Genomic DNA, 57,671 nt, shown 5'->3' with positions numbered 1-57,671 from the left:
AAAGACGCAAACGGTAATACTACTTTATATCAAGCTGTCACTCATAATAGATTTGAAATAGTTAAGATACTAATTGAACATCCGAAGATCAATGTTAATGAAACAAATTTATATGGTAATACTCCTTTACATCAAGCCAATAATTATAATTATTTTCCAATAGTTGAATTATTACTTAGCCATAAGGATATCAACATTCATAAAAAAAATTCACACAATGATACTCCTTTAGACTTAGCTACTAATAAACCGGAAATAGTTAAATTATTAAATTACTATAAAGAATCTCATAAAGTTTCTACGATTTCTCAAGATCAAGAAGTACAAATTCTAGGTGAAGAATATAATTGTAATGCATTTGACGGAGCGTAATTAGTTCAGTTATATGTCATCCCGTGGCTTGACCACGGGATCCAAAAAACAATTAATCACTAAAATTATAACTAATATTTTTTCTAGCAGAACTTATATCTTTTAAACGTTCACAAACCTTTTCAAAAACTTGTTTAGGCAAGATATTTGAAGCATTAATTTGTAAAAATTTATCGTCTTTTAATTTAATCGAAAAAGAAGGTTCTTGGAATTCCGGTCCATCAATTTCTCTAGCAATTTTTATATAATAACCGATTATATGACTGTTATAATAATCACTTTTACTAATCATTTTCTTAGCTATTTTATTAATCTGCATGTCAGTTTTAGCAGTATAAGTAACCGTAAGAGCAATGCCGAGCATAAGACGCTGTCTATGACTAAAAGGAATGTCTGAAGATAGTATAAATTCCGAAACAAAATTTGCTCTGAGCGTTTTATCAATATTTTTATTATATTGTGCTAGCATTATAGCGAGTTCAATAATAATAAGAGTCGTGGCATCAAAATTAATTAAAAGATATTGTACTGCTTCAATATATTTTTCAATTTTACATATATTTCTATCAAATTTTACTAATCTCTTCACCCTCTCATAAATAATGTCTTTTTCTGTTTCATGAGACGGTAACGAATCAAATCTTACTCCTTCTTTTAAACCGTAATTTGAGATAATAATCTTTTCCGGTGAAAATACCTTAATCATCGCTTTTATTACTAGAACTGCATTATAATTTATGGCTTTCTGCTCGTAATAACTCAGCTTTAATTTATCGATTTGCGATAATTTCTCTAAATATAACTCAAACTCTACACGATTTATTTCAAAATTATGTAAATTTTTAAGGGGATAATTTATAGACTCCATATATATACGGCTCATTAGACGTAATGCACCGCCAATTAAATATAAATTAGGATGATGTGCAGCTCCAAATTCTTCCTCTAGCATTTTAGTAATCAGTCCAACATCACCAAAATTGCTACTAGCAATAATTTTTGTACCGAGCGGCAATGATTTTAATTTACCGACTTTTTTATTTCCAATCTGTGCAAGCTCAAGACTTCCACCGCCAAGATCGGCTACAATACCGAAAGCATCACTAATACCGGAAATTAATCCGGCAGCTGTTAAATAAGCTTCACGTTCACCTGAGATAATTTCAATATCAATATTGAATCTCTTTTTAATTATAGCTTTGAATTCATCTGCTTTAGGATGCCCCCTAAGTATAGCTGTTGCAACACATCTAATATTAGTAACGGACAGTTTGGTAAAAATATGTATAAGATATTGTAGAGATAAATATGTTTGATGTTTTACGTCTAAATTATCTAAATTAAGTAAATTTGTAAGATAATTTCTAAATTTATAATTAAAAATTTCCGGAGCTCCAAGCTCATCACTTTCATAAACTACAGCTCTTAAAGCATTTGAACCGATATCAATAATAGCTGAATGCATTTTTGGATCTTACTCATTATTTTCCGGAGCAGTTGTTGTTTCAGTCTCTTCTTGAGCCTCATTATTATTTGCCCTAGGATCAAAAGGTACTTGAGTAGGTACAAAAGTCGGCGGTAATAATCTACTAGTAAAAAATTTATCTTCGTAATACTTAATTTTACGAGATTTTATAGGCGGAAAGGATTCTATTAAAACAATTTGCTCATCTCTCGGTAACTGTATTACTTCTTGAGGTAAAAGTAAAGCTCTTTGAACTTGAGAAACGTTTTGGGTTCTAGTAGAAATATTAAGGTCAAAAAATAAAGGTTTACTAAATGATCTTTGTTCTACCGTCTTATTACCGACAAGCTGCGATATTAAATTTGCCGTTTCATAGTTATTAGCAGCAAAAGTAATACGGTATGTTGCATTAGATAAGAAAGAATTCATCCCTGCATCTTCATATGTTCCTTTTAACTGCTGCGTATCTTGAATAATCAAAAATAACCGAACTCTATAACCTCTAAAATAAGCTATACCGGCTTTAAAAGTATCCATCTTTCCAAGCGTCGGGAACTCATCAAGTAAGAACATTACCCCATGCGGTTCTTCCTTTAAATCCGGCATTTTACGGCTTAAAAATTCTGTCGCCTGCTGATAAAACACCTGCATTAATTTTTGTAAACGCTGTATATTATCAGGTGTTAACCCTACATATACGGTTGTTTTTACTTTTTTAAATTCTTGTACGTTGAAATTAGAAGATGCAGTAGCCGAATCAATAAGCGGGTTTGCCCATAATTCAAGCGATGAGTTCATTGTAGATATTACGCCCGAACGCTCTTTATCGGCTTTTTGTAAAAACGCTGCAATATTCATATATGCAACAGGATGTATTACACCGCCAATCGTATCGAGTACGACCGCTAGATTATAAACTACGTCGTCACTTCTCATGGTACGCACTACTTCACCGAAAGATTTAGTTTTAGTAGGATCGGCTATTAAATATAAAGTTACACCTAAGAATAAACTTCGTGCTTCATTATTCCAAAAATCCTTTTCCGGCATTATAAGATTTGAAATTTTCTGCACGTCATCAACCATCTGCCCGGGCTTAGTACTAACCCAATCAATCGGATTGTAACAATGCGTAATACCATCGGGATTAGAAGGCTCCCATACAAAAACTTTCTGACCTTGTTTCTCACGCCAACCGCTAGTCAAACCGTGATTTTCGAGTTTTATGTCATGTACTACTACCGAATCACTCCAAAATAACAGATTAGGTATCACAAAACCCACACCTTTACCTGAACCTGTAGGAGCAAATAATAAAGCATGCTGGAACCCGTCTGCAACAAAATATCCACCGGCATCAACACCTATTAACATACCTTTTTTGGATCTAAGACCAGCAGCCTCTATATCTGACGGATTAGCCCAGCTAGCATCTCCATATACTTTTTCCGGTTGCTCAAAAAATTGTAATGATTTTATTCTTTCAAAATTTTTAATGTAAAATATTATGACAACAATAGCGGGACCAAGAAGAGATGCAAGTAGCTTCAATTTTAAATAATTATAGTCAGCAATTTTTAACTGCCCCCAAACGTTAATAAGCCAGTAAGCCCACTTATAAGCAATATTTATAGCATTTATATCTACACCTAAAGCTCCAACCTCATTAGTAAAAATTGCAACAAATGCACCGCTTATCCAAATGGTACAAAAAATAACAACCGGATGAATTATAGCATGACCGAATATATTCCTAGTAACTTTAAGTATCTTATGCCATTCCATGAATTGATATTCCTAGTTTTTACTTATTACTTAATATTGTTAATATTCCTACTAAACTGCCTATGTCATTCCTGCGAAAGCAGGAATCTAGTACTTTAAAGCTTTTTAAAAGCTCGATTTATCTCGCTTTATCCTGGATTCCTGCTTTCGCAGGAATGACATAAACGAACTATATACTTTAATGAAGAATAGGTATACGAAGATCAACTTCAAAAAGAGCAAGGAGTTCACAAGGCGAGGAGCGGAGCGTATACTTAATACGCGAGCACCGCAGAACTTGTAGAACGACGTAGCCAATTTTTGAAGTTCATCGAGTATACGCTACACCATACCCTCAGCATTCTTATTCTTCTTATAATACACTTCCGAAACATATCTTTTCCCACCGCTACCGCGTTTTAACTGCACAACGATATCTACAACGGTTAAAATATACTTCTTTACTTCTTCAGGCGGCATACCAAGATCTGCTTGCATAACCATAAGCTTTAACTGCTCAATAGCCATAGCAGGACTATCCGCATGTAGTGTTGATATTGAACCGGGGTGACCTGTATTAATAGCACGCAAAAAACTAAAAGCTTCCTTACCTCGAAGCTCACCTACTATAATTCTATCCGGTCTTAAACGCAAACATGCCTCTATTAAATCTTGAGTAGTAACATTTGCACGTCCCTGTCCTCCTTTGGAAGCAAGTAAATGCACTCTGTTAGGATGGCTTGATAGCACAACCTCACGAGCATCTTCTACAGTAATTAATCTTTCTATTGCAGGTATTTCAGTAAGTGCAGCATTAGTAAAAGTAGTTTTACCGGTTGAAGTACCGCCGCTAATTATGATATTTTTCTTTGAAACAACTGCATGTCTAATAAATTCTTTAATCTTTTTTTCAGCTAAGAAATTATTTAAAATTACTGCATCTTCATCTACTAAACTCTCTGTTGCAGTATTATCAAATGCTCCCATTTTAGCATATTCATCTAAAGTTAGATTCATACCGCTAGGCTTTCTTATAGAATAAATGATTTGTCCTATCTCACAAGCAGGAGGAAATACTATTTGAATACGATAACCGTTCGGCAAAGTTGCAGAAAGTAAAGGCTTTTCTTCCGAAATCATCTGTTCGGTAGATTGAGCAACTAAACGCCCTAATGAAAGTAGATGTTCACTATCCAATTCCGGTATTTGCTTAGAATATATATCGCCTTTTTTTTCAACCCATGCTTCCCCAGGCTTATTAACCATAATCTCGTTAATACCATCTTCAGCAAACAAATTTTTAAAAGGAAGTAAAAACGTCTCTAAGGCTGCAAATTCTTCATTCATTTCATTACCTTTGATTTTAATAAAACGGCTTTTGGGAATTTATAATCCTTATTAACATATATTCTAACCGGCGTACCTTGATTAACCGTTGTCGTCGGCTTAAACTGCTGCTGCGTTATCATATTTTGTACAACATTCGTCACATCCGTAAAAGCTTGAGTAGAAGCTTGTTGTGCTTGTGTCGGAGTCGATGCTATAGAGGTAGTAGTAAGCAAACTTGAAGCTGCCGTATTAACTGCCTGTACTAAGGTTTGAAGTCTCTGCTCAGCAGTATTCGCTGAAGAAGCAGTTTGTGCTGTTGTACATGCTTGAGTCATAGTAGTATAAGCAGTCGAAGTTTTATCGGTAATAGCAGCAAGTATATTAGTACAAATTGTAACTATCCTAGTATCTGCATCCATAGCGGTATTAGCCGCAATAGTTTGAGCAGTATTTAACAATTGTGTTGCCGTAGCACTATTGGTAGCTGCTGCCTGTGAATCTATAGGAGGCGGCACTAACTTATCAAGAACTTTAGCAAGACCTATATTAAAGCCGGATTGTAATACGGCATTTGCAAATTGTTCTTTATATTTATTATCAACTCTACCTTGTAGTCCTGGTCTACCTAAATTATCAACTGCAGGGGAGTCAAATTCTATAGTATAACCGTTGGTCAAATCTATTCTATCCCATATTATAGATACTCTACCATAACTGCTCGAATCAGTTGAGGTTGCATATTTACCGAATATTTTTGATCCTTTCGGTATCAATATAACTTTATCTTTCTCAGAAAATACGTCTCTACTAATAATGGCTCTTATTTCACCGCCAAGATCACTATTTATTGCCGTTTCAAGTACTGCATCAATTAATTTACCGCGTCCAAGAACCAAAGACATATCGCCACGATCTTTAAAGGTCGCTTCTGCCGTAATCTGTTCCTGTGTTTTTTTAGGCTCTACACCACCAACTAACACTATAGCTGATTTTCTTTTTGCTTCACGACGTTGCTTCTCTGCATCACTCTCAACTAACGTTCCTGAAGTCGAAGGCAACGAAACCGGCGGCAATGGAAGCGTTTTGTCTTTATTCTCTTCTACAGGAGTAGTAGGAGGTAAGACCGGCGGAACTTCTACTACCGGAGGAGGAGGTGGTGGAGCAGTAGGCGTCTCAAGCTTAGGCGGCTCAGGTAACTTTGGAATCTCCGGAATATTATCATCAACATCAGTAACAGGTTTTACAATATTAGTCGGCACTTGAGTCTCCGGTATTTCTTCTTTTTTATTAGCGAAAAAAAGAGTATAAAAAATATATATAAAAATACCGCAAATTACGACTACTATCGCAATACTCTTATTAAAGCTAACTGAAACTTTTGATAATTCTCTCTGTACTTCAGGAGCATCTGCTCCTGATAAAGAACCGGTATTATTATTATCATTATTATTTTGCTCTTCAGCCATATCTAAATTATATTAGTTAAAGTGTTTTATATCTCGTCATTGCGAGGAGCCGTTTTTCCGTCATTGAGAGGAAAATTACAAAGTAATTGACGAAGCAATCTCAGGAGTTTGTGTTATTTCATGAGATTGCCACACAGCCTACGGCTGCTCACAATGACGTATCTACCTACTAAAACCTTGCCATGTAATTACTATTTTTCTTAGGATAGTAAAATTTAATTACATATACTAAATCCCTTTCATTACCCATCATAAGTTCCGTAGAAGCGATATCAAATTCATAAGTTCTTTTATTAGTTATAATAGTCATATTTGTACGGATATCTTTTTCAAGAGGCTTAATAAATAATCTATTTGCCAAAGGAGTTATTTTCCAAGCATAAGCATCCCCGAGAATTATATTTTGGATTTCTTCATTTTTGGCAAATTCTATATGCGATTGAAAGCCAAAATGCAAAACTAATAAATAAACTTCATTTGGATTATATATATAAGTTTTTATCCTATTATCTTTAGTTATAGATAAATCATCTACATAATTATTACTACTATTATTACATAGATCATCTACAAGTGGACATTCTCTTTGTACTGTAAAACCACTTAATAATATAAAAACTAAAAAATAAAATCTAACTATTGTCATCGTCTACCCTATATCCGTTAACTTGAAACCCTACCGGATTTATGTCAAGTTCTGAATCTGTTAATTGCATAGGCACATAAGCATAACTTACTACCGCTATTTTATTATAAACTAATTGGCTTCCTGATGTTTCATTTACGGAAAATCTAACTATATATTTATCTGCTGCGATTTTTGACCATGATTTTATTACTAAAAATGTAGTATTATCTTCTTTATATTTTATCGTAGGATCAAAATCTTTATTTCTTATATAGCCAAGATAATTATAATAAACACCGCTTGTTGAAAATAATCTTATTGTTGTACAAGCTATAGTTGCAAAATCAACTGGATTATATGTTTCCCGTGCCGTTATGTATTTCTTTATAAAATACCTTGTAAGAGACTCATCCGCCGTTAACACCGGGGATGAAATAGGTTCTACCACTGAGGCACGTCCGGTATTACTATTAAGCTGAATAACAAAAGGATCAAACTGTTTGGATTTTACTACAAATGCTATTACTAAAGTTGATATAACCATAAAAATGGTTAGTAGTATTATTAATATGATAAGTAAGTTACGTTGAACAATTAACTTATCAGATCGCTCTTCATACCAATTCTGAGTAATTTTTAAAGGATTAGCCGATTTAATACTTTCTTGATTTTGTGTATCTCCTGAACCGCTTTTCGAGTTGTTACTTGATTTAAAGAAGCCAAATATATTATTCATATCAAAGGTATTTTTATTATTACATTGTTATTGTGTAAAACTATTACTTTTATGCTATATTTACTGAATTAACCGGTCTTCTTATACAAGGATTTACGCTTAAACTCGATTCATCATCTATATCAGCAGAAACGCACGGGCTTTTAATTTCATAAGGAACTGAAGGGGTACATGACAACAATTGAGCAAGCATAATTAATACTAATAGAAACTTTAATGATTTTAACATTCTAATTATACATTATTAAATTATCTTGTTACTATTTTAAAATTACCTTACTATACAATAGTTCACAAGCATTTTTTGAAAAAATCTATTTATAAATATTAAAAAGATTGTAAACTATTATACTCTGAAGTAAATAAAGAGTAGTTATACGAAGTTCAACTTGAGAGCAGAGCGTACACTTAATACGTGGCTACCTGCGGATTTATAAATATATTGTTGCCAATTTTTCAAGTGGGACGAATACAACATAATAACTACCATCAATAATTGTTATTGTATAATTTTAATTTTAAAGTTATACAATATTTGGTATTGTAGCAACAATATAAACTTATTTTATAGCTTAAATAACATTAAATTAACAAATCATAATCATATTATAATAATTATGATAGAGTTAAAACAGAATAAAATTAGATATTAATCTAGTAATTATGGACCCATTAACCAACGCAATACAAGAATATATAAAATCCGGCGAATATTTTATTGATGCAAGAAAATGGTATAATTTTAAGTATATCTTACCGTTAAGTCATAGAAGTCTTCTGCTTTTAATATGCACGATTTTTACCTTATTATTAACCTTAAATTGTATAAATATCAACATATTGCTACCAATAAACAAAAAAGTAAGTTATTTAATAAAAGATGATGCCGAAAAACAAGCTACCGTTACTAATACTAAACATTCGTCACTCGCTAATCCTTATATCTCTGTTGCAAATATTATTCTTCAGAATTATGTAAAACAACGGGAAAAATATAATTACGATATATTAAAAGAACAATTTACCTTTATCAAAAATGCTTCTACGAGTATTGTTTATATGCAATTTGCTAATTTTATGAATATTGATAACTCATTATCACCGGTCATAAGATATCAAAAACTATATAGACGCTCAATTAATATATTATCAATTAACAATATAAACGATAACGAGGCAGTTGTTACTTTTGAATCATTGGCACAAAATAGTACGGGTGAAATTTTAGAAAATATGGTATGGGAAGCAAGAATCGGATTTATAATGGATTCTATCAGCACAAGTACATCACCTGATATGCCCTTCAATTTTACCGTTACTAGTTACAAGCTAAAGTTATTAAGGAATAAAAATCAGAAATAATATGAAGCAACTAATAATATTTTGTACTTTTATAATACTTACATTAGATGTATTTGCTCTTACTATATCACGACCTCTAGGTCGAGACCCGCGTCTAAGAGTTATGACTTATAACCCTGACGATGTTTTCAAATTCACAGGATATTACGGCTATCAAGCAAGTATAGAACTAGCAAGAGACGAGGAAATAGTCAGTATTTCTATGGGAGATACTACTTCATGGCAAATAGTACCTGCCGGTCATAGGATTTTTATTAAACCAATGGAACCGGATGCTACTACTAATATGACTTTAATTACTAATAAACGGACTTATTTCTTTGAACTATATGCCGCCGAAACTCTTGATATGCGTGATCCTGAAATGGTCTTTAACGTAAAGTTTCTTTACCCGGATGACGAAAATGACAATATGAGCAGTCATATGCAAACTTTTTCTGCTTCCCTAGCCAGTCCCGATCTTACTCATCCTGAAAAATATAACTTTAATTATTATATTAGCGGCAGCGAAGAAATAGCTCCTATTAAAATTTTTGACGATGGCGAATTTACTTATCTACAATTTAGAGATAAAAACGCTGAAATTTCCGGTATTTTTGCTGTAGATGATTCACTTCGAGAATCTTTAGTAAATTATCGCCTTGCTCAAGATAATCCTAATATGGTGATCCTTGAACAGGTTTTTCCTAAGCTCGCTATACGTAAGGGTAAAAAAGTCACATGCGTATTTAATCAGTCTTTCAAAGCGTATTAATGTCTACCAACGTCATTGCGAGGAGGTATTGTTGCGTGGTTCAGTTTACCTCTGTCATCCCGTGGCTTGACCACGGGATCCAGTCTTTTTTAAAATTTTTTTAGATACCGTGGCAGGGCCACGGTATGACAATGTAATGTCACATTTAATATACTTTCTTACTTTGATTTTACTAACTAGCGGCTTATTTATAATGCTTACAAGCCGTAATTATATTCATAAAATTATCGGGCTTGGAATATTTCAAAGTTCGGTATTAATATTTAATTTAAGTATTGGAAAAATTAAAACAGGCGGTGTACCTATTTTACAAGATGGGCTAACTACTTACACAAGCCCTTTGCCTCATATATTAATGCTCACTGCTATAGTAGTTGGGTTTGCTACTCTTAGCGTAGCTTTAAGTTTAATATATCAAATTTATAAACATTTTGGTACAATATCAGAAAATGAAATTAATTTTGATAAATATACTCCTGTGAAATGAAGAGTTGTTATACGAAGTTCAACTTGGAAAAGAGCAAGGAGGCTGTAAGCCGAGGAGCGGAGCGTATACTAAATACGTGAGCATCCGAGGTCTTACAAAGACGACGTAGCCAATTTTTCAAGTTCAACGAGTATAAATGATCCTAGCTAACCATTTCCCTATCATACAAATATTATTGCCTTTATTCGGGGCTTTACTCTCAATAATATCTTTTCGCTTTATTACCTTTGCACGAGTAATTACTACGATTTGCATTTTATCTAGCCTTTTGGTCAGTGTTTATGGATATAGCATTATACAAAATACGGAGCTATCTTACACCATGGGAGGATGGACTTCAGAAATAGGAATAGAATATCGGCTAAATTCACTAAACCAAGCTATTATTATTTATCTTAACTTGGTTTTATTATTCTTTTTAGTTTTTTGTCATAAGATTACTAATCGAACAATCTTAAAATATATCAACAATAATAGAAAATCTTTATTTTACGGTATATTATTATTCGCTCATACGGGCTATTTAGGAATGATTGCCACTAATGATTTCTTTAATCTATATGTATTTATAGAAATTTCGGCACTTAGTAGCTATGTCTTGATAGCCTCAGGTAATAACCCAAAATCTTTAATCGGAGCTTTTGACTATTTGATAATGGGTAGTATTGGTGCAACTCTTATTCTTATAGCCATAGGATTTTTGCTAAGCATTACGGGTAGCTTAAATATGTATGATGTTGCATCTTATTTACAGGAACATACTAATTCCCGTATAATCACTATAGCTATCGGTTTTTTCTTAACAGGAGCTATTTTAAAAACTGCTTTTTTCCCTATGCACTTTTGGATGATGAGAGCTTATAATAACACGGCTTCGGTTATTTTAGTATATTTAGCAGGGATTTCTACTATAGTAGGAATATATATAATATACAAATTTACTTATATTATTATAGGCTATGAGACGATTAAAATTTCTATTACAAATTTTATAAGACCTATAGCTTTAGCTACTCTTATTATAGCTCCGTATTTTGCTTACCGAGCAGAAGACTTCAAGAATATTATCATTTATTCGTGCTTTACTCAAATAGGCTATGTATTCCTATTATACGTTACAAAGGGCGGTATAATAATTTTACCGAGCTTATTACTTGCGGACAGTATAAATAAAATAGCTCTTTTCTTGATAGATGCTTATAATGAAAGCTATAAAAAGAATTCTAACAAAGTTTTAACTATAATTATTATTATTTGCAGCTGCGGCTTACCTATCAGCCCATTATTTTTTATCAAAATAAATATTCTCGAATTATTATTTAGACAAAAACTATTATTAGATTTTGTTATAATCTTACTAAGCTCCGTAGGATCACTATTTTATCATTATAAAATGGTGAAAGTTACTTTTTGGAAGAATTGATTAACCTTTGACATTATGAAAATCCCTAGTCATTGCGAGAAGTTGCGTTAGCAACGACGCGGCAATCTCATAAGATAATATAAAAAACTCCTGAGATTGCCACGCCAGCATAAATGCTGGCTCGCAATGACGGGGCTTTTCAAAACTGTCTGGTATATAGGTCAAGCCACGGAGTGACAAGGGAAAGGAAAACATGATTACACAATTTACTACTCCGAGTCTTTTGATTCTATCAACTTTGCTAGTTGGTGCATTAAACTTAACTAGTCCGTATGCCACTAAAAAAGATAGTTTTATACGTAATTTTTTGCTTATTACTATCGCTATTTTTTTCTTCGGTAATATTTCAATTATAGATTGGTTGTTTTTAAAAGGTATTAGAGCAGGATTTGAATTTAATATATTCGGTAATTACTCTATAGGATTCCATCTTGAACCTTTAGGGCTTATATTCTTGAGCTTAATAGGCTTTTTATGGATTTGTGCTTTACTTTACACTCCTAAATATCTTGCTATTAATAATATAGAACACTCTTCTAGATTCTTATTTTTCTTTAACTTAACTATTCTAATTGGAGTTTTAATTGCATTATCTAGCAATTTATTCACTATGTTCATTTGTTATGAGCTTCTAACTATTTCTACAGCTTTTTTAATAGGACATACCAAAAATAATATAGTACTTAGTGGGTTATATAAATATCTAAAAATTCTGATGATTTCTGCCACAATATTATTTTTACCGGCAGTGATAATTATTTATGCTAAAACCGGTAACGGAGATTTTGCAAGCGGCAGCCTAGTAGAAAATTATTTTTCTCAAAGCCAATCCATTATCTTATTATTAATGTTTATTTTTGGAATTGCTAAAACTGCAATTTTTCCGGTGCATTCATGGCTTCCTGCCGCAATGGTTGCACATTACCCCGTTAGTAGCTTACTGCATGCTGTAATAGTAGTTAAAACAGGATTATTTTGTATTTACAAAATCCTATTATATATATTCGGTTTATCGTATTTACAAATGATATTTGCCGAGCTTAACTGGTTAATTTTTATACCGATAGTGAGTATATTTTATAGCTCATTCAAAGCACTAGGCACGGATAATATCAAAAAAATACTCGCCTACTCCACTATGAACCAATTAAGCATCGCCTTACTTAGTGCTTTCATGTTAACACCTAAAGCACTTGGAGCTGCAATACTCCATTTAGTTTCGCATTCTTTTACAAAAATCTGCTTATTTTACAGTATGGGAAGTATTTACAGTTTAAAGAAAGCTGACCAAGTACAGGATTTGCATGGAACATCTAAAGAGTTTCCTTTAATTTCTCTTATTATATCTATCTCTTCATTATCATTAATCGGTATACCCATCTTTAGCGGATTTATTAGCAAATTCTCAATATTACTTGCCGCAAGCGAACAGAATCAAATTATCGTTATGATTGTCGTAATAGCTAGTAGTATATTCTCAAACCTTTACCTTCTCAAAATATTAAGCTCTATTTATAAACCTTCTTTGGTAGAATCTAGTGTAACAAAACCACTCCCCTACTCTATGCAAATTAGTATAATAATTTGTGCTTTAGCTATAACATTATTTTACTTTATCCAAATCTTAATCAGAGAATTTTTAGCTTATATTACATAAATATGTATTTACATAATTTATGTATTTACATATAATCATACAATATGCAATTATTTTTGAGGATAAATATGGCACAAATTATTAAAGCAACAGAGTTTGTACGTTCTTTTTCGGACATTATGAATAGAGTTTACTATAAAGGCGAAAGTTTTGACGTACAAAAAGGTAACCATATCGTAGCAAGAGTTTCACCTGCAAATACAACTATTAAGCCTACAAAAACTTTAAAAGAATTTCTTGAGCATGCTCCTATATTAGATCCTGGGGATGTAGATGACTATATAAAAATTGTTCAAGAAGTAAGAAACAGTACAAAACAAGATATTAAAAAATTGGTTGAAAAATGGGATTAATTATTGATACATCAATACTTATAGCTGCAGAAAAGAAAAAACTAATCTTAGATGAGTTACTGCATTCTGAATTAAATTGTATTGCTTCAGTTACATTAACCGAATTATTAGTAGGAATGGATAGAGTTAATAACGAAAATAAACGTATAAAATGTTTGGCTTTTATAGAATATGTAAAAAGCTTATTTACTATACTACCGTTCGGAATAGAAGAAGCCTATACATACTCTCACATTATTCATTATTTATATAAAGCAAATATCACTATAGGAACCCATGACATGCTAATTGCAGCAACGGCAATAACGCATGGTTATTCTCTATTAACTCTAAATGTGAAAGACTTTAAAAGGATTCAAGGACTAGAGGTTTTAACAGCTTCTTCTAAAGATTAAAATGTTTATTCAAAATAGCAAATTTACATTTCCGCTTACTAATTTCGAGCTTATGTTTGATTTTAATCTGCAAAATCAGCTAATAGCTCTCGCATTTCTAATTGTTACTGCTATCTTAAGTCTTTATACAATTTCCCAAAATAGAAAATTAGAGACGCTAATAGGTAGTTTATACTGTTTATCCTCTATTATATGCGTATTTGCAGCTGATTTTATTTCCATGATAATCTCGCTTGAATTCATGACGGTTTTTGCCTGTATAATTATTTTTTGTGACCAATTAAAAATAAAACCGGCACGTCAATATTTCCTCACTCATTTATTCAGCAGCGGGCTAATTTTAATTGGCATGACTCTTCTAATCCAAGCAACAGGTAATACAGCTTTTATTTCTTTAACGGAATCAGTGTATAATTTTGAGTTACCGGCAATATTCATACTTGCAGGTTGTTTGATTAATGCCTCGGCTATTTTTGTAAACGGCTGGGTGGTTAATTGCTATCCTGCAGCTTCAGGTAGCGGTATTGTATATTTAATAAGTTTTACTACTAAAGTTACTTTAATTATCATTTTAAAATTATTTAGCGATCTTGAGATACTTAAGTTTTTTGGAATATCAATGATTATTTACGGGTTAGTATTTTCTCTAATTGAGAAAAACCTTAAACAATTAATATGTTATCTTACCGTATCACAGCTTGGCTTTATATTAGCGGCTATTAGTATAAATTCTCCAAACATAGCTTATCTTATTACAAGCTTTATATTCATACATATACTATATAATGGGTTATTTGCTTTATATTTTACCTATATAGAAGATGAATACAGTATTAAAAATTACCAAGATCTTCAAAATACTCAAGTTAATCTTATTCTATTAGGCATGTTTGTAGTTAGCATATTAATATATACATCTATACTGCCTATTAATTCTTCTTATATCAAAGACGGAATTGCCAATCTTTTAGATGCAAATAATATTATTATATTTTCCAAGATAGCAACTTGTACCGTATTATTTGGATTGTTGATGGAGAGTTTGCACGTGTCATACTGTGGCTTGTCCACGGTATCCAGTAAAAAAATAAGCAATGATAATAAATATTTATGGATACCGTGGTCAAGCCACGGTATGACAAAAGTATTTTACTTCTCTTTCTGTATCATAACTTTATGCGTGTGTTTATTCTACCCTATTCAAATATCACATACTGCTAATTTTAAGCTAGTTATCCTTACAATCTCAGTATCATTGACTTTAATATTTAGAAAAATACCACGCATTTCGACAGAAAACATAAACCTTGACCTATACCAATATATTGAAAAATTTATATATTTCAGTATCGATAAATATAAAGAAACGACAGACAATACCGAAGATACAGAAGAATATCTTAATTTTAAGGTTATTTGGGATAATATTTTAGATAAAATATCTGCTTGGCATAATCAGCAAACTGCTATATTTATTGTATTATTTCTATTAATTATTTTGATTTTAACATTACAGTAACTCAACGTCATTGCAAGCGAACTTTAGTTCGCACGGCAATCCAGAAAAATAATAAAAAAATTCTGTAAATCAGAAATTTTTTACTGGATTGCTTCGTCAATTACTTCGTAATTTTCCTCGCAATGACGGTTTTAGGAATAACAACATGAAACCACCAATTGCAAATAAACAAAATTACAGCTTTGAAGCCCAAGGGCAAACAATAAACGATGATTATCAATGGCTGCGTGATCCTAAATGGCCAAATGTAGAAGACTCTAAAATTTTAGATTACTTAAAGGCCGAGAATAAATATACCGAAAATTTCTTTGCCGATCTGCAAAAGGATAAGGAAAAGATTTTTGAAGAATTAAAAGGACGAATCAAATTAGACGATGAGTCAGTTTATGTTAAGAAAAAAGACTACTACTATTACCATAGAGTAGAAAGCGATAAAAATTATCCGATATATTATAGAAAGTATAATAGTATGGAAGCACGTGAAGAAATAATATTAGATGTTAACCTTCTTACTCCAAACGGCGGTTTTACCGATGTTGCCAAAGTCGCAATGTCACCTAATCAAAATTTAATGGCTTATAGAGTTAATTTTACAGGTAATGAGCAATATAATATCAAAATATACAATCTTAAAGAGCAAAAATACTTACCTGATAATGTAACGGATATAGCTCCTACTGTGATTTGGCATGAAAAATTAAACGGCTTTTTCTATATTACTATTAATGAGAATCAACGCTGGGATAAGGTAATGTTTCACGCTCTAGGTGAAGATATTACTCAGGACAAATTAATATTCGAGGTAAAAAACCCTCTTCATTTTATCAGCTGTGAGAAATCTGCAAGTAACGAATATATTTTTATAAATTCAGGCGATTATAATGAAAATGAAATTTACGTGATTTCTATGCAGGATGATAATTTTACTCCTAAATTAGTACGAGCTGCAGAAAATAAAATATTCTATGATGTAGAACATAATGGCGATTATTTTTATATTAAAACTAATTATAAAGCTAAAAATTTCCATATTGTAAAGCTACCGGTAAATAATTTTGAAAATGCTAATTGGGATGATATTTATATTAAGGAAGAACAAGACAAATATTTAAAAAGCTTTGAAGTTACAAATAATTATTTAATCTTAAATTATCGTGACCAAGGTTTACCGCTAATTAAAATAAAGCGATTTAAAGATTTACAAGAAAAAGCAATTCATTTTCCTGACGAAAGTTTCCAAGCAAGTAGCTTTTCTACAAACTTTGAGGAAGACGATATCAGAGTAAATTACTCTTCTCTAGCAAGACCAAATACCACTTATAACTACGATTTTGATAGTGATAAATTAACGATATTAAAGAGACCCAAGAAATACCATCAGGCTTTAATCCTGAAGAGTATAAAGTAGAGAGAATATTTGCAGATAATGGCGACGTAAAAGTACCTATTACTTTATTCTACAAAAAATCTTTATTTAAAAAGATGGCTCAAATCCTTTATATCTAATGGGATACGGAGCTTACGGGATTAGCATGCCTGTCAATTTTAGAAATACGGCAGTGACACTTGCTGATCGTGGTTTTATTTACGCAGTTGCTCATATTAGAGGTGGCGATGATCTAGGTCATGGCTGGTATGAAGCAGCAAAATTTTTAACCAAAAAAAGAACCTTTGAAGACTTCATAGCTTGTAGTAAAGCTTTAATTAATGAGCAATATACAAGTAACAACAATATAGTAATAATGGGCGGTAGTGCCGGCGGTATGTTAATAGGTTATGTCCTCAACGAAAAACCTGAACTCTATAAATTAGCCGTTGCTCATGTACCATTTGTAGACGTACTTAATACCATGCTTGATGAAAGCTTACCGCTAACTCTCTTGGAATATAATGAATGGGGTAATCCGAAAGAGAAAGAATATTTTGAATATATTAAATCATATTCCCCTTATGATAACGTAAAAGCACAAAACTACCCTGCTCTATTCATTACTTGCGGTATATCCGACCCACGTGTAGGTTACTGGGAACCTGCTAAATGGGTAGCAAAATTACGAGAACTAAAAACAGACAATAATCCCTTATTATTAAAAACGAATATGGATACGGGACATAAGGGTTCTGCCGGTCGCTTTGATTATTTGAAGGAGACGGTCGACGAATTAGTATTTATTTTTAAGGTATTTGATGTAGGGGTTTAAAGATTTTGGATAAATAAACGTCATTGCGAGGAAATTGCATAGCAATTGACGAAGCAATCTCAGGAATTTATTATTATTTCATGAGATTGCCACGCAGCCTACGGCTGCTCGCAATGACGATTAGTTATCCACACAAACAATGCCGTCCTCCTCCACGGTATGACAGAATAAATATAAAAAACCACATGCATAAAAATTACCTAGAACAATTACAAAAATTACCGATTACTTTAATTTTACTAATTAGCTTAATTTGCTGTATTGGTTTTATTGTGCTTTATTCTGCAGCAAATAGCAATTTGCAGCCTTGGGCTTACAAACAAATTATAAATTTTTGTATATTCTTGCCGTTAGCTATTGTTGTTGCATTGATTGATTTGCGTATAATCTTCAGATTATCATATATTTTCTATTTTTGCGTACTCGCTTTACTAGTTGCCGTGGAGCTTTTCGGTTCAACTGCCATGGGCGGTAAAAGATGGATTGATATCGGTATAGTTAAGCTTCAGCCTTCCGAACCGATAAAAATTGCCGTTGTACTAATGCTTGCGAGGTATTTCCATCTACTCACAATTGATGATCTAACAAAATTCCATAAAGTTATCATACCGATTATAGGAGTTTTAATACCGGCTTTTCTAATAATTAGAGAACCGGATTTAGGTACGGGAATGATTGTTTTAATTGTTTCGGCAATTATATTTTTTGCAACGGGTTTTAGAATAAAATATTTTATAATATTAGGTCTTGCTGCTCTTATTAGTCTGCCTATTGCTTGGAATATGATGTATGATTATCAAAAAAAACGGGTAATGGTTTTTTTAGATCCCGAACATGATCCGCTTGGTGCTAGCTATAATATTATTCAGTCTAAAATCGCTATAGGTTCAGGTAGCCTATTTGGACGCGGTTTAAATCAAGGTAGCCAAAGCCATTTAGATTTTCTTCCCGAACATCAAACAGACTTTATCTTTGCTACCTTTGCCGAAGAGTTCGGCTTTATAGGAGGAATGTTTTTACTAATATTATATTTTGCACTTATAACTATTTCTTTATTAATTGCCGCAAATTGCCGAGAAATTTTTAGTAAATTAATGGTAATAGGTATTACTTCGATTTTATTCAGTCACGTATTTATTAATATAGCTATGGTTATGGGCTTGCTTCCCGTAGTAGGTGTACCTTTACCGTTTATTTCTTACGGCGGAACAATGATCGCATCCATGCTAATAGGCTTTGGGCTTGTGATGAATGCTCAGGTACACGGGCATACCACTTTAAACTAGTTCAATTATATTTATAAAATTGATAATATAAATTAATAACAAGTTGCACTTCATTTCTTTATTTATCGTATAAAGCGAAAATTCCTATTGACTTTTATATAAAACAGTATAGATTTCTTTACAATTTAATTTTTTATAAAGAAACGATGCTAGGATATGCAAAAGAACAAAGAAGCTTAAATAGAGAACAAAAACAAGCTGTGGGTATTTTATCTATAGGTACTTTTCTTGAATATTTTGATTTAATGATTTACGTACATATGGAAGTGCTTCTTAATGAGCTATTTTTTCCAAAAGCCGATACTCAGACTACCACTATATACTCAGCTGCTGCTTTTTGTTCTACATTTGTTTTTAGACCCTTTGGTGCCTTACTTTTTGGATGGATAGGCGATAAATATGGACGAAAACCCACAGTGATTATAACTACTATTTTAATGGCTTGTTCTTGTGCTATTATGGCTGGATTACCTACTTATGCTCAAATAGGAATTGCAGCTACTTGGATAGTTACCGTGTGCCGTGTCATTCAAGGTATGTCATCTCTAGGAGAAATAATTGGTGCAGAACTTTATCTTACCGAAACAATAAATCCTCCTAAACAATATCCCGTTGTATCATTAATTACCTCTTTTTCTATTCTTGGAGGGACTGCAGCTCTAGGTCTAGCATCGATAATTACTCATTTCGGTTTTAACTGGCGTATAGCTTTTTTTATAGGGACATTCATTGCTATAACAGGAAGTTATGCTAGGACTCGTTTACGTGAAACTCGTGATTTTATAGATGCTAAACAACAAGTTAAGAATAGTTTTAATAAAGCCAATATGGATATAAAAATACTTGAAAATGATCCAATTTGGAAAGAAAAAGTTCATTGGAAAACATCTCTATATTATTTTTTAATTCAATGTACGTGGCCCGTTACATTTTTTATTGCATATATATATATATATTGTAGCAATATCTTAAAAGATTTTTTCCACTATACTTCTGAGCAAGTTATAACTCACAATTTTATTGTATCAATAATACAATTCTTTGGCTGTTTAATTTTTAGAGTTTACTTAAGTAGTATAGTGCATCCTTTGAAAATTCTTAAAATATTTTTAGCTATATTTTTATTATTTATCTTACTTTTTCCTCATTTTTACTAAATAACCTTAGTTCTCCTATAGAATTACTAATTTTGCAGTCGATTTTGGTGATTGTTGCTTTGGGAAATGCTCCAGCTGGACCAATTTTCTTTAAACATTTCCCAGTTTTTAAGAGGTTTACTTATTTGAGTTTTTTATACTCTTTATCTCGGGCTTTAACATACCTAGTTACTTCATTTTGTATTGTGTATCTAGTAAATTACTTTGGTCATTGGGGGATATTAATTATATCGATTCCTTTAAGTATAAGTTATGGATTCGGGATATTGCATTTTGAGCAGTTAGAAAAGAAAAGTCAGAAATACTTTTAGAAATAACATAATTATCTTCTAATTTTTTTAAACTTTTTAAACATAGTTCTAATAGTTTATTTTTTACTTTTGGTATTCCTAAATACATACTTAAAATTAAAAACTTTTTTAGTGTCTCTTCAATTATTTTCCTAGCCTTTTCAGACGATTTAGCTCCTAGCGTTTGAATGTTATGTATGCGATCAAATAATTTTATAAGAGCTGTATCATGTCGTTTTTCATTAATTAATAGATTTAAGCTTTCCTCTGCACTAATTTTTCCATATGGTTTGATTCTAGTTAAACCCTCTACGTGCTTTGCTACTTCCAGTCCAAAAATTGCGGTTATCATTTCTTCAGTAAGTTCTGTATCCTCAATAGTATCGTGAAGCAAAGCGGCTTGCAGCATAATAGCATTATAAAGCTTAGGGGCTTCTTCGGCTACAAACTCTGCGAGCATAATTGCTACTTCAATCAGGTGAGAATAATAAGGATCACCTGATTGACGCATTTGTAAGCCGTGATATTTGCGAGCGTAGTAGATACCTTTTTTAATTTCTTCTATATCAACAGGATTTTTTACTTTAGTGTTTAAATATTCAATTTTGTCTAATAGTTTTTTAGCGTAAACGCAAGTTTCAAACTTTTCTTTCCAAGAGCTTAAATCTTCCATAAAAGTTATTTTCTTATTTTTGTTAATAATAGTTGATTACAATTATAGTAAAAATTAAAAAATTGCAATAACAAATAGCTTTTTAACTTTAAATATATTAATAACTTTTGGTTACATTGTATTTAAGCAACTTCATTCTGTTTTATTAGTTGCTTTAGCTTCTTGTTCCTGCTGTAATTTATATTCTGCTGCTTTTTCTTCTACATAATTTAAAAAGAAATAAGTAAAAGTTAAAAAACTAGTAAGAATAATAGCAAATGTTATTAATATTAATTTAAGCTCTTTCCTTGCGTTTTCAGCTTTTAATCTCTTTTCTTCCTCTTCATCAATATAAGATTCAGAGATTAAAATTTCTTCTTCTTTATTTTCCATATTTTAACTCTTTTAAATTAACTTATATATGAATGATAGAGCTTAATTATCACCTGAGAGAAGTAATTAAAATAAGTCAATAACTATAATTGTTGATTGTAATAATTATATATTTAATAAATCCTCTTTCTCTAAAATACTGTATTTTCTATTTGACGAAAGAAACATCACGAAAAAAACACCAAAGCAAAGTAATGTTAGAGATAGCAGAGCATAATAAAGATTTTAATTTGTCGAATGCCCAAGGAAAAAGACGCCTAATAAAAACTGTGTTTTCGACAATTAAATTAACAGGCAAAAAGCTTGACTTTATACTGCATTTGCCATTCGATAGATTTACGAATTTGTCGAAAGTCAAGAAATGGCTCACCGTATCGTACGTATTGCGAACCTTAAACGAGTACATATTAGCCTTGATTCAGGCTACGCTTAAGCCGTGTTATGTCTTATCCCCTACCCTTAATTAGTCAAATATTAGCCTTATTCCAACCAGTATTTTTTACACAACAAACTCGTATTCAAGCAGCCCAAGTTAATACTGTTTCCCCTTTACTATAAACTTTGCTTAACTCAGTCATATCCATTTGATTAATTAATTTCTGAGCTTCTGCTTCGTTTTCTGCACGTATTGCTTCTATTAGCTTTTCATACGGAGTTCCAAAAAACCTTATAAACATAGATATATACTTATTAAATTCTATAAATTTTAATATTTTGTTAAAAATGAGCTATAGACAGAATCATAATAAGGAGTTTTAAGAATGCAATAGAAATTTAACTAAAAGTGTGAATAAATGAGTTGAGATTGATTTAAAGGATTTATTAGTGTATAGAGGGTTAGAGGAAATAATAGAACGTTTTAATAAATGATAATAATTACTTTTTTCAAGAGATTTATGGAGATAATAAAATTCTGATAAAAACTAAATTAAATAAAGAGTTAATAAAATGTTAAACGCAAAGAATGTAAATAGTAATATCCCTTTAAAAGTAGCTTTATTTACTTCATTAGGGTCAGGTCTTGAATATTACGATTTTGTTATATATAGCATGATGGCTAAATATTTATCAGATATTTTCTTCTCTGTAAATGATAGTATAAGCAGTATGATTCAAACTTTTATAGTTTTTGCTGTAGGTTATTTGATCAGACCGTTTGGAGGAACTATTATAGGAATGATAGCAGATACTTATGGGCGAAAAAAAAACATTTGTTGTGGTTATGCTAACAATGGGTTTTTCAACAATGGGAATAGGCTTACTACCTACCTATAATCAAATAGGAATTATTGCCCCTATTGGATTATTAGTATGCCGTCTATGTCAAGGTATATCCTTAGGAGCTGAGTTGTAGAGGTCAAGATTTAATCTTACAGGCACTATAAAAATTATATCTGAATGTCTGATAAGTTATGACTGTCAGATGAGTATTCAAGATATAAGATTTCATTATTCTTTTCAACAGCTAACTTCTTACTATCCTTGAAGGTCTGCATAGGATTTTTACCATAACAATATTTCCCAGAATGAGGTCTTTCATTATTATAATGTTCTAACCAAATATCAAGGTCAAGTTGTAGATCATCAAGATCAGTATAAATCTTTTTACGCATAGCCATATCAAATAATTCTTGCTTCATAGTTTTATTAAAACGTTCACACATACCATTTGTTTGAGGAGAATATGCTTTAGTAGTGTTATGTTCAATGCCCTCAATGCTTAAGAACAATTCAAAAGCATGATGTTCTATATTTCCTTTATATTCACCACCTCTATCAGTTAGAATACGAAGCACTGGTATTTGCTGACTCTCATACCACGGCAGTACTCTATCATTAAGCATGTCAGCAGCGGTAAGAGCTGTTTTATCAGTATATAATTTAGCATCTGCGACCTAGTATAGCTATCAATAAATACCTGAGAATATACCTTGCCTATACCTTTAAAATTACCTACATAATATGTATCTTGGCATCCTAGATAACCTGGATGCTGTGTATCAATCTCACCATGGGCTTCTTTTTCGCTACGCCGTTTCTCTAATACTTGTAACTGAGCTTCGTTAAGAACAATACCATCTTGAGCCATCTTTGCTTCTAATGCTTTAAGTCTTTTATTGATATTATTTAAATCATTACGTAGCCAAATCGATCTAACTCCTCCAGGTGATACAAGAATACCAGTCTTTTTAAGCTTATTTGATACTCTCATCTGACCATAAGGCTGGGTATTCTATTGCCATATCTAATACTGCTCTCTCTACTGCTGGTTCAACTCTATTCGCTATAATTGGCTTCTTCCTGCTGATCTCATATAACGCCTCTTCTCCACCAGTTTCATATAGCTCTTTGAACCTATAATAACTGTCCCTGCTGTATCCCATTGCTTTACAGGCGGACGATATACTACCAAGACTCTTAGCTAATTCTAGTAATCCTATTTTTGGCTTTATTATTTTTTGATTTAGATTCATCTCTAATCCTCCATTTAATATTTATCTTATTTTACTAAATGTAAGATTAAATCTCAATTATTGCACATAAAATGATATAAATTTTTTCTTTTATATTAAATTCTATAGACATTTCTAAAATTATTTTGTGAATTATTGTCATACGGCTTTGTTGCAGGACCCGATTTTTTAATTATTTTTTTGGATTGCCACGTCGCTTTGCTCCTCGCAAGGTGTTGTTACGTGGATCAATTTCACCTCTGTCGTCCCGTGGCTTGACCACGGGATCCAGTTAAAAATACTAAAATTATTAGTATTTTTTATTGTTTTTATGGACCTAGTTAGCAAGCGAACTAGGTGACACAGTAGGTTTTACCGGTCTACGCAACAATGCCTCCTCGCAATGACTGTTCGGGTATCCATGCAACAATGCCAACAAAGATAGACAATGACAAGTATGAGAGATATTACTAAGATAAAGCTATAACTATTTAGCTATAGGTAAACTATTTTCTGCTTGATTTTCTTCAATTTCATTAATCTTAGAAACTAAATCAGATTTCTTTTTTGAGGAAAGATTAGCAAGTACTATTGCATTTATTAAAAATAATGTTGTAAGTATTATAGTGCTTTTAGTAAGAAAATTACCGACCGTTTTAGCACTGACTACTCCCATATTATTACTGCCGCTTATACTACTAATTCCATCCGATCCGCTACGCTGCATCAGAATAACTATAATTAGCAATATTGCAATAGTAATATGTACAAAAAGAAGAATGTCCATCATAAATATAAATATTTTTAGTGGTGCGGGCTAGTGTACGATTTGCTAACCACCACAGCTAAACGACAGTATATAAGCAATAGTTTTCTCATGCAACAAAATTTACAAGCAGCATAAAAATTTAAAGAATAAGGATTATCGTTGTTTTAATTTATACTTCGGCATTATCTGGGTTCATTGATCCAACTAAAACAGTCTCATTTTCATTATTATGAGTAGCTTCTTGTAATTGTGTATGAGATAATTGTGCTAATCTAATTTGCAATAATTGAGATTTAATCTTACATTTAGTAAAATAAGATAAATATTAAATGGAGGATTAGAGATGAATCTAAATCAAAAAATAATAAAGCCAAAAATAGGATTACTAGAATTAGCTAAGAGTCTTGGTAGTATATCGTCCGCCTGTAAAGCAATGGGATACAGCAGGGACAGTTATTATAGGTTCAAAGAGCTATATGAAACTGGTGGAGAAGAGGCGTTATATGAGATTAGCAGGAAGAAGCCAATTATAGCAAATAGAGTTGAACCAGCAGTAGAGAGAGCAGTATTAGATATGGCAATAGAATACCCAGCCTTATGGTCAGATGAGAGTATCAAATAAGCTTAAAAAGACTGGTATTCTTGTATCACCTGGAGGAGTTAGATCGATTTGGCTACGTAATGATTTAAATAATATCAATAAAAGACTTAAAGCATTAGAAGCAAAGATGGCTCAAGATGGTATTGTTCTTAACGAAGCTCAGTTACAAGTATTAGAGAAACGGCGTAGCGAAAAAGAAGCCCATGGTGAGATTGATACACAGCATCCAGGTTATCTAGGATGCCAAGATACATATTATGTAGGTAATTTTAAAGGTATAGGCAAGGTATATTCTCAGGTATTTATTGATAGCTATACTAGGGTCGCAGATGCTAAATTATATACTGATAAAACAGCTCTTACCGCTGCTGACATGCTTAATGATAGAGTACTGCCGTGGTATGAGAGTCAGCAAATACCAGTGCTTCGTATTCTAACTGATAGAGGTGGTGAATATAAAGGAAATATAGAACATCATGCTTTTGAATTGTTCTTAAGCATTGAGGGCATTGAACATAACACTACTAAAGCATATTCTCCTCAAACAAATGGTATGTGTGAACGTTTTAATAAAACTATGAAGCAAGAATTATTTGATACGGCTATGCGTAAAAAGATTTATACTGATCTTGATGATCTACAACTTGACCTTGATATTTGGTTAGAACATTATAATAATGAAAGACCTCATTCTGGGAAATATTGTTATGGTAAAAATCCTATGCAGACCTTCAAGGATAGTAAGAAGTTAGCTGTTGAAAAGAATAATGAAATCTTATATCTTGAATACTCATCTGACAGTCATAACTTATCAGACATTCAGATATAATTTTTATAGTGCCTGTAAGATTAAATCTTGACCTCTATACATTAGAAATAATTACTCCTAAAAATGGCTCATAGTAATCATTAAAACTCGTTGGCATACGAACACTTATTGCCTTGCTTAAACTTCTCTTGCCTCTAACCCATTTAACAAATGGTTTTGTTTCAGACCTCCTGATTTCTTCAAATGTGCTGATTGCTAATATTGGCTTAATATGCTGCATGTCAAAGTTCTCAAACCTTACTATACTACTGAATATTAATTCTTCGTTTTTAGTGATGTTTTGCATACCTATTAATCCTCTCTATCCTAGTAATTCGATGCTATATTCTTCTAGTTCACCTGTTAATCTTTGCATAAACTCCTCGATCACTAATGCTTTCTGGTGCATTACCTTTTCTACTTCTTCCTTTAAGCCTGACTCACCCGAGTAACTTGATATATGTCCTGATACCACCAGCTCTTTCATACGCTGGCTTAAGCTTTTGCCGCTTCCATTATCACTGATGTTTTTTAAGATATTTTCAGATTTTTGAGATGAGTTATGGTTTATAATTGCACTTCTCAGGTCCTTAAAATTATATCCTTGGCTCTTTAATTCCTTAAACTCGTCTGCAATATTGTAAGTGGTAAAAGTTTTTACATACTCTCTTGTAGCATGGCTCTTGGTCTCAAGATTCTGATTCTCTGCAGCATCACTTGGCTTAGCTGCTATCTCATCTGCAAATCTTGCATATATTAGTTTTCTAATCTCTGCTGAATCTAGTAATTGCGTAGTCTTTACCTTTGCTATATTCAAAGGATTTGGAGCAAAAACCTTAAATTTGTCTTGAATTGCAGCATTGATTGATTGACTCGGCAATACCTTTAAAAAGCTAAATTCTTCGCTTGCATCCTCTATATATCCTTTACTTTGACTACAATATTTAAGCCCACTGTTAATACTTGAAAGTAATGACTTAGGCACATTTCTTGCTACATTAAATATTTGTTTTGCTGTTCTTGCTATTTTAAACATTACGTTGCTCCTTTTGGTTGTTTGTTAATTTTTAATTCGCTGTGTTTTCATGTTCTTCAAACTGAAGCCTTAATTACCTTTCTCTTGTGTAACTAAAACTATATGAGAGGGGCTATGCTAGCCCCCTCATGCTCCCCCGCTATATCTGTAAAAGAAAAAAGGGGGAGAAATGGAATAAGATAAACATCACTAATATTGGCTCTGTCTAATTATTCGTATGCATACTTATCTCATAAATCCAAAACTATAATTATCTCCTACTTTTAGGCTCGTATATTGCTTATGATGACTGCATGGCTCTATTGCTTTGTGAGCCACAACATTCAATTGCATCCCTTGATTCCCGCTTTCTACCTTCTTAAAGCCTGCAAGCATATTATGTTTACAGTACAAATCTTCTTGCCTCCCTTGAGCGGACACTGCTTTTTGTAAAGCCTCAAGCCCTTCAGTCCCATTACCAACAGCGTAATAACTACTGGCTAAGCCATAGTAATATGCTCCCTCCCATGGCTTTAACTTTATTGCTGCCTTAAAACTTGCTAATGCCTCCTCGTATCTCTTAAGCTTATGAAGTGTATTACCTTTGTAATAATGAAGACTTGCATTTCTTGGCTCTCCCATCAAAAGCATCCCAAATATCTGCAAAGCTTCTTCATACTTACCCTGATCTAAATAATCGATACCTTTCTTAAAACATGTTTTTTGCTCCTCTTCGCTCAATCTCATACTGCTTCTTTGCACATAATTCTTATTGTTCATATGTTCCTCTCACTTTGTTCAATAATATTTTGCTATTTACGAAAATATGCTTTTGTTAGCTTCATGCACTCTCGCTTCCTTAATGTCACCGCATAGTCAAAATCATCATTCTTAAAACAATATAAAATGCATTCCTTCATAGTAGGTTCTAACGCTATTGCTTCATCTATCATTGCTATAGCCTCCTCATCTCGCCCTAATTCTTTTAATATTTGAGCGGCAAAAAAATAATAAATATTGTCTTTGGGACTTAGCTCAATTGCTTTCTTATACGCTTGCAAAGCTTCCTCATCTTTTTGATTTAATTCTTGCAAAAGAACCCAAGCCTTACTTGCGTATAATTCTTCACTATATTCATCCTTTCCGATGCCAATATTAAAACATTCTACTGCTTCCCCATATCTTCCAATCTCAGTTAAACACCATCCTTTGTTTAAATACACGTCCTGAAAATTAGGATTAAGTTCTATGACCTTATCATAGGCTTTGATCGCTTCTTCATATTGTTGAGGTATATGTAATATTATTTTTGCTCTTAGAGCGTAAGCTTCTGTATAATCAGGCTTTAGCTCTATTGCCTTATCACACGCTTCAAGTGCTTCTTCTGTTCTAAGTATCTCTTTTAATACAACCGCTTTCTCAAAATACCTTTCTGCATCACTATATGTCGATTCCAACAAATACTCTAAAACTGGAGATGCATATTTTAGTTCTCCAGCTCTAAAATAACTCCTATACAATGCCAATAATTGTCTACTTGTTAAGAGTTTGAATGCTTCTTGTTCATTTCTTTTTTTCATTGCCCATCCTCTATAATTGATTTCTTAATTAAACTGACTGCTTATTTAAACCTTAGGTAATTCACCAGTAATCTACTATATCCACTAAATCCTTTTCTATTCCCAATGCTCTAAATATTTGCTCTTTCATATTCCTATACGCTATATCTTTAGGTGATAAGGCTATTGCCTTATCTATCATCTCTATTGCTTCCTTAGATTCTTCTAAATCCGTATAAACTTGCGATGCCATATAGTAATAAAACCCCTTGTCAGATCTTAATGATATTGCTCTTTTGTATGCCTCTAAGCTCTCATGTTATCTACCCTGCTTTTGCAGTATCAGACCAACATAATAATTTGCTTGTTCATTTGCAGGGTTTAGTTGCAGGCATCTTCTAAAATACATGAGTGCCTTATGATTCCCCTGCTCTCTTCCATACCAATACATCCCTAGCTCAAAATATTTGCTCCAAGTCTCGTCTGCCTGCTCTTGTGCTTTAGCCATACTATTACCTACTGCTCCTTCTATTTTGCATCTTTGAAGTTTTCTGATGATTGCCATCTCTAACTTGTCTAGATTTTTATTAAATATTGAATCTCTGTTATTTGATGAAGAACCTTGCTGCATAGCTGAATCACTATTACCAATACCATTTACATCCTCACCTCCTGTAGCAAGCCTAATACCTTCTGTAATGCTTAACATCTCTGATAATGTATGCATTAGTGCAGTACTTGTTTCTGTATTCTTACGAAGACTAGACCAAAACATCCTGATTGCTTCTTTGTACCTTCCAAGAAGACACAATGTTATTCCGCCAAAGTAATATGCTACGTAATTATCAGGATGAGCTTTGATTGATGACTTAAAGCAACATAATGCAGATCTATAGAATTTTTGCTTATTTTGAGATTTATGCAGCAGCAGTAATTGCTTGCCTAGCTTTAGCCACGCATCATCATATTTGCTGAGTTTTAAAAAACTAATTAGTACTGTGATTGTTTTAGAAGTGAATGATTCTGATAAGGATTGGTTATTATGGTCATGAGATATACTAACTAATCTTGCAGCTCTAGATTTAGTTTTATATTTTGTGCTTTTTTGTGAATGAGGTTTTTGTGGCAACGCACAAGAGTTTCTAGCGTTCCGAGAAGTAGCACTAGCTAAAGCTTTAGGGGAATGAGCAAAATGAGCAGGTACTACTCTACTACTATTGCCTCCACATACATTCTGTGATATATTCATAAATGACCTCATATTTATTTATGGGTTTTTCATTTACCAGTAAACACACAACCGACCAAAGTTTTCGTGTTTACTGGTTTTTCTTTTTATAAGGTAGTTTCTACTTTATTATCAGCTAATTCCTCTACCTCATATCTCTACTTTATTAAATATATTTTTATGTGTCAAGAAAAATATACAATAGTTCCGTTATAATTTATAAGGATATTATAAACATGTGTTTATCTAAAATAATACAGTCATTCTTACAGCATAGACTCGCTATAAATAGTATGTCCCGTTTCACTTTCTCCAAACTGAGTGGTATACCATATCAAACTATCAGTAAAATCTTAAATGTGAAACGTAGTAATTATGAAATAACAACATTATTAAAAATTGCTGATTTTTTTCAGTGTTCTATAGACGAAATGGTAGGCAGAGATCAATATATTGTATGTAAAAGAAATGCCCCTGAATTTAAGAAATTACAACCTACTGATATATCAAATAACTTAAAAAATTTCATTAATACTAAAATTCATTTATTGTCTATTAGTCCTTATGCACTAGGACTTGATATTGGTTTTAGTAAAAATGCCCTTACGAAATTTTTACAAGACAATTCTCCGAGGCATTCTATTAATTCTCATATGATAATATCATTAGCAAATTATTTTGATATTTCAATAGATGTAATGATTGGTCGCATCACTAATTGAATTATATTCGTAATACTGGTCGCGACCGCGACCAGTACATTATGTGTATTTTTCTAATAGTTGCTGAAGGGTCTCTGTTTTTTGCAATTATGGTCGTATTAATACTATCTACTAAGACTTATACTCCACCCTCTTAATCCCACATCCTTCGCTAAGTATCCTTATCACATGCGAATAATTATTTCTCATAAAGACTCTGCAATCTAGCTTCTATTCTTGTTTCCATAATTTTAATCAATTCTTTGTTTTGCTCAATAATAGCTTCTTCTTTTTCTATTTGCTCTACTATGATTTGCTGTTCTGCAAGAGGAGGCAATGCCACTATAATATCTTTAGCCATAGGCACAGTTAGTTGTTGAGTTGCACTACCTGTACTTATAATTAAGCTTTTATTTAAAGCAAGTTTAAGAAACTTTAAATTAACCTTTTCTAAATTCGGGGTAACTGTAATTAATCTAACAATAGGCAAAAATGGAGCTTTTCTAATAGAGATATGTCCAATAGTTCCTCTTGCACTAATAGTTAAACTATCTTCAGTTATTCTAGCTTTATCACCATAACCATACAAAGCATTTTCATCAGTGCCATTTGAATAAATAGGAATATTGGAATAGTTATCTGGGCAATCTCCTCCAGCAACAATATTTTTACAAATATCATTAAGCTTAATAATCTCCCATTCTTCCTTTACTCTAATATTAGGTTTCCAACTATCTATTATCTGTTTTGCTCCATCTATGTATTTGTTGATAACTATTCAACTCCTCAACAATTTTTTGTTGTTCTTCAAGAGAATGTAAAGGGATTTGCAAATTCTTTAAATCTTTCAAATAAACGTGGGGCTGACCTGATCCGGATTGTTTTTGATATATTATATTTTGTTGAGACTTTAAAATATAATATAGATATTTAGTTAACAGCAATTTTTCATTAGTTGAATAGACTACACTACAGTCTGAAGCCCAAATTGGCGAGTTATGATACCAAACATATCCTGCATATGCCCCTGATGAAGAAATAGTAATTATATTACCACTAAAATTATATTGATTGTGTGAATATGGGCTGGTTTGTCCAGCTGCTATTACCGGAATATTCCCGTTATTAGCAGTATTCTTGGTAATCATGTTACCTTTTTTACCCGTTATTACTCCATCTTCTAGTAAATCAAAAAAAGACTTTATATCTTTATTCTTTATTATTTTTCTATATGAAGAACCAACCAAATTATAATTATTATTTCTCACCTTCTCTAAATCTATAATTTCAAAACCAAGTTCAAGCATATTAGCTTTTAACCTAAGGTTCTTAGAGATCTTATTAATATCAGAGGAGTAAATTTTATCTAAATCGTTTATTCCTTTAATTTTTCTTTTTTTTATTGTCTAAGGTAACACCAATATTTTTGACTTCATAAAACCAATATTCTTTTTGATTATTTGGTTTATGTGCATCGGTAAAATAAAGTATAGATGTCTTCACGCCAGTATATGGTAAAAAAGTACCTTTCGGCAGCGAAATAACCGCTTGTAATTGTGCTTTTGATAATAAAAGTTGTCGGACAGAGGCAGTATCTCTTCTGAATAAAAATCCTTCAGGTACTACTAATGCCATTCTACCACCCTCTTTTAGACTTTGTAGACAATGTAAAACACAAGCAGCATCACCGTTATTTTTTGCAATCCCATTATAATAAAGAGGGGCTATATGATTTTCTGTTACAGTTTTACTGTTTTGAATCGTTTTTTTAGTGATTTCTTGGGAAAATGGCATATTAGTAACGATGATATCAAATTTTAACTGCTTATTAGTTAAAGGGTTACTATATTCAGGATTCTCTAAACTATTTACTTGCTGAATTCCACTATGACCGTCGCCGTGCAAAATCATATTCATTTTGGCAATTCTTGCAGTGCTTGTTATCTCTCTTCCATATAACGTATGGTGTTTTAATATCTCGAGATGTAGAAGTCAAGATTTAATCTTACAGACACTATAAAAATTATATCTGAATGTCTGATAAGTTATGACTGTCAGATGAGTATTCAAGATATAAGATTTCATTATTCTTTTCAATAGCTAATTTCTTACTATCCTTGAAGGTCTGCATAGGAGTTTTACCATAACAATATTTCCCAGAATGAGGTCTTTCATTATCGAAATACTCTAACCAAATATCAAGTTCTAATTGTAAATCATCAAGATCTGTATAAATCTTTTTCCGCATTGCTGTATCAAAGAATTCTTGTTTCATGGTCTTATTAAAACGCTCACACATACCATTTGTTTTTTGTTTGTGGAGAATATGCCTTAGTTGTAGTATGTTCTATACCTTCTATGCTAAGAAATAACTCAAAAGCATGATGCTCTATATTGCCCTTATATTCTGACCCACGATCTGTAAGAATACGCAGTATTGGTATACCTTGGCTCTCATACCATGGTAACACCCGGTCATTAAGCATATCAGCAGCAGTAATAGCGGTTTTATCAGTATATAGTTTTGCATCAGCTACTCTGCTGTAATTGTCAATAAATAGCTGAGAATAAACTTTACCTATTCCTTTAAAGTTGCCTACATAATATGTATCTTGGCATCCTAAATAGCCTGGATGCTGTGTGTCAATCTCACCATGAGCTTCTTTTTCATTACGACGCTTCTCTAGTACTTGTAACTGTGATTCTGTAAGAATAATACTATCCTGAGCCATCTTTGCTTCTAATGCTTTAAGCCTTTTACTGATATTGTTTAAATCATTACGTAACCAAATTGATCTTACTCCCCCAGGTGATACAAGAACACCAGTCTTTTTTAGCTCATTTGATACTCTTAGCTGACCATATGCTGGATATTCTATTGCCATATCCATTACTGCCTTCTCTATCGCTGGATCAACTCTATTCGCTATTATTGGTTTTCTTCGACTAATTTCATACAACGCTTCTTCGCCACCAGTTTCATACAGTTCTTTAAATCTGTAATAACTATCTCTACTATAGCCCATCACTTTACATGCTGATTATATGCTACCAAGACTCTTAGCTAATTCAAGTAAACCTATTTTTGGCTTTATTATTTTTTGATTTTAAGTTCATTGTGACCCTCCATTTTTTATCTGTATTTTTTAATACATTATTTTTATTAAATGTAATATCAAATGTCAACTATTGCACCTCATTTTATGAAGAAGCTGATTAGTTTGTCTCCTACGCTGCGGCTCTATACTCAAGGCAATAAGCTACCAACTAAAGAAGAACTCGGTATTGCCATGAGTAAACATGAACTTGCGATTAAGTTATAGAAATACATCTCTTTGTAAGCATCACTCACCTACTAATTCAATATCAGTGTCAGGATAATATTTTGCATTTAATGCCCATGCCCAGTACATATCAGTGATACTCAATGTGGAATTATAAAGTTCAGGTTGTTGGTTAGCAGAAAAATGTGCTTTAAATGCTGTAACAACACTCTCTATACTAGAACTACTATCATATCCATACGAATTTAACATTTTTAAAAACAAAGAAAGATTTACCTCATCAGGACATGGTTCTTTCGGATCATATCGTGATATAATCTCCTCTGGATTCATTTCATCTTTATCTAACCAAGCACCTACCTTATAAGTAGAATAGAACTGTTCCCAAGGAAATAGAATCCCAGGATCCTGTTTCCTAGACGGTGCAATATCAGCATGTCCTAAAACATGGGTTGGACATATATCATATTCTTTTACAATATCTTGACTTATCATCCCTGATGCTAACACCTGTTGTTTATCAAATGCGTACCATGTTCTTTCTTCAGTATTGGACTCACTAGTGAATCCCCTGTTAACATGTTCAATACCCAAAGAAGCTGCATTTAGATTTTTTTCATTGCCCCAAGTACTAAGCCCAGCATGCCATGCCCTATCTTTGTCATGAACTACTTGAATTACTTGTCCTCCAGATACATCATCTTCTTTTTCAGTAATAACGTAATGTGCACTAACACGGTTACTGGCTTGATCGGTAGTAAATGTGTTTATACTGCTTGGGAAATCGGATACCGTGTAATGCATGATCAGGTACTTAATCTTAGTATCATCACGACTATCATAATGATTACGATTATGTTCTGATGCAGGAAATGGATCTATAGTATACCCTTCTACTTGATGTATTGTGTTCTGTGTAATATAAATACCTGTGTTATCCGAAAATGCACGTGGAAACACCTGTTCTATAGGAATATGGGTTATTTTTTTCATAAATGACTTTCCTTTTAAAATTTAAATATATGTTTCTGTTTAATTTTTAACTTTTGTTCTTCCTCATATTTTTGCTTATATTCTGGATTTAGTAACATATTTTTCTCATGGGTGAGCTCTTCTCGTGATTTCATCTGCATTTGTTGCCTTATATCACCATCTAACTTAATTTTAGCGAACTTATCCTCATCAGTCTCTGGCTTGATCTCTATATCACGACTTAGATTCGTAATTTCCCAAATATTCCGCTTAGCATCTTTCCATGACACAATCTCACTACCATCTTTAGAATATACAGGTACTTTAATATCTCTTGTGCCTATTTTCTTGAGTTTGATTTTGTCACCTACTCGTACATCATTGTTCTTTATCTCGGAAATTATCTCCTTGCCCCATACAGTCACTTCTTTGCCATTATTAGTCCTATAGACAAGGTAATGGTTGCGATCTTTAGTTTTATCTAGCTGGTAGCTGCTGCTTCCAAATTCTACTACCTCATATTCATTTCTATTGGTCTTAGATATTAACTCTTTCCATTCCTCGCGTATTTCTTCTTTCTTAATGGTTGACTTAACGTCATATCCGTAATTTTTAAGTTTATTTGCAAACCGCTGCTTCATCTCATCATAATCTTTGTCACCGCTAATTCGAATTCTAGTACCATCTGATTTGCTCACATTGATTATTACGTGAACATGTGGGTTTTTAGTATCTGTATGATATCCCACCACGAAATAATTATCAGGGTACATTGACGTTAATGTCTTTCTTACTGCTTCTAATGTATGCTCCTTTGACACACCAGCTATCTTCGGTGGTGAAAACGTTAAACTCTTTGTTAAATCAACACCGTATTTTTGTGGTAGAGATGTATGCATTTGCATAAATCTTATTGTATCTTCTATATCTTCCTTGCTACTTTGTTTAAGCCCTTCGGAATCTAATAATTCTAACTTATAATCTCTGCTAATATACTTTATTGCGTTACGAATACCAGCTCTTGATTTAGCACCTTTTGTAAACTTTACAAATACCTCTATACTACCTTTTCTGCCGCTACTTGTGTTGCCTTTTCTGATTTGATTTATTTTATATGAAAATGCAGATTCACTTGCATTTTTACTTTTCCTATACCTCCATTCTTTCTCTACATATACTCCCATTTATATTATACCTATTTTGACTTCTTATTAACTAAAAATCGCCCTTCACTTTCTTGAATTATTTTCTCTATTTGCTTATTTAATTTGAGTATATGACCTAATAAATCTTTACATACATTTTTACCTTCTTGATCTACTATACGATCCTCTCTAATTATTCTATTAATGTTGCGTCCCAATGCATTAATTGCATTCCTATTCTCTTTTATTTCACGCATCTCTTCGCCGCTTATTTTACCTTTTTTGCTGAGACTTCCTATTACGCGATATCTTATTTCTTGCGTTAACTTCCATCCGTTTGCTTGTGCGTATTGCTGAAGTATTTGCACCTCTTCTTCAGTAAATCTTATTCTTTTTTCTGTGATATTTTGTACAGTTTTATTTTTTTTTATCTCTAAGTAACGGTGAGTCCGTAATGGTTATTTGTTGTTTTAATAACTCTACTATTGCTCTATTTACTGATACACGTTGATTAGACATATTAGCTTTAAGACTATTATACAAATCTTCGCTTACTCTTAATTTGATCTCTTTTTTCTTGCTCATTCCTTGTCTTTCTTTTGCTCTTTTTGTTGTTTTATTTTTTCCATTTTTGTTGTGCTGCTATGCGTACAAACAATCTTTCTCGATGTTCTACGCTGGTTCTTACTTTCTATCTTCACTCAATGAGAGCCTGCCGCAGGCTTTTCTACTACTCGCTTCTTCTTTACTGTAAACTAGTATAGATAGGTGCAAGGTGGGAAGCAACAAATTCTTGAGTATGGAAGAAGATAGAGGGATGGGTAAGGATGGATAGGCAGAGGGGGGAGTATTGGAAAGACCCGTACGGGTCTTTAGATTCTCTAAGCAACACTATTACCTTGCTGCCGCAAGCTATCAACAATGAGTGTAATATGTGCAACATTTACATGGCATCATAATTCACTTACTGTTTCTGAATTATAACTCATAATTTTTAAACTTCTAAAGTTTAGTATACGAGGGGGCTTGCCACCCCCCTCATGCTCCCCCGCTATATCTGTAAGAAAGAATGGTTTATTTTGCACTTTTATTATAGATCATTGACGTATGTATCTCTTTTTTCTAGAGTTATTTTTCTGGTTTTAATATACTGTATATATTAGGTAATACAAATATATTTCATATGGCTACAAAACCACTCGCAACTAGTACTAAGATTGCTAACCTTGCAAAAATTAAACAACAACGTATTAAGAAGATTGAAGCGGAGTTAAATGTACAGTTAACCACCCTTCTAACTAAAAGAAAAGAAGAGTTATTTAATATCTTTAATAGATTTTCTGCCATTGATATTGACGACAAATTGTTGATTGGGTTTCTAAAATTTGTTACTAATAAAGATAATAAAGACCATCCTATTATTAAAGAGTTTCTAACTATTGCTAATAAGTCTAAATTACGCAAAAAAACTGATTAGAAAGAACAGTATATGAATACACTAAAAAACACCGCAAAACCTAAGCTGAAGCTTAATTTAGCAGCAAAACCACTAACGCTAAATACTAATGCAAGCCCATTAGTTGTAGGTCCTACTCTTAAAAAAGTGGTAGTCTTTGAAAAACCTAAAAGCGATGTCAAAGATTTAGGTAATTCACCTGCAATATCTGACAAAAAAGATGTGTCTACAGCTGCTACTAAAGGCAGCAGTAAGACGGTAAAGAACAGTAAGAAACAAGATGCTACTGCAAGTAACAAAAAAGCAGCAAACGAGCAGATAGTAGCAAGTCCTGAAGCAATCTTAAAAGACAAGATTAAGAGACGTAAAAAGGAATATTTTAGTATCTTAACTAAGTTGCAAGCTGATTTTCCAGCATTGTTCTCAGAAGAGCCGAAGCCTCTTGCTATAGGTATAGATCTTGAACTAAAGAAAATATTAAATGGACAATTTCCGAATAATCAATTAAGTAGATTTTTTCATAGATATTGTGGTAGTTTTAAGTATAAAGAGAAATTGGTAGAAGGTGCACAAAGGTACAACCTTGATGGATCACCAGCAACGCTAGTGACTAAAACAGAAATACCGACTATAATTAATAAGCCGAAGTTTGCTAAGAAGCCTAAAAATATAAAAGATTTAGACAAAAACGATAGTATTCTCAGCTAAGAATGAAATTTAAGGACAAAATATGTATAAACCAATAATTAAAACAAAGTCCTCTGATAATGATTACTGTGATGATACTGTAATCACAATACCTGAATTAGATAATAACTTGATAGAGACTGATAGATGCTCCACTACTCTTTCAATATTACAGTATTATTGTAGTGGCTTTACAGCTGTACTTGGCACAGGAGAATTATTTTGGGGATTATATGTATTATTCAGTAATATATATAATGACACAAACGTAGAAGAATCAAGCATACAGGATATAAATATTATGGGTGATATGCCTAGTTATTTGCCATAAATAAAAAAACAACTATCATAATGAACAAAAATGATAATTTTCCTGTAGGATCTAAAGCTTTAAGTATATCCCAGACTACAGAGCAAAATAGCAATAAGGAGCAAATAGATTCAGATAGTAGCCCTATTGAAAAACCAAAACATGACGAGCTATTTAAAAAGGTCATGAGTGAGCCTGTAGCTGCTCGTGAGTTTCTAGAGTATTATTTGCCAGTATCATTTAAGGACAGAATTAATCTAAATAGTATTAAGATAGAGCAAGAAAGCTTTGTTACTGATTCTTTGCGAAAGAAGTTCAGCGATGTGGTTTATTCTGTTTCTTTAAACAAGAATAATATTAAAGATAGTGCTACTGATAATGTAGATAATGACAAAGCCTACGTTTACGTCCTTATAGAGCATCAGTCTAGTAGTGATTACTGGATTGCTTTCAGACTTTGGCAGTATATGCTTTTATTATGTAAAAGACATAAAGACGTAAATAAGACGAACAAACAGAAAAGAGGTAAACTCCCTCTAATATGTCCTATAGTAGTATATGCAAATGATAAGCCTTATAATGCTCCAAGGAGCTTCTGGGAATTATTTGAAGATAGCATTACTGCTAAAGCTTTAATGTCGCATGAATACTTACTTGTTGATTTACAGAAACAAAGTGATGATGAAATAGAGAAAAAGAAACATCTTGGTATGATGGAGTATATGCTTAAACATATCAAAGCTCGTGATATCTTAAATCTATGGCAAAGTATACTTGAGAAGTTTGAAAGTAGTATTGAAATAGATAAGAAAAATGGATACATTTACATAAAGTGGTTATTGTGGTATAGTGATGCTAAGGTAGATGAAGAAAAACAAGTAGAACTAGCTAAGATTATAGCTAGCTACTTAAAAAAAGAAGATCAAGAGGAACTAATGAGAACTATTGCTGATAAATATATTGATGAGGGTATTGCTCAAGGCATGCAGATCGGTAGAAACGAAGGCATGCAGATTGGGGAAGCTAAAGGGAAATATGAAGTAGCTAAAAATATGCTCAATGCTGGCTCTGATACCGCTTTTATCTCTAAAGTCACTGGACTCTCTATCTCTGAAATCAACAACCTTCTTAAATCTAAATCCTAACTATTCTTTTTGGAAAGTAGCATCTACTACTTTCCATCTATATTTTTACTTGAATGCTTTGTTTTAATTTCTTGCATTTGCTGCTTGTTTCTTTTGCTTGACGATGCTTTTAACTCTTCTGTTTAATTCTTCTCTTCTTTTTTTGTAACAAATTCTATTGTCTTGATTTAGCACCTCTTCCGTTAATGGCACTGTTGCATTTGCATATGAAATAGCTTCTTGATTACTGTAGTTTCCGTTTAGGTGTTTCTGAAAGTTTTGATGTTGTGATTTCATTTGAAGCAGACATGAAGGATGATTTAATTTCACTCTATCTTAAATCTTGTGTTTAGTCAAAATCTATTCTTAAGATTATTCTGAACACCAAAATCCCATATTAATGTCTCATAATCTTTTAAAGGTTATAAGAATAATATAATGAGACATAAATTAAGACAAGAGTTTTATGAGTCTCGTAAAGTATACTTTACGAGACAGCTACTTTAATATTTACGGTAGATTCCTGTGTATCACTATTTCTTTGATCCAGTATGTTTTATAGTGGCTTAGCTATACAAATTTATAACTCTGTGAACAGAAGAAATATCGCTGCTACAAGCAAAATTTGCGAACAGGTAAAAATTACAAGACATCTAGTACTTGCATTCTGAAATTAATAGCTGTACTCTTTATTTTAGCACTTGTTTAATTTATTAATATAAGAGGTTTTATATGAAAATTAGTTCCTTATTTACATTACTAACGCCACTATCATCAGTGTACGCTAATATTAAAAATAGCACTAATGCAGTATCATCATTCCAACATGACATTGATAGTAATTTAAGTACTACACATCATGAATATTATAATCATCCTAATAATAGTGCATTAGATGCTAGTATGATATTAAATGCAATTGAAAAAGGTAAAGATATGTATAAAGATGGTATTAATATTTCAAAATGGCAGTCAAAAATTAATGGTACACAGATTCATCATGATAAAATAAGCTTCGCAATTATTAGAGCTTCAGAAGGCAAAACATACCAAGATGAAAAATTTGTAGAATATTGGGATGAATTAAGTAGTAATGGCATCAAAACAGCAGCATATCATAATTTCAGAGCTGTATCATCTACACCGCAAGAGCAGGTGGAAAATATTCAATCTCAGCTACAAAAAGTAAATTTTAGTAAAGAATTAGATAATCTAGCTATTTCGCTACCTCCTAGTGGTAATGGACAAGCCACTAAAGATCAGATGTCAGATAATCTTTTTGAACTTCTTGAGTTATTGAAAGCTGAAGGATATAAAAACCTGTTTATCAATACCAATAATAATGAATGGAACACTCATGTAAACTATCATAGTCATGACTTTAGCCAATATAAATTATGGATATCCCATTGGACTAATGATGAACAACCTAAGATTCCACAGACTTGGGATGATTGGGATATATGGCAATATAAATGTAATGGGCGTATTGATGGTATATCAACTGATGTATGTATGAATTATAGTAAAGATAACATTTGTCTTGGAGAAGTAAGTACTCTAAGTCCTGATATCTAATTATCAGTATGGTTGTAAAACACTTGTGCGGGAAACACTTGTTTTCCGTACAATCCTATCTTCTTTCTTTTTTACATCTAAAAAGTATACTTATTGTGTACGACAAACATTGTCGTATTGCTACGATGTACGGTAATTGGTAAAATGGTGTTTTCCGTATATTATAGACAGAAAACATCGTTTTAGAATATAGAGCACCACTCTGTAGTATGCATTACTTCGTTAGTGTCGCCTAATGCTGATACTTGAGATTGTATAGCTTGTGTACGCAAGTAATCCTGTACATCAATAGTATTATACGTCGCATTGTCTAATGGAGTCTCGCTACGATTATTAGTTGCATTAACATCTGCTCCATGTTCACATAAGTACCTGATACTTTCTAATTTACCTCTCCATGCTGCATAATGTGCAATAATTGAGATTTAATCTTACATTTAGTAAAATAAGATAAATATTAAATGGAGGATTAGAGATGAATCTAAATCAAAAAATAATAAAGCCAAAAATAGGATTACTAGAATTAGCTAAGAGTCTTGGTAGTATATCGTCCGCCTGTAAAGCAATGGGATACAGCAGGGACAGTTATTATAGGTTCAAAGAGCTATATGAAACTGGTGGAGAAGAGGCGTTATATGAGATTAGCAGGAAGAAGCCAATTATAGCGAATAGAGTTGAACCAGCAGTAGAGAGAGCAGTATTAGATATGGCAATAGAATACCCAGCCTTATGGTCAGATGAGAGTATCAAATAAGCTTAAAAAGACTGGTATTCTTGTATCACCTGGAGGAGTTAGATCGATTTGGCTACGTAATGATTTAAATAATATCAATAAAAGACTTAAAGCATTAGAAGCAAAGATGGCTCAAGATGGTATTGTTCTTACCGAAGCTCAGTTACAAGTATTAGAGAAACGGCGTAGCGAAAAAGAAGCCCATGGTGAGATTGATACACAGCATCCAGGTTATCTAGGATGCCAAGATACATATTATGTAGGTAATTTTAAGGTATAGGCAAGGTATATTCTCAGGTATTTATTGATAGCTATACTAGGGTCGCAGATGCTAAATTATATACTGATAAAACAGCTCTTACCGCTGCTGACATGCTTAATGATAGAGTACTGCCGTGGTATGAGAGTCAGCAAATACCAGTGCTTCGTATTCTAACTGATAGAGGTGGTGAATATAAAGGAAATATAGAACATCATGCTTTTGAATTGTTCTTAAGCATTGAGGGCATTGAACATAACACTACTAAAGCATATTCTCCTCAAACAAATGGTATGTGTGAACGTTTTAATAAAACTATGAAGCAAGAATTATTTGATACGGCTATGCGTAAAAAGATTTATACTGATCTTGATGATCTACAACTTGACCTTGATATTTGGTTAGAACATTATAATAATGAAAGACCTCATTCTGGGAAATATTGTTATGGTAAAAATCCTATGCAGACCTTCAAGGATAGTAAGAAGTTAGCTGTTGAAAAGAATAATGAAATCTTATATCTTGAATACTCATCTGACAGTCATAACTTATCAGACATTCAGATATAATTTTTATAGTGCCTGTAAGATTAAATCTTGACCTCTACATTATTGGCGGGTTCTAAGTTGCTCTATAGACTCCAGAGGAAAATACCTATAAAAGGTTGTTCTACCTATATCTAGCGTTTTTATAATATCGGAAATAAACGCTGAAAGGTCAAAACCTTGATTACTCCTTGGCTTTCCCATTCAATAAACTTGAAAAAGTAGCCAACTGTACGGAATGGCTCCCCGGGCCGGACTCGAACCAGCGACCGAACGGTTAACAGCCGTTTGCTCTACCACTGAGCTACCGAGGAATATAGAAGTTATCTAAAAATTTTTAGATAACTTCTTATAACAAATCTTTATTATAACGTCTAGCGTTTTCTTTATATAAAATAAAAAAAGTTTACTCGTCCCCAATTTTCAATGCTGCGATAAAAGCAGATTGTGGGATTTCGATATTACCGTACTGTCTCATTCTCTTTTTACCTGCTTTTTGCTTCTCAAGAAGTTTACGTTTACGACTTATATCACCGCCGTAACATTTGGATAAAACGTCTTTGCGTAAAGCTTTAATAGTCTCACGAGCAATAATACGGCTACCGATACTTGCTTGAATTGCTATATCGATCTGCTGCCTTGGTATTAAATCCTTTAATCTTACGCATAATGCTCTACCTCTCTGCTCGGCACGTGAGCGATGTACGATTGTAGATAGTGCATCAACCGCCTCTGCGTTAACCAAAATCCCAAGCTTAACAAGCTCAGAAGGTTCATAAACATCCATTTGCCATTCAAAACTTGCATAACCTTTAGAACAGCTTTTTAAACGATCGTAGAAATCGTAAACTATCTCATTTAGCGGTAATTTATAAATTATTTTAGCTCTATTTGCTATATAGCTATGATCGAGCTGCACACCTCTTTTTTCCGTACAAAGCGATAATACTGTACCTAAAAACTCATCAGGTACCATTATAGTTGCCTTAATCCAAGGTTCTTCCATCGATTCGATTTTTTGCAAATCAGGCAAATCTGCCGGGTTATGAATCTCTAAGCTTTCGCCGTCCCGCATATGGATTTTATACACAACACTTGGAGCGGTAGTGATTAAATCTAAATCGAATTCCCTACTTAAACGTTCTTGGATTATCTCTAAATGTAGCAACCCTAAAAAACCGCACCTAAAACCTACTCCAAGTGCTGACGAGCTTTCCATTTCATACTCAAAACTAGCATCATTGAGGCGTAATTTAGCAAGCGAATCCTTTAGATGCTCGAATTCTGCACTATCTGTCGGATAAAGCCCACAAAACACTACGGGTAGATTCGGCTTAAAGCCAGGCAGTGCTTGCTCGCAAGATTTCTTCTCATCAGTTATAGTATCTCCGACTTTACAATCCACTACTTGCTTTATAGAAGCAGTAAAAAAACCGATTTCGCCTGCATGTAAAATATCCGAAATATGTTTTTTTGGAGTAAAATATCCAACATTCTCGACTGTATAAACCGAGTTAGTAGCCATCATTTTAATACGCATATTCTTACGTAAGCAGCCATCAATAATACGTACTAAAATAACCACGCCGAGATACGGGTCATACCAGCTATCAACAAGTAAAGATTTTAGAATATCACTGTTACTTTCTTTCGGCGGAGGTAATTTATTTACTATTGCCTCTAAAACTAAATCAATACCTATACCGCTTTTGGCTGAAATCAATACAGCCTCACTTGCATCGATCCCGATTATATCCTCTATTTGCTGCTTGACTTGCTCAGGTTCTGACGCCGGTAAATCAATCTTGTTAAGCACCGGTACAATTTCATGATCATTCTCAATTGCCTGATAAACATTGGCAAGAGTTTGTGCTTCTACTCCTTGCGTACTATCAACTACCAATAGCGACCCTTCACAAGCAGCAAGTGACCTACTAACCTCATAAGCAAAATCAACATGCCCGGGAGTATCCATTAGATTCAAATAATAGGTGTTACCGTCTTTAGCCTTATATACAAGCCGTACGGTTTGTGCTTTTATAGTTATACCTCTCTCTTTTTCGATATCCATCGAATCTAGCACTTGCTGGCTCATTTCCCTAGCCTGAAGCCCGCCGCAATGCTCAATTAACCTATCGGCTAACGTAGATTTACCGTGATCGATATGAGCGATTATTGAGAAGTTCCGTATATATTTTTGATTATTCATAATTATTGTGATATAATTTGCGTTTGTTTATTACCTGTCATCCCTACGAATGTTGGGTGCTGCTAAGAATGAAGTGCAGCATGTTTCAGAAAGCTCTAGACAAGATGAATTTAAAGGTGAGCCTGCGGAACGTACAAAAGTACGTGAGCACAGGCGAATCCTGCAAAATTCGCTTGTATTGAGCTTTATGGAATGTGCTGCACAATATATAACAAAATCGAAATTTATAACAGGAAAAAATAATGCGAGCTGAAATAGAAAATTACGTAAAAAAAATTGAGCAGTCTTTAGAACTACTTTGGAGGTCACTTTGACGTTGAAGCATCAACTGAAAGACTGAAAGAGTTAGAAGAGTTAACAGCCGATCCGAGCTTATGGAACGACCAAGCTAAAGCACAAACATTACTACGAGAAAAAAGCAATTTGGAAGAAAAGCTAAATGCCTTTAATAAACTCAAATCTAATTTAAAAGACGCTTTAGAACTTGAAGAAATAGCTGAAGCCGAAAACGATTTAGAAACACTTTCACAAATTGAACAGGACTTAAAAAATTTAAGCATCATTGCTGCCAAATTTGAAACGGAATGCTTGTTTTCAGGTGAAGCAGACGGTAATAATTGCTTTTTAGAGATTAATGCCGGAGCCGGGGGAACTGAAAGCCATGACTGGGCATCTATTATGATGCGTATGTATTTGCGTTTTGCCGAAAGACTCGGCTTTAAAACCGAAATAATCAATATGATTAACGGCGAAGAAGCAGGCATTAAATCATGCACGATTAGGATAATAGGCAAGCGAGCTTACGGATGGTTTAAGACCGAAGCGGGTGTTCACAGATTAGTGCGTATTTCCCCGTTTAATGCTGCAGGTAAAAGAATGACTAGCTTTGCAAGTAGCTGGGTATACCCCGAAATTGACGATAATATAGCAATTACTATCGAGGATAAAGATTTAAGAATCGATACTTTTAGAGCATCGGGAGCAGGCGGGCAACACGTTAATACTACCGATTCTGCCGTACGTATAACCCATATACCGACCAATACGGTAACACAATGCCAAAGCGATAGATCACAGCATAAAAATAAGGCTCAAGCTATGAAAATGCTTCAAGCAAAACTCTATGAGCTTGAAATGCAGAAACGCACAGACAGTGTTAACGAGCAGAATGCCACCAAAACCGATAATAGCTGGGGACATCAAATTAGGTCATATGTTTTACAGCCTTATCAGATGGTAAAAGATTTACGTACCGATTATGAAACTTCTGATACTAAAGGAGTGCTTGACGGCGACCTTGAAGAATTTGTTTCCGCAAGCCTTGCTATGAATGCGGGTGGTAAGAGATAGTTAAAATCAATGAGCACTATTATAATCAATCGTATACAAGAACCAAGCCCATTTAGCAGTTAATAAAGAATTGATAGTTCTTTATTGGGATATAGGAAGATTAATTTTAGAACGTCAGAATAAAGAGAAATGGGGTTCAAAAGTTATTCAAAATATTTCTGATGATTTGCGTAAAGAGTTTCCTGAAATGAAAGGATTATCATATCAAAACCTTTCTTACATGCGTCAGTTTTTTGCAGAATATAATAATGACCAAATTCTCCAACAAGCGGTTGGAGAAATCCCATGGAGTCATAATATTTATATTTTTTCAAAACTAAAAAATATAAATCAAAGAATTTGGTATGCACAACAAACCATCGAAAATGGTTGGTCAAGAAATGTATTATCCTTACAAATTAAAAGTAATTTATATGAAAGATCAGCAAAAGGTATAAATAACTTTTCTAATATTTTACCTGAGCTACAGTCTGATTTAGCAAGATCGATTATAAAAGACCCGTATAATTTAGAATTTTTAGATATTCAAGGTAAAATAATAGAACGAGATTTAGAAAATAAATTGATAAATAATATTAAAAACTTTTTATTAGAACTAGGACAAGGTTTTGCATTTGTTGGCAATCAATATCATATAGAACTTGATGGAGAAGATTATTATTTGGATTTAGTTTTTTATCACATAAAACTTAAATGTTATGTTGTTATTGAATTAAAAACTGGTAAGTTTAAGGCAGAATATGCCGGCAAACTAAATTTTTATCTTAATTTAATGGAACACAAAATTAAAGATAATTCAGATAATCCTACAATTGGGTTAATTTTGTGCGAAGAAAAACAAGGTATTACCGTAGAATACGCTATAGAAGACATCCAAAAACCAATAGGAGTATCACAATTTAAGCTTACAGAAACATTACCTAAAAAGCTTGAAAAATTCCTACCTACCCCTCAAGAGCTAGCAAAGCTAAAAAGCGAATAAATTACTAAAAGTTATTTTTTTGCTATCATGGTCAAGATGTGATATGACCTTTTCATATTTCAACCTTATTATTTTTATCACAATATGAAAAACTGCAAAAATTTTAACATAGCTATTTCTATAATTATTATAGGGATAGTCTCTGTTCTAGGGTTTCAAAATTACCAAAAATATTCTCAAGATAAACATTTTGAGCAGATAATACTTGATCTAAATAATCTAGAGTTTGATCCTGCTAATGAAGAAATCATCAAATATATTATCTAAGTGGTTACGTCTCATTAGGTCATTACTTACTTCTGATTTATTTCTTATGCGTGGTAAATTAAATGCCATAATACCTCCTTATATAATTTTTGGTTAAAATTTAATTAATTGTTATCTCTCTTGCGTCTTGCTCTTTAATCTCAATGCGAGGTAGAATAATAGTAAGTATTCCATTCTTAAGGCTTGAAGAGATATTTGCCTGGTCTACATCTTCATATAATGATATTACATAATTAAAATTTTTATTCATATAATTATCTGAATCATCAGCTTTATTTTTTTCTTCTATATTCCCTGTAATAAATAATTTATTGCCGTTCACTTTAACCTTAATTTGACTTTTATCAAACCCAGGTACTTCCATTATAATAATATACTTCTTATCTTTAGTAATAAAATTGCTTTTTATGCTATTAGACTCATAAAGCGGCAATCTATTTTTAAATAAATTATCAATATTTGTAATTTGATTATCTATTAAATCCGCTACTTGACGCAAAGGCGTCGCATGACCGGTGTCATAATTATTATTAGCCATTGCAATATTACTAGCTAAAATAATAGCTGCTATAGACGGAATATATAATTTTGCACTCTTTAACATAAAATTACCTTTACATTTATTGCTTATATATTTAAATATATAAAATTATCTACTCAAAATTCAAGTCTTACATTTCCGTAATTTGCTGAAAGTACGCTGCCCAAAATAAAAACTAATAATCCCCGCAAAAATAGTTTGATCTTCTATGCTCCATAATATGTCTAGATACTCAACTAGCAGAGCAGAGCTTTTTAACGATTTATATTGAACATATTTAACACCTCCATACATTGCAAAGAAGCTATAAGCAAGTACCGGTCTTACTGAACCGTTTAAAGCATCAACCCAGCTAACATCTGATTTATAGGTAGAATAAAGAGAATATTGCTCTGCCATTTCTTGTGATATGGTAAGCTCTGTAAAAGTCTTGGATTGATTGAGTTTGTTATTAGCAATTTGACGATCTAAAATATTTATCTCGTGTTTTTTGTCGTTAATATCTTTGTATATTTTTAAAATTTCAGGAATGATAGAACTAATAAAGCCTGTAATCGCTGCAAATAAAGTAATCATAAATACCTATCTATATAATTTAGGATAAGTATAGCAAAGATAAGTCATCATACTAAGAGAGGGGTATGGTAATCGTCATTGCGAGCGACTGCAAGGAGCGTGGCAATCTCAGGACTTTAGCATGAGATTGCTTCGTCAAAACTTAACAGTTTCTTCTCGCAATGACGAGAAAATTGAGCCATGCGACAATGCCTACGACTGCTCGCAATGACGATTTTTGAACTACTTTAAATTAGACCAAATGCGGTTTTTTGCAATATAGAAAAAGATAGTAAACACTACTAAAAACATCATAACTTTAAGACCCATAGATTTACGGTGTTCCATTTCCGACTCAGCTGCCCATTGTAGAAATACTGCAACATCATGCGACATCTGCTCTACGCTTGCTTTAGTACCGTCCATATAGGTTACCTGCCCGTCTGTAAGCGGCGGCGGCATTGCTATTTGCTCACCTGGAAAATACGGATTATAATGAGCCCCTTGCATCAACTTAAAATCTGCCGGCGGTTCGGTATAGCCGGTAAGCAGCGAATATATATAATTAGCTCCATCATGACGTGCTTTTATTATCAACGATAAATCAGGAGGATGTGCTCCATTATTAGCTGCTCTTGCTGCCTGCTCATTAGGGTAAGGAGGTACAAAACGATCGGATGGAAGAGCGGGACGGTCAAACATCTCACCGTCATCATTCGGACCGTCTTTTACTGTATAACCTTTGGCAATCTCTTTTATCTCATCATCCGAAAAGCCAATATCTTTCAAGTTACGGTAATATAAATTGTTTAAACCGTGGCAAATGCTACAAACTTCTTTATAGACCTGAAAACCTCTTTGTGCTGCTTCACGATTAACTGTGCCAAATACGCCGTCAAACGACCATTTCATCTTTTTTGGATGTAATGCTTTTTCGTTGGCTAAACTTAAGCACGAAGTTAGTATTATGATGATAGAAATAAGTAGTTTATTGTGCATTATAAGTATTAAAAAAATTAAAAATTTCAGAGTAAAGTATCCAATATGCAAAACACATATATAATACTAATGGCAATATTGTAATAATGCTAACCCATAATTTTCGTGGTTTATATATTATTTTAAAATTTAATTGTTTGTCCCAAATAGTAGAATTTGTAGAAACCAATCGTTTATATAATAAATAATACACTAGTTCGTTTAATAGCGGTAATAAGTATGCTGATCCTCTAGTAATAACTAAAATTTCTCTTTTAATAAGTGTACTAAAACTATAAGACAAATTATTTATATTTACTATTTTTATACCGCATATCCTTTTTCCTAGTGTATTCCCAAAACAATATATAAATATTGTGTTTATTAACATACTAATTATAACTAGCAACATACCGGTAATATATCCTTCAAATACACTACCTTGCCAAAATTCTAAGATTTTAATAGCATAACTGATATTTTTTATCTTTAGAATTTCTAGTACTAGATATATAACAATTGCATATATAATATAATCCATTGTTCTTGCTGCCCATCTTCACCAAGCATGTAAGGCAGTTATTTTTTCAGGAATTTCCCAACTTATAGATTGCATATATTGTTTGTTATTTTTTATGCTATGATCTTTTAAGTATTATAATGTCATTCCCGTGCAGGCGGGAATCCAGCATAAAGCGAGATAAATCGAGCTTTTAATTTTAAAAATTTGCTGTATTTATACTTATTTTTCTGGATTCCCACCTGTGCGGGAATGACATAAAACGAACCATGCAACAACGCCATGTATGGACCTTCCTAATAATGCAAGAAAAAAATAACATTTAATAGCTAAAAAGCAAATGCAGTCATGTATCCAACTTATAATTGATAAATTACCTTACTTGTATATTTACCGTATAGCCCTGATGGAATTCGTTTGCCTACAAACTTTTACTTATCACTTCGACGGCTTCTATAGAGCCTGTGCGTTAATCAGTTTTTTCGTAGGTTAAGGTTTGTCTTATTCACCATCAATATTATCTCTCACGCATATTTCGGATTGGAATTTTTACATATATTATTATCTAATTTATTCAGTTAATATTGGCAATTCAACAATATATTATTACCTTAATTAACTACAAACTTTAGTTTCGTTGTAATCATTGCCGGTACGTAATACTGCGAATACTATTCGTGCCAATTTATTTGCTACAGCAACGGTAGTTTTATTATGCCCGCATCGCTCCGATAAATTATACATCCACTGGGTAAATCTAGTAAAATCCTTTTTGTTTTTTTGTGCTTCAGTTGTAAACCTTAGCTTAGCATTTAATACCGCTCTTGCTCCTTGAATCAATAAAGTACGTAAATAAGTATCGCCTCTCTTGCTTATACTAAGTAACCTCTCTTTACCTCCACTCGAATGTTGTTTTGGCACTAAACCAAGCCATGCTGATAATTGTCTACCATTATTAAAATATTTTGCATTACCTATTGAAGCTATCAATGCTGTAGCAGTAATTAAACCTATACCGGGTATAGATGTTAAACGTTTATATTGTTCTAACTCTGTTGCTAATATTTTTAATCGCTTTTCTAGCTCTATTATTTTTTTATCATTATCTATAAATTCTTCTTTTAACTCGATGAATGTTGTATAGCTTATTGGGCTTAAACCGCCATTATCTAAAACTTCTGTTAATTTAGCAGTAACTTTATTTATACCCTGAGGAATAGTAAAACCAAATTCATTTAGTAATCCTCTTATCTCATTGGCAAGTGCAGTACGATTTTTTACCAACCTTGCTCTTATCCTGTGAATCAACAAAATATCTCGTTGTCCTACACTTTTTATCGGTACATATCTCATATTCGGTCTTGTTACTGCTTCACAAATCGCTTCGCTATCTGCCTGATCGTTTTTATTAGTTTTAACATATGGTTTTACAAATTGTGGTGCTATTAGTTTAACCTCATGACCTAATTTTGTTATTTCTCTTGCCCAATAGTTAGCTCCGCCGCAAGCCTCCATACCTACTAAACATTTTGGTAAGTCAGCTATATAACTCAACACCTGATCTCTCATCAATTTTTTCTTTAATATTGCTTTGCCATTTTTATCTACTCCATGAATTTGAAAAATTCTTTTTGCAATATCTATGCCAATTGTGTTAACTTCCATTTGGACCTCCTTGTTGTTGCCTAGGATTAATTTCCTATTCTAGAACAATAATACATTATTATTGATTCCGTATATAGGGAGGTCCATACCATTACTTCGGTACTGCAATGACAGTATTACAACTCCTTCGGTAGCGGCAGCGGCTTCTCATATTTACCTATCAGCGGCAAGGCTACTAAGAAATGGAAAAAGTAATAACAAGCAGCAAAGCGGCTAATTGTAATATACGGCTCTTCTGCCGGTTGCCCGCCTAAATAACCAAGCAATAAACAATCTGCCATAAATATCCAAAAAGCAATTCTATATATCGGTCTATAATTGCTACTTCTGACTTTTGAAGTATCAAGCCACGGTAGTAAGAATAACACGAATATACTTCCGAACATTAATAACACTCCACCGAGCTTAGACGGTACGGCTCTAAGGATTGCATAAAACGGTAGAAAATACCATTCAGGTACGATATGAGCAGGCGTAACTAAAGGATTTGCCGGAACATAATTATCGGGATGTCCTAAATAATTAGGTTCGTAAAAAATAAAATAGGCAAATATTATGAAATAAACTCCGAAACCGACAAAATCCTTTACGGTATAATAAGGGTGGAAAGGAATAGTATCTTTAGGACTTTTAACGTCGATACCTTTCGGATTATTTGAACCATGTTGATGTAAGGCTACTAAATGCAGCATCACAAGAGCAACAATAATAAACGGCAATAAATAATGCAGTGAAAAGAATCTATTTAATGTTGGGTTATCAACGGAAAAACCACCCCAAAGCCAAGTAACTATGGATTCTCCTATTAGCGGAATAGCCGAGAATAAATTAGTAATTACCGTAGCACCCCAGTAGCTCATCTGCCCCCAAGGAAGCACATAACCCATAAAGGCAGTAGCCATCATAGTTAGAAAAATGATAATACCGATATGCCAAAGCAGTTCTCTCGGTGCTTTATAAGAGCCGTAATACAAACCTCTTGCTATGTGTAAGTATACAGCAGCAAAAAACATCGATGCACCTACCGCATGAGTATAACGCAGTAACCAGCCGTAATTTACATTACGCATAATCCTCTCGACACTATCGAAAGCATGATCAACATGCGGCGTATAGTGCATAGCAAGTATAATGCCGGTGATTATCTGAATCACTAAAGCAATACCGGCAATAGAGCCTAAATTCCACAAATAGCTAAGATTTTTTGGAGTTTGATAATGACTAAAATGTTTTAGGAAAGAGACAATAGGTAGGCGATAATCTATCCATTCTATAATAGCATTAGGCTTTTTAGGGGTAATATCTTCATTCATAAATAACTACCCGATTCTAATTTTTTTGTCGCTAATAAAACTATAAGGCGGCACTGCTAAATTTAAAGGAGCAGGACCTCTTCTAACCCTACCTGAAGAATCATATTGTGAGCCATGGCACGGACAGAACCATCCATCATACTCACCTTGATTAGCAAGCGGCACACAACCTAAATGAGTACAAATCCCGATTGTCACAAGCCAGTTATCATGCCCTGCTTTCACACGTGCTTCATCAGTCTCAGGATCAATAAGCTCCGACATCTTTACCGCTCTTGCTTCAGCTATTTTATCAGGAGTACGGTTTGTGATAAAAACCGGTTTACCTTGCCATTTAACCGTAACTGTTTGCCCTACCGCAATATTTGATAGATCAACCTCAATTGATGATAAAGCAAGCACGTCTGCGGAAGGGTTTAAGGAATCAACGAGAGGCCAAAGCGTACACACAGCCCCGACCGCTGCAACACTACTAGCCGTTAGAACCATAAAATCACGACGTGTAGTTTGTTTGTTTTTATTATCTTCAGTATCCGACATATAATATTAAAGTGACATAAATTAACGATTATTATTACTACCGCTTTGGGTATTATTAATATTATTTGGATTTTCTAGTTCTTCATAAGGGTTTATTATAGGAGGTTCAGCGTCTGCAGCACTATCTGCTTGTTTTGGCGTAAGCTTATTTATTTCATCTTCTAACACTTTTGCTCCTGTTCCTTCTTCATGCTTATATTCTCCGGGATTACTTAAGCAATTCCAAAAACTAACTAAATGATTCCAATTAGGACCGAGTTTTGTAGTACAATTTTGAGCAACTGCTTTAGTTGTATCTAATATCTCGACTGTAGTTTCAGTAAAATAATCTATAAACCCAATTTTTTTTAAGCCCAATACTGTATAATATAAAGTAATCAAGGAAGCAACTGCTATAATTAAATACCATTTAGTGATAATAGACCACAGAAAAAATCCCATAGGATTTGCTGCAATTAACCTTCGTAAAGCCTGCCACATATATTTTTCTCAAAAAAATTTATTAATAATATTCATCTTTATTTTATATCACTACATTAGTAAAAATAAAGCAAAATCACGTAATATTATAAATATTTTTAATTAAATAGGAACTCAAGAAGAATGAAATCGGTAAAAATACTAAATTAATTCCTATCATAATAAAAATTAATTGTAAGTTATTATCTTGTAATATTAAACCTGTCATTATAATACTCGGAATTAATAACGGCATGATAAACGTACCGACAAAGTTAGCATTCTTCTTAAAATAACATTGCACGCTACCGGATAAAACTACTAAACTACTTGATAAAACTAACATCATCCATACGCTAATAAAGAAAAATATTATCTCAAGCAAAGTTTGATCAAAAAAAACATAAATAATGGGTAAAACAAAAACCAGCCCTACCGTACTACTGATAAATATAGCAAAAAATTTAGCTAATATAATTTTTTCATAACTGACCGCCGATAACAATAATTCTAAAGTACCGTCTTCTAAATCGGATTTGAATATAACTGAGGAAAAACCGATTAATGAAATTAATAAACAAATTACCGAAAAAATTAAACCGAATTTGTTAATATCCCTTTCACTGTTAATTAAAATAGTACTAATTATGCAAAATAAAAAAAATATAACTATATATTTAATTATATTATTAATGCGATTCTGCACTATAAATTCACGCTTAATTAATACAAATAGATTATTCATGATTAAATAAATTATATATTAAGTACATTATTGCAGAAACCGTCAAACCTATACCAATTTCAACAATAACTATAGCGATATGCTGAGCAAGTAGCTTATCATTGATAAAATTTGTTAGTGAATAATAATTTAAATAATTATCGTTAAAAAAGAGTGATATTGTTCCTACAATTGCATATATTGCTACACCTAAAACAGCAATAGAAATTAGCACGTTAGGAGGAAAATATCTGCTTAATTTTCGATTACCGTAAACTAAATCATAAGCAATAAGGCTAGATGCAAATATAACACCCGCTTGAAACCCACCACCCGGCGAAGACTCACCGTTAAGCTGAATATATATACTATATAAAATTATATAAGGTATTATAAAACTAGTGATATATTTTATTATCGGATAAACTTTGAGTTTTGTCATACCGTGGAGGGGCCACGGTATGACATCCTCCTTTGAAAATATCAACAACACAGCAATTCCTGCAATTAAAATTACGCTAGTTTCACCTAAAGTATCATAAGCACGGTAGCTTGCAAGAATAGCCGCAACAAAAGAAGGTACACCTATATCTCTAGAGGTATTTTCGAGATAATATTTACTTGAATGAATATGAATAGGAGCATTATCATCACCGTAATTCGGTAATTCTAACCCCATATAAGCAAGAGTTACTACAAACAATAAACATATTAAACTTGCGGGAATAATATTAGTTCTCTCAATATTCTTTAAATCAGGAGGTAATTTACTTAACAAATTCAAATATACGCATGTTGATAAGCAAGCTCCAAGTGCTGCCTCGGTCATTGCGACATCAGGAGCATCCATAATAAGATAAGATACACCGATTAATAAGCTAAATATTGACGCAGCAATAACTGCATTTAGTAAATCTTTAGCAAAAATTATTTTTATTGAGATTAAAATCAATAAAAAAGCAATTAAGTTAAGTAGGTAATTGCCGAGATCAAAATTTAAAGCTGTTTTTACTGCCATATGGTTATTAAAATTTAACGTCATTGCGAGGAGAAACGTAGTTTCGACGTGGCAATCTTATCAAGCAGCCTGAGATTGCTTCGTCAAATTACTTCGTAATTTTCCTCGCAATGACGGTAGCTCGAATTTTCATAAATAACGATGCTTTACCGAGTGCATGGGTTGCTACCGGATTTAGTAGAAAAATCAATAAAGCCGCTAAAATTAATTTACCGGAGTTAACAATATCTGCTTCAATGCACGCAAAACCTATTAAGCAAACAGGCACTCCAAAACTCTCAATAACACTTGCTGCATGTAATTTAGTATAAAAATCAGGAAATCTAAAAAAACCGATTATCCCTGAAAATATAGCAAATAATCCAATAATTACTAATAATATTCCTATATAGTATAGTGTCATTTTTGTTAATCTTATTAATTATTTAGCATTGATAGACGAAGATCAACTTCAAAAAGAGCAAGGAATCCACAAGACGAGGAGCGGAGCGTATACTTAATACGTGAGCACCGCAGTACTTGTAGGATGACGTAGCCAATTTTTGAAGTTCATCGAGTATATCACTCACCCTGAGCCAAGCTATACCCTGCCACACCATCAAACTTAAATAAATTCTCTACTTTGATAAAATCGATATTTGCTTTACTTAAAGCTTCAAGCAATTTTGTTATATCTAAATGCTTTATTTCCGTGCTGTCTTTATTCATAAAACGACAACACCAATGATCGGAAACAGTTTCAAACCTTGTATCACGAGGCCATAATTTTAGCCCTTTGGACGAAATTGTTTTTAGCTCAACATTACCAAGATCTAGCTTATTAATTTTATCTGCTATGTCATGAGCGAAAGAAACATTCATATTCACAAATATATCCGTACCGACCAATTTCTTAACTTCTTTAGTATCAATTTTATAATCTATATTACTTTCTTGTTTCTCGGCAATCAACGGATAATCTGCTTTAGGTAGCTTTGTCGGTATCTGTCCTAATCTTTTCGTTACTTCTTCAGCAAATTCTTTTGTACCAACTTTTTTACTAGAATTCTGCTCATTATATATATCGGCTGTATGAACTCCATCTTCTATAGTTTTTTTCCAAGCATTTTCGATTAAACTAGCAATATCACCCTGCCCTATATGTACTAGCATCATTATAGCAGCATTTAAAAGCCCTGACGGATTTGCGATATCTTTGCCGGCAATATCGGGAGCACTTCCATGTACCGCTTCAAACATCGCATAATACTGCCCGATATTTGCAGAACCGGCAAGCCCCACAGATCCTGAAATTTCAGCAGCTACGTCGGATATGATATCACCGTATAGATTAGAAGTCACGATAACGTCAAATATTTCCGGTTTGGTTGCAAGCCTTGCCGTTCCGATATCAATAATATAATGCTCATTATTAATTTGTGGATATTCTTTTGCAATCTCATTAAATACTTTATGAAAAATCCCATCGGAAAATTTCATAATATTATCTTTGCTTAAGCACGTGACTTTTTTGCGGTTATTTTTTACCGCATATTCAAAAGCATATCTAATAATTTTTTCACACCCTGTATGACTTATCAACTTCATTGATTCATACATATTATGCGTTTGTCGGTATTCTATACCTGCGTATA

Annotated in this window: 59 protein-coding genes, 1 tRNA gene and 8 pseudogenes (2 of these 68 running past the window's edge); 26 read left to right on the top strand and 42 right to left on the bottom strand. The window is 32.9% G+C overall.

Annotation, left to right across the window (positions count from 1 at the left end; all coding sequences use genetic code 11):
* On the top strand, nucleotides 1-372 hold the 3' portion of the coding sequence (locus tag ACE38Q_RS00925; protein WP_500191179.1) for an ankyrin repeat domain-containing protein. It extends 117 nt beyond the left edge of the window; only the last 372 of its 489 coding nucleotides appear in the window; its start codon lies off the left edge, out of view; the stop codon is at nucleotides 370-372.
* Between the two features lie 52 nt (nucleotides 373-424).
* On the opposite strand, the gene ACE38Q_RS00920 is transcribed toward ACE38Q_RS00925, so the two are convergent.
* From ACE38Q_RS00920 to ACE38Q_RS00890, 7 genes are all read right to left on the bottom strand, one after another.
* Nucleotides 425-1,837 carry a Ppx/GppA phosphatase family protein gene (locus ACE38Q_RS00920; RefSeq protein ID WP_500189730.1) on the bottom strand — a complete coding sequence of 471 codons (1,413 nt, stop codon included), beginning with the start codon at nucleotides 1,835-1,837 and terminating at the stop codon, nucleotides 425-427.
* A 9-nt stretch (nucleotides 1,838-1,846) separates the two neighbouring features.
* Complete coding sequence (locus tag ACE38Q_RS00915; RefSeq protein WP_500189729.1) at nucleotides 1,847-3,622, bottom strand: type IV secretory system conjugative DNA transfer family protein; 1,776 nt, start codon at nucleotides 3,620-3,622, stop codon at nucleotides 1,847-1,849.
* Between the two features lie 321 nt (nucleotides 3,623-3,943).
* Entirely contained in the window at nucleotides 3,944-4,948 is a 1,005-nt protein-coding gene (virB11, locus tag ACE38Q_RS00910) for a P-type DNA transfer ATPase VirB11 (RefSeq protein ID WP_500189728.1), read from the bottom strand.
* Nucleotides 4,945-6,396, bottom strand: a complete 1,452-nt coding sequence (locus tag ACE38Q_RS00905) for a TraB/TrbI/VirB10 family type IV secretion system protein (RefSeq protein ID WP_500189727.1) — start codon at nucleotides 6,394-6,396, stop codon at nucleotides 4,945-4,947. The genes virB11 and ACE38Q_RS00905 overlap by 4 nt, the downstream gene beginning before the upstream one ends.
* Before the next feature lie 169 nt (nucleotides 6,397-6,565).
* Nucleotides 6,566-7,042 carry a TrbG/VirB9 family P-type conjugative transfer protein gene (locus ACE38Q_RS00900; RefSeq protein WP_500189726.1) on the bottom strand — a complete coding sequence of 159 codons (477 nt, stop codon included), beginning with the start codon at nucleotides 7,040-7,042 and terminating at the stop codon, nucleotides 6,566-6,568.
* Entirely contained in the window at nucleotides 7,029-7,760 is a 732-nt protein-coding gene (locus ACE38Q_RS00895; RefSeq protein WP_500189725.1) for a VirB8 family type IV secretion system protein, read from the bottom strand. The genes ACE38Q_RS00900 and ACE38Q_RS00895 overlap by 14 nt, the downstream gene beginning before the upstream one ends.
* Nucleotides 7,761-7,809: 49 nt before the next feature.
* Nucleotides 7,810-7,989 (bottom strand): DUF2706 domain-containing protein, encoded by a 180-nt coding sequence (locus tag ACE38Q_RS00890; RefSeq protein WP_500189724.1) that lies wholly within the window; start codon nucleotides 7,987-7,989, stop codon nucleotides 7,810-7,812.
* Nucleotides 7,990-8,423: 434 nt separating this feature from the next.
* Here ACE38Q_RS00890 and ACE38Q_RS00885 point away from each other — a divergent pair, with 434 nt between their 5' ends.
* The 11 genes and pseudogenes from ACE38Q_RS00885 (at nucleotide 8,424) to ACE38Q_RS00835 (ending at nucleotide 20,665) form a co-directional block, all read left to right on the top strand.
* Nucleotides 8,424-9,122: a VirB8 family type IV secretion system protein gene (locus ACE38Q_RS00885; RefSeq protein ID WP_500189723.1), complete on the top strand. Its 699-nt coding sequence runs from the start codon at nucleotides 8,424-8,426 to the stop codon at nucleotides 9,120-9,122.
* Between the two features lies 1 nt (nucleotide 9,123).
* Nucleotides 9,124-9,876 (top strand): P-type conjugative transfer protein VirB9, encoded by a 753-nt coding sequence (virB9, locus tag ACE38Q_RS00880; RefSeq protein WP_500189722.1) that lies wholly within the window; start codon nucleotides 9,124-9,126, stop codon nucleotides 9,874-9,876.
* A gap of 136 nt (nucleotides 9,877-10,012) precedes the next feature.
* Nucleotides 10,013-10,363: a Na+/H+ antiporter subunit C gene (locus ACE38Q_RS00875; RefSeq protein WP_500189721.1), complete on the top strand. Its 351-nt coding sequence runs from the start codon at nucleotides 10,013-10,015 to the stop codon at nucleotides 10,361-10,363.
* Nucleotides 10,364-10,538: 175 nt separating this feature from the next.
* Entirely contained in the window at nucleotides 10,539-11,786 is a 1,248-nt protein-coding gene (locus ACE38Q_RS00870; RefSeq protein ID WP_500189720.1) for a proton-conducting transporter transmembrane domain-containing protein, read from the top strand.
* A gap of 193 nt (nucleotides 11,787-11,979) precedes the next feature.
* Entirely contained in the window at nucleotides 11,980-13,443 is a 1,464-nt protein-coding gene (locus tag ACE38Q_RS00865; protein ID WP_500189719.1) for a proton-conducting transporter transmembrane domain-containing protein, read from the top strand.
* 68 nt (nucleotides 13,444-13,511) lie between these two features.
* Entirely contained in the window at nucleotides 13,512-13,796 is a 285-nt protein-coding gene (locus tag ACE38Q_RS00860; RefSeq protein ID WP_500189718.1) for an antitoxin, read from the top strand.
* Nucleotides 13,787-14,191, top strand: a complete 405-nt coding sequence (locus tag ACE38Q_RS00855; protein WP_500189717.1) for a PIN domain-containing protein — start codon at nucleotides 13,787-13,789, stop codon at nucleotides 14,189-14,191. The genes ACE38Q_RS00860 and ACE38Q_RS00855 overlap by 10 nt, the downstream gene beginning before the upstream one ends.
* Nucleotide 14,192: 1 nt before the next feature.
* Nucleotides 14,193-15,710 carry a proton-conducting transporter transmembrane domain-containing protein gene (locus ACE38Q_RS00850; protein WP_500189716.1) on the top strand — a complete coding sequence of 506 codons (1,518 nt, stop codon included), beginning with the start codon at nucleotides 14,193-14,195 and terminating at the stop codon, nucleotides 15,708-15,710.
* Nucleotides 15,711-15,855: 145 nt separating this feature from the next.
* Nucleotides 15,856-17,911: pseudogene (locus ACE38Q_RS00845) on the top strand (S9 family peptidase).
* A 185-nt stretch (nucleotides 17,912-18,096) separates the two neighbouring features.
* Nucleotides 18,097-19,197, top strand: coding sequence for a rod shape-determining protein RodA (gene rodA / locus ACE38Q_RS00840; RefSeq protein WP_500189715.1), 1,101 nt, complete (start codon nucleotides 18,097-18,099; stop codon nucleotides 19,195-19,197).
* A 146-nt stretch (nucleotides 19,198-19,343) separates the two neighbouring features.
* Nucleotides 19,344-20,665 (top strand): annotated as a pseudogene (locus tag ACE38Q_RS00835) (MFS transporter).
* Here the strand turns inward: ACE38Q_RS00835 and ACE38Q_RS00830 are convergent.
* The 3 genes from ACE38Q_RS00830 to ACE38Q_RS00820 form a co-directional block, all read right to left on the bottom strand.
* Nucleotides 20,580-21,317 (bottom strand): HD domain-containing protein, encoded by a 738-nt coding sequence (locus tag ACE38Q_RS00830; RefSeq protein ID WP_500189714.1) that lies wholly within the window; start codon nucleotides 21,315-21,317, stop codon nucleotides 20,580-20,582. The pseudogene ACE38Q_RS00835 and the gene ACE38Q_RS00830 overlap by 86 nt on opposite strands.
* A 132-nt stretch (nucleotides 21,318-21,449) precedes the next feature.
* Entirely contained in the window at nucleotides 21,450-21,689 is a 240-nt protein-coding gene (locus tag ACE38Q_RS00825; protein ID WP_039594906.1) for an RP671a family tick cell line-upregulated protein, read from the bottom strand.
* Nucleotides 21,690-22,207: 518 nt separating this feature from the next.
* Nucleotides 22,208-22,366: a hypothetical protein gene (locus ACE38Q_RS00820; RefSeq protein WP_500189713.1), complete on the bottom strand. Its 159-nt coding sequence runs from the start codon at nucleotides 22,364-22,366 to the stop codon at nucleotides 22,208-22,210.
* Nucleotides 22,367-22,637: 271 nt separating this feature from the next.
* On the opposite strand from ACE38Q_RS00820, the gene ACE38Q_RS00815 reads away from it, so the two are divergent.
* Nucleotides 22,638-22,964 carry an MFS transporter gene (locus tag ACE38Q_RS00815; protein ID WP_500189712.1) on the top strand — a complete coding sequence of 109 codons (327 nt, stop codon included), beginning with the start codon at nucleotides 22,638-22,640 and terminating at the stop codon, nucleotides 22,962-22,964.
* A 113-nt stretch (nucleotides 22,965-23,077) separates the two neighbouring features.
* Here ACE38Q_RS00815 and ACE38Q_RS00810 read toward each other — a convergent pair.
* A pseudogene (locus ACE38Q_RS00810) lies at nucleotides 23,078-24,163 on the bottom strand (IS481 family transposase).
* A 466-nt stretch (nucleotides 24,164-24,629) separates the two neighbouring features.
* Nucleotides 24,630-24,932 carry a preprotein translocase subunit SecG gene (secG, locus tag ACE38Q_RS00805; protein ID WP_500189711.1) on the bottom strand — a complete coding sequence of 101 codons (303 nt, stop codon included), beginning with the start codon at nucleotides 24,930-24,932 and terminating at the stop codon, nucleotides 24,630-24,632.
* 322 nt (nucleotides 24,933-25,254) lie between these two features.
* Here secG and ACE38Q_RS00800 point away from each other — a divergent pair.
* Nucleotides 25,255-26,341, top strand: a pseudogene (locus tag ACE38Q_RS00800) (IS481 family transposase).
* A gap of 34 nt (nucleotides 26,342-26,375) precedes the next feature.
* On the opposite strand, the gene ACE38Q_RS00795 reads toward ACE38Q_RS00800, so the two are convergent.
* The 6 genes from ACE38Q_RS00795 to ACE38Q_RS00770 form a co-directional block, all read right to left on the bottom strand.
* Complete coding sequence (locus ACE38Q_RS00795) at nucleotides 26,376-26,627, bottom strand: hypothetical protein (protein WP_500189710.1); 252 nt, start codon at nucleotides 26,625-26,627, stop codon at nucleotides 26,376-26,378.
* 15 nt (nucleotides 26,628-26,642) lie between these two features.
* A complete protein-coding gene (locus ACE38Q_RS00790) occupies nucleotides 26,643-27,356 on the bottom strand; it encodes a hypothetical protein (protein WP_500189709.1) in 714 nt (237 codons plus the stop codon).
* A gap of 225 nt (nucleotides 27,357-27,581) precedes the next feature.
* The gene (locus tag ACE38Q_RS00785; RefSeq protein ID WP_500189708.1) at nucleotides 27,582-28,115 is read right to left on the bottom strand and encodes a tetratricopeptide repeat protein; all 534 of its coding nucleotides are present in this window, start codon (nucleotides 28,113-28,115) and stop codon (nucleotides 27,582-27,584) included.
* A 32-nt stretch (nucleotides 28,116-28,147) separates the two neighbouring features.
* Nucleotides 28,148-28,915, bottom strand: a complete 768-nt coding sequence (locus ACE38Q_RS00780) for a tetratricopeptide repeat protein (protein ID WP_500189707.1) — start codon at nucleotides 28,913-28,915, stop codon at nucleotides 28,148-28,150.
* Nucleotides 28,916-28,976: 61 nt separating this feature from the next.
* Nucleotides 28,977-29,147: a hypothetical protein gene (locus ACE38Q_RS00775; RefSeq protein ID WP_500189706.1), complete on the bottom strand. Its 171-nt coding sequence runs from the start codon at nucleotides 29,145-29,147 to the stop codon at nucleotides 28,977-28,979.
* Between the two features lie 66 nt (nucleotides 29,148-29,213).
* A complete protein-coding gene (locus ACE38Q_RS00770) occupies nucleotides 29,214-30,143 on the bottom strand; it encodes a tetratricopeptide repeat protein (RefSeq protein ID WP_500189705.1) in 930 nt (309 codons plus the stop codon).
* 215 nt (nucleotides 30,144-30,358) lie between these two features.
* Here ACE38Q_RS00770 and ACE38Q_RS00765 point away from each other — a divergent pair, with 215 nt between their 5' ends.
* Nucleotides 30,359-30,844 (top strand): helix-turn-helix domain-containing protein, encoded by a 486-nt coding sequence (locus ACE38Q_RS00765; protein WP_500189704.1) that lies wholly within the window; start codon nucleotides 30,359-30,361, stop codon nucleotides 30,842-30,844.
* 178 nt (nucleotides 30,845-31,022) lie between these two features.
* Here the strand turns inward: ACE38Q_RS00765 and ACE38Q_RS00760 are convergent, their stop codons facing one another.
* The 4 genes and pseudogenes from ACE38Q_RS00760 to ACE38Q_RS00745 form a co-directional block, all read right to left on the bottom strand.
* Nucleotides 31,023-31,517 carry a restriction endonuclease subunit S gene (locus ACE38Q_RS00760; protein WP_500191178.1) on the bottom strand — a complete coding sequence of 165 codons (495 nt, stop codon included), beginning with the start codon at nucleotides 31,515-31,517 and terminating at the stop codon, nucleotides 31,023-31,025.
* Nucleotides 31,518-31,554: 37 nt separating this feature from the next.
* Nucleotides 31,555-32,130: a restriction endonuclease subunit S gene (locus ACE38Q_RS00755; protein ID WP_500189703.1), complete on the bottom strand. Its 576-nt coding sequence runs from the start codon at nucleotides 32,128-32,130 to the stop codon at nucleotides 31,555-31,557.
* A gap of 76 nt (nucleotides 32,131-32,206) precedes the next feature.
* The gene (locus ACE38Q_RS00750; protein WP_500189702.1) at nucleotides 32,207-32,740 is read right to left on the bottom strand and encodes an HsdM family class I SAM-dependent methyltransferase; all 534 of its coding nucleotides are present in this window, start codon (nucleotides 32,738-32,740) and stop codon (nucleotides 32,207-32,209) included.
* 106 nt (nucleotides 32,741-32,846) lie between these two features.
* Nucleotides 32,847-33,921: pseudogene (locus ACE38Q_RS00745) on the bottom strand (IS481 family transposase).
* Nucleotides 33,922-34,002: 81 nt separating this feature from the next.
* Here ACE38Q_RS00745 and ACE38Q_RS00740 point away from each other — a divergent pair.
* On the top strand, nucleotides 34,003-34,146 hold the full coding sequence (locus ACE38Q_RS00740) for a hypothetical protein (protein ID WP_500189701.1): 144 nt from the start codon (nucleotides 34,003-34,005) through the stop codon (nucleotides 34,144-34,146).
* Nucleotides 34,147-34,167: 21 nt separating this feature from the next.
* On the opposite strand, the gene ACE38Q_RS00735 is transcribed toward ACE38Q_RS00740, so the two are convergent.
* From ACE38Q_RS00735 to ACE38Q_RS00720, 4 genes are read right to left on the bottom strand one after another with little or no spacing between them, the layout of a single operon-like run.
* Entirely contained in the window at nucleotides 34,168-35,100 is a 933-nt protein-coding gene (locus ACE38Q_RS00735) for an N-acetylmuramoyl-L-alanine amidase (RefSeq protein WP_500189700.1), read from the bottom strand.
* A gap of 14 nt (nucleotides 35,101-35,114) precedes the next feature.
* Nucleotides 35,115-36,263, bottom strand: a complete 1,149-nt coding sequence (mobP1, locus tag ACE38Q_RS00730) for a MobP1 family relaxase (protein WP_500189699.1) — start codon at nucleotides 36,261-36,263, stop codon at nucleotides 35,115-35,117.
* 11 nt (nucleotides 36,264-36,274) lie between these two features.
* A complete protein-coding gene (locus ACE38Q_RS00725) occupies nucleotides 36,275-36,592 on the bottom strand; it encodes a hypothetical protein (protein ID WP_500189698.1) in 318 nt (105 codons plus the stop codon).
* 49 nt (nucleotides 36,593-36,641) lie between these two features.
* Entirely contained in the window at nucleotides 36,642-36,809 is a 168-nt protein-coding gene (locus ACE38Q_RS00720) for a hypothetical protein (protein WP_500189697.1), read from the bottom strand.
* 598 nt (nucleotides 36,810-37,407) lie between these two features.
* Between ACE38Q_RS00720 and ACE38Q_RS00715 the strand changes: the two genes are divergently transcribed.
* The 4 genes from ACE38Q_RS00715 to ACE38Q_RS00700 are packed head-to-tail and all read left to right on the top strand — an operon-like array spanning nucleotide 37,408 to nucleotide 39,822.
* The gene (locus tag ACE38Q_RS00715; protein ID WP_500189696.1) at nucleotides 37,408-37,701 is read left to right on the top strand and encodes a hypothetical protein; all 294 of its coding nucleotides are present in this window, start codon (nucleotides 37,408-37,410) and stop codon (nucleotides 37,699-37,701) included.
* A gap of 12 nt (nucleotides 37,702-37,713) precedes the next feature.
* Nucleotides 37,714-38,388: a ProQ/FINO family protein gene (locus ACE38Q_RS00710; RefSeq protein WP_500189695.1), complete on the top strand. Its 675-nt coding sequence runs from the start codon at nucleotides 37,714-37,716 to the stop codon at nucleotides 38,386-38,388.
* Between the two features lie 22 nt (nucleotides 38,389-38,410).
* Nucleotides 38,411-38,698, top strand: coding sequence for a hypothetical protein (locus tag ACE38Q_RS00705; RefSeq protein ID WP_500189694.1), 288 nt, complete (start codon nucleotides 38,411-38,413; stop codon nucleotides 38,696-38,698).
* A 20-nt stretch (nucleotides 38,699-38,718) separates the two neighbouring features.
* Entirely contained in the window at nucleotides 38,719-39,822 is a 1,104-nt protein-coding gene (locus tag ACE38Q_RS00700; RefSeq protein ID WP_500189693.1) for an Rpn family recombination-promoting nuclease/putative transposase, read from the top strand.
* 63 nt (nucleotides 39,823-39,885) lie between these two features.
* Here ACE38Q_RS00700 and ACE38Q_RS00695 read toward each other — a convergent pair whose 3' ends face one another.
* Nucleotides 39,886-40,098 carry a hypothetical protein gene (locus tag ACE38Q_RS00695; RefSeq protein ID WP_500189692.1) on the bottom strand — a complete coding sequence of 71 codons (213 nt, stop codon included), beginning with the start codon at nucleotides 40,096-40,098 and terminating at the stop codon, nucleotides 39,886-39,888.
* 435 nt (nucleotides 40,099-40,533) lie between these two features.
* On the opposite strand from ACE38Q_RS00695, the gene ACE38Q_RS00690 reads away from it, so the two are divergent.
* On the top strand, nucleotides 40,534-41,379 hold the full coding sequence (locus tag ACE38Q_RS00690) for a glycoside hydrolase family 25 protein (RefSeq protein ID WP_500189691.1): 846 nt from the start codon (nucleotides 40,534-40,536) through the stop codon (nucleotides 41,377-41,379).
* A 182-nt stretch (nucleotides 41,380-41,561) separates the two neighbouring features.
* Here ACE38Q_RS00690 and ACE38Q_RS00685 read toward each other — a convergent pair whose 3' ends face one another.
* Nucleotides 41,562-41,795, bottom strand: a complete 234-nt coding sequence (locus ACE38Q_RS00685; protein ID WP_500191175.1) for an ankyrin repeat domain-containing protein — start codon at nucleotides 41,793-41,795, stop codon at nucleotides 41,562-41,564.
* A 59-nt stretch (nucleotides 41,796-41,854) separates the two neighbouring features.
* Here ACE38Q_RS00685 and ACE38Q_RS00680 point away from each other — a divergent pair.
* Nucleotides 41,855-42,940: pseudogene (locus ACE38Q_RS00680) on the top strand (IS481 family transposase).
* 215 nt (nucleotides 42,941-43,155) lie between these two features.
* Here ACE38Q_RS00680 and ACE38Q_RS00675 read toward each other — a convergent pair.
* Nucleotides 43,156-43,230: transfer RNA gene (locus tag ACE38Q_RS00675), tRNA-Asn, on the bottom strand.
* Between the two features lie 92 nt (nucleotides 43,231-43,322).
* Nucleotides 43,323-45,125 (bottom strand): translation elongation factor 4, encoded by a 1,803-nt coding sequence (lepA, locus tag ACE38Q_RS00670; RefSeq protein WP_500189690.1) that lies wholly within the window; start codon nucleotides 45,123-45,125, stop codon nucleotides 43,323-43,325.
* Nucleotides 45,126-45,174: 49 nt separating this feature from the next.
* Between lepA and ACE38Q_RS00665 the strand changes: the two are divergent.
* The 4 genes and pseudogenes from ACE38Q_RS00665 to ACE38Q_RS00650 all read left to right on the top strand — a co-directional run.
* Nucleotides 45,175-45,324 (top strand): annotated as a pseudogene (locus ACE38Q_RS00665) (palindromic element RPE3 domain-containing protein); the annotation flags it as partial.
* A gap of 43 nt (nucleotides 45,325-45,367) precedes the next feature.
* Nucleotides 45,368-46,475 (top strand): peptide chain release factor 2 gene (prfB, locus tag ACE38Q_RS00660; RefSeq protein WP_500189689.1). Its coding sequence is split into 2 segments (ribosomal slippage): nucleotides 45,368-45,436 and nucleotides 45,438-46,475, totalling 1,107 coding nucleotides; the frame shifts between segments, so codons are not numbered across the junction.
* A gap of 70 nt (nucleotides 46,476-46,545) precedes the next feature.
* On the top strand, nucleotides 46,546-47,457 hold the full coding sequence (locus ACE38Q_RS00655; RefSeq protein ID WP_500189688.1) for a PDDEXK nuclease domain-containing protein: 912 nt from the start codon (nucleotides 46,546-46,548) through the stop codon (nucleotides 47,455-47,457).
* An 84-nt stretch (nucleotides 47,458-47,541) separates the two neighbouring features.
* Entirely contained in the window at nucleotides 47,542-47,724 is a 183-nt protein-coding gene (locus ACE38Q_RS00650) for a hypothetical protein (protein ID WP_500189687.1), read from the top strand.
* A gap of 100 nt (nucleotides 47,725-47,824) precedes the next feature.
* Here the strand turns inward: ACE38Q_RS00650 and ACE38Q_RS00645 are convergent, their stop codons facing one another.
* The 12 genes and pseudogenes from ACE38Q_RS00645 to ACE38Q_RS00590 all read right to left on the bottom strand — a co-directional run.
* The gene (locus tag ACE38Q_RS00645; RefSeq protein WP_500189686.1) at nucleotides 47,825-48,328 is read right to left on the bottom strand and encodes an Hsp20/alpha crystallin family protein; all 504 of its coding nucleotides are present in this window, start codon (nucleotides 48,326-48,328) and stop codon (nucleotides 47,825-47,827) included.
* Nucleotides 48,329-48,388: 60 nt separating this feature from the next.
* On the bottom strand, nucleotides 48,389-48,841 hold the full coding sequence (locus ACE38Q_RS00640) for a hypothetical protein (protein ID WP_500191396.1): 453 nt from the start codon (nucleotides 48,839-48,841) through the stop codon (nucleotides 48,389-48,391).
* Between the two features lie 222 nt (nucleotides 48,842-49,063).
* The gene (locus tag ACE38Q_RS00635; RefSeq protein WP_500189685.1) at nucleotides 49,064-49,819 is read right to left on the bottom strand and encodes a cytochrome c1; all 756 of its coding nucleotides are present in this window, start codon (nucleotides 49,817-49,819) and stop codon (nucleotides 49,064-49,066) included.
* Nucleotides 49,809-50,345 (bottom strand): annotated as a pseudogene (locus tag ACE38Q_RS00630) (RDD family protein); the annotation flags it as partial. The gene ACE38Q_RS00635 and the pseudogene ACE38Q_RS00630, both read right to left, overlap by 11 nt.
* Nucleotides 50,346-50,933: 588 nt before the next feature.
* Entirely contained in the window at nucleotides 50,934-51,983 is a 1,050-nt protein-coding gene (locus ACE38Q_RS00625) for an IS110 family RNA-guided transposase (protein WP_500189684.1), read from the bottom strand.
* 116 nt (nucleotides 51,984-52,099) lie between these two features.
* Nucleotides 52,100-53,296 (bottom strand): cytochrome b, encoded by a 1,197-nt coding sequence (locus tag ACE38Q_RS00620; RefSeq protein WP_500189683.1) that lies wholly within the window; start codon nucleotides 53,294-53,296, stop codon nucleotides 52,100-52,102.
* Nucleotides 53,297-53,302: 6 nt separating this feature from the next.
* Nucleotides 53,303-53,836 (bottom strand): ubiquinol-cytochrome c reductase iron-sulfur subunit, encoded by a 534-nt coding sequence (gene petA / locus ACE38Q_RS00615; protein ID WP_410527676.1) that lies wholly within the window; start codon nucleotides 53,834-53,836, stop codon nucleotides 53,303-53,305.
* A 21-nt stretch (nucleotides 53,837-53,857) separates the two neighbouring features.
* Entirely contained in the window at nucleotides 53,858-54,316 is a 459-nt protein-coding gene (locus tag ACE38Q_RS00610) for a DUF2670 domain-containing protein (RefSeq protein WP_500189682.1), read from the bottom strand.
* 76 nt (nucleotides 54,317-54,392) lie between these two features.
* Complete coding sequence (locus ACE38Q_RS00605) at nucleotides 54,393-55,040, bottom strand: heme exporter protein CcmB (protein WP_500189681.1); 648 nt, start codon at nucleotides 55,038-55,040, stop codon at nucleotides 54,393-54,395.
* Complete coding sequence (locus tag ACE38Q_RS00600; protein WP_500189680.1) at nucleotides 55,033-56,061, bottom strand: DUF4040 domain-containing protein; 1,029 nt, start codon at nucleotides 56,059-56,061, stop codon at nucleotides 55,033-55,035. Before ACE38Q_RS00600 ends, ACE38Q_RS00605 begins: the two co-directional genes overlap by 8 nt.
* A gap of 64 nt (nucleotides 56,062-56,125) precedes the next feature.
* Nucleotides 56,126-56,440 carry a Na+/H+ antiporter subunit G gene (locus tag ACE38Q_RS00595; RefSeq protein WP_488266988.1) on the bottom strand — a complete coding sequence of 105 codons (315 nt, stop codon included), beginning with the start codon at nucleotides 56,438-56,440 and terminating at the stop codon, nucleotides 56,126-56,128.
* A gap of 158 nt (nucleotides 56,441-56,598) precedes the next feature.
* Nucleotides 56,599-57,671 carry the 3' portion of an NADP-dependent isocitrate dehydrogenase gene (locus tag ACE38Q_RS00590; RefSeq protein ID WP_500191173.1) on the bottom strand. 379 nt of this gene lie beyond the right edge of the window, so only the last 1,073 of its 1,452 coding nucleotides appear in the window; its start codon lies off the right edge, out of view; it ends in the stop codon at nucleotides 56,599-56,601.

This window comes from Rickettsia endosymbiont of Thecocarcelia acutangulata (assembly GCF_964263195.1).
In the GTDB taxonomy this organism is placed as follows: domain Bacteria; phylum Pseudomonadota; class Alphaproteobacteria; order Rickettsiales; family Rickettsiaceae; genus Rickettsia; species Rickettsia felis.
The sequence above is the reverse complement of the archived record's forward strand: the minus strand, read 5'-3'. Positions and strand labels throughout refer to the sequence as shown.

Coding starts and splice junctions, on each gene's coding strand:
- ACE38Q_RS00920 (WP_500189730.1), bottom strand. CDS start 1,837: ATGCATTCAGCTATTATTGATATCGGTTCAAATGCTTTAAGAGCTGTA.
- ACE38Q_RS00915 (WP_500189729.1), bottom strand. CDS start 3,622: ATGGAATGGCATAAGATACTTAAAGTTACTAGGAATATATTCGGTCAT.
- virB11 (WP_500189728.1), bottom strand. CDS start 4,948: ATGAATGAAGAATTTGCAGCCTTAGAGACGTTTTTACTTCCTTTTAAA.
- ACE38Q_RS00905 (WP_500189727.1), bottom strand. CDS start 6,396: ATGGCTGAAGAGCAAAATAATAATGATAATAATAATACCGGTTCTTTA.
- ACE38Q_RS00900 (WP_500189726.1), bottom strand. CDS start 7,042: ATGACAATAGTTAGATTTTATTTTTTAGTTTTTATATTATTAAGTGGT.
- ACE38Q_RS00895 (WP_500189725.1), bottom strand. CDS start 7,760: ATGAATAATATATTTGGCTTCTTTAAATCAAGTAACAACTCGAAAAGC.
- ACE38Q_RS00890 (WP_500189724.1), bottom strand. CDS start 7,989: ATGTTAAAATCATTAAAGTTTCTATTAGTATTAATTATGCTTGCTCAA.
- ACE38Q_RS00885 (WP_500189723.1), top strand. CDS start 8,424: ATGGACCCATTAACCAACGCAATACAAGAATATATAAAATCCGGCGAA.
- virB9 (WP_500189722.1), top strand. CDS start 9,124: ATGAAGCAACTAATAATATTTTGTACTTTTATAATACTTACATTAGAT.
- ACE38Q_RS00875 (WP_500189721.1), top strand. CDS start 10,013: ATGTCACATTTAATATACTTTCTTACTTTGATTTTACTAACTAGCGGC.
- ACE38Q_RS00865 (WP_500189719.1), top strand. CDS start 11,980: ATGATTACACAATTTACTACTCCGAGTCTTTTGATTCTATCAACTTTG.
- ACE38Q_RS00860 (WP_500189718.1), top strand. CDS start 13,512: ATGGCACAAATTATTAAAGCAACAGAGTTTGTACGTTCTTTTTCGGAC.
- ACE38Q_RS00855 (WP_500189717.1), top strand. CDS start 13,787: ATGGGATTAATTATTGATACATCAATACTTATAGCTGCAGAAAAGAAA.
- ACE38Q_RS00850 (WP_500189716.1), top strand. CDS start 14,193: ATGTTTATTCAAAATAGCAAATTTACATTTCCGCTTACTAATTTCGAG.
- rodA (WP_500189715.1), top strand. CDS start 18,097: ATGCATAAAAATTACCTAGAACAATTACAAAAATTACCGATTACTTTA.
- ACE38Q_RS00830 (WP_500189714.1), bottom strand. CDS start 21,317: ATGGAAGATTTAAGCTCTTGGAAAGAAAAGTTTGAAACTTGCGTTTAC.
- ACE38Q_RS00825 (WP_039594906.1), bottom strand. CDS start 21,689: ATGGAAAATAAAGAAGAAGAAATTTTAATCTCTGAATCTTATATTGAT.
- ACE38Q_RS00820 (WP_500189713.1), bottom strand. CDS start 22,366: ATGTTTATAAGGTTTTTTGGAACTCCGTATGAAAAGCTAATAGAAGCA.
- ACE38Q_RS00815 (WP_500189712.1), top strand. CDS start 22,638: ATGTTAAACGCAAAGAATGTAAATAGTAATATCCCTTTAAAAGTAGCT.
- secG (WP_500189711.1), bottom strand. CDS start 24,932: ATGATGGACATTCTTCTTTTTGTACATATTACTATTGCAATATTGCTA.
- ACE38Q_RS00795 (WP_500189710.1), bottom strand. CDS start 26,627: ATGCAAAACATCACTAAAAACGAAGAATTAATATTCAGTAGTATAGTA.
- ACE38Q_RS00790 (WP_500189709.1), bottom strand. CDS start 27,356: ATGTTTAAAATAGCAAGAACAGCAAAACAAATATTTAATGTAGCAAGA.
- ACE38Q_RS00785 (WP_500189708.1), bottom strand. CDS start 28,115: ATGAACAATAAGAATTATGTGCAAAGAAGCAGTATGAGATTGAGCGAA.
- ACE38Q_RS00780 (WP_500189707.1), bottom strand. CDS start 28,915: ATGAAAAAAAGAAATGAACAAGAAGCATTCAAACTCTTAACAAGTAGA.
- ACE38Q_RS00775 (WP_500189706.1), bottom strand. CDS start 29,147: ATGGCATCGCAAGTTTATACGGATTTAGAAGAATCTAAGGAAGCAATA.
- ACE38Q_RS00770 (WP_500189705.1), bottom strand. CDS start 30,143: ATGAATATATCACAGAATGTATGTGGAGGCAATAGTAGTAGAGTAGTA.
- ACE38Q_RS00765 (WP_500189704.1), top strand. CDS start 30,359: ATGTGTTTATCTAAAATAATACAGTCATTCTTACAGCATAGACTCGCT.
- ACE38Q_RS00755 (WP_500189703.1), bottom strand. CDS start 32,130: ATGCTTGAACTTGGTTTTGAAATTATAGATTTAGAGAAGGTGAGAAAT.
- ACE38Q_RS00750 (WP_500189702.1), bottom strand. CDS start 32,740: ATGAATATGATTTTGCACGGCGACGGTCATAGTGGAATTCAGCAAGTA.
- ACE38Q_RS00740 (WP_500189701.1), top strand. CDS start 34,003: ATGTCAACTATTGCACCTCATTTTATGAAGAAGCTGATTAGTTTGTCT.
- ACE38Q_RS00735 (WP_500189700.1), bottom strand. CDS start 35,100: ATGAAAAAAATAACCCATATTCCTATAGAACAGGTGTTTCCACGTGCA.
- mobP1 (WP_500189699.1), bottom strand. CDS start 36,263: ATGGGAGTATATGTAGAGAAAGAATGGAGGTATAGGAAAAGTAAAAAT.
- ACE38Q_RS00720 (WP_500189697.1), bottom strand. CDS start 36,809: ATGAGCAAGAAAAAAGAGATCAAATTAAGAGTAAGCGAAGATTTGTAT.
- ACE38Q_RS00715 (WP_500189696.1), top strand. CDS start 37,408: ATGGCTACAAAACCACTCGCAACTAGTACTAAGATTGCTAACCTTGCA.
- ACE38Q_RS00710 (WP_500189695.1), top strand. CDS start 37,714: ATGAATACACTAAAAAACACCGCAAAACCTAAGCTGAAGCTTAATTTA.
- ACE38Q_RS00705 (WP_500189694.1), top strand. CDS start 38,411: ATGTATAAACCAATAATTAAAACAAAGTCCTCTGATAATGATTACTGT.
- ACE38Q_RS00700 (WP_500189693.1), top strand. CDS start 38,719: ATGAACAAAAATGATAATTTTCCTGTAGGATCTAAAGCTTTAAGTATA.
- ACE38Q_RS00695 (WP_500189692.1), bottom strand. CDS start 40,098: ATGAAATCACAACATCAAAACTTTCAGAAACACCTAAACGGAAACTAC.
- ACE38Q_RS00690 (WP_500189691.1), top strand. CDS start 40,534: ATGAAAATTAGTTCCTTATTTACATTACTAACGCCACTATCATCAGTG.
- lepA (WP_500189690.1), bottom strand. CDS start 45,125: ATGAATAATCAAAAATATATACGGAACTTCTCAATAATCGCTCATATC.
- ACE38Q_RS00650 (WP_500189687.1), top strand. CDS start 47,542: ATGAAAAACTGCAAAAATTTTAACATAGCTATTTCTATAATTATTATA.
- ACE38Q_RS00645 (WP_500189686.1), bottom strand. CDS start 48,328: ATGTTAAAGAGTGCAAAATTATATATTCCGTCTATAGCAGCTATTATT.
- ACE38Q_RS00640 (WP_500191396.1), bottom strand. CDS start 48,841: ATGATTACTTTATTTGCAGCGATTACAGGCTTTATTAGTTCTATCATT.
- ACE38Q_RS00635 (WP_500189685.1), bottom strand. CDS start 49,819: ATGCACAATAAACTACTTATTTCTATCATCATAATACTAACTTCGTGC.
- ACE38Q_RS00625 (WP_500189684.1), bottom strand. CDS start 51,983: ATGGAAGTTAACACAATTGGCATAGATATTGCAAAAAGAATTTTTCAA.
- ACE38Q_RS00620 (WP_500189683.1), bottom strand. CDS start 53,296: ATGAATGAAGATATTACCCCTAAAAAGCCTAATGCTATTATAGAATGG.
- petA (WP_410527676.1), bottom strand. CDS start 53,836: ATGTCGGATACTGAAGATAATAAAAACAAACAAACTACACGTCGTGAT.
- ACE38Q_RS00610 (WP_500189682.1), bottom strand. CDS start 54,316: ATGTGGCAGGCTTTACGAAGGTTAATTGCAGCAAATCCTATGGGATTT.
- ACE38Q_RS00605 (WP_500189681.1), bottom strand. CDS start 55,040: ATGAATAATCTATTTGTATTAATTAAGCGTGAATTTATAGTGCAGAAT.
- ACE38Q_RS00600 (WP_500189680.1), bottom strand. CDS start 56,061: ATGACGTTAAATTTTAATAACCATATGGCAGTAAAAACAGCTTTAAAT.
- ACE38Q_RS00595 (WP_488266988.1), bottom strand. CDS start 56,440: ATGACACTATACTATATAGGAATATTATTAGTAATTATTGGATTATTT.